This window comes from Actinoplanes cyaneus (genome assembly GCF_016862095.1).
Lineage (GTDB): Bacteria > Actinomycetota > Actinomycetes > Mycobacteriales > Micromonosporaceae > Actinoplanes > Actinoplanes cyaneus.
On record NZ_BOMH01000077.1, the window covers coordinates 1 to 56,524 of the forward strand.

Genomic DNA, 56,524 nt, shown 5'->3' on the forward strand with positions numbered 1-56,524 from the left:
GAGATAAAGGCCCACCCCGTCACGGGGTGGGCCTTTATCTTTTTGTGTTTCAGCTGCGCTCGCCGGTGATGTAGTCGGCGAGGGTGGTGCGTTCGGTTTCCAGTTCGTCGATACGGTTCTTCACGACGTCGCCGATGCTGACGACGCCGGCGAGGCGACCGTCGACGACGACCGGCACATGGCGGAATCGCCGCTCGGTCATGAGTCGTTCCACGTCTTCCAGTTGCGCGTCCGGGGTGACCGTCCGCACCTGCGTGGTCTGGATGGTGCTCACCGGTTCGGCGAGCACCGCCGGCCCGCGTTCGGCGAGCGCCCGGACCACGTCGCGCTCGCTGACGATCCCTTCGACCGCGGTCCCGTCCCGGGACACCACCGCGGCACCGATCCGATGGCGGGCCAGCTCCGTGACCAGCACCTCCACCGGCATGTCCGGTGGAACCGTCACCACGTTCTCGCCCTTGACCCGGAGAATGTCACTGATCCGCATCGCACCTCCTGTGTCGTCCGCCCCCGTGCTCCTCTCGATCCCTCCTGCACTTCATGCCGAATACCATCCCGAAAAGTCAAGCATCTTCGATATATGCCGAATCAGTCGCCGGTGAATTCGAGGGGGTCATGCCTGCCGTCAGAGCCGCGACAGACCCGACGCCGGGCATAACGGCGACGCCGCCGCGAGGGGGTCATGCCTGCCGTCGGAGCCGCGACAGACCCGACGCCGGGCATAACGGCGACGCCGCCGCCTGGAGATGGCGGCGGCGTCGGCCGGGAGGTGGCGTCAGCTTCGGCGACGTCGTCGGTCCGAGCGTCAGCGTCGGCGGTGTAGGTAGTCGGCCGGCCAGAGCGGGCCGAGGCGTCAGCGGCGGGGGCGCCGGCTGGGTATCAGCGCCGGCGGTGCCGGCTGGGTGTCAGCGTCGGCGGTGCCGGCTGGGTGTCAGCGTCGGCTTTGCTGGCTGGGTGTCAGCGGCGGCGGAAGGTGGGGAGGCGGCTGGAGCGGACCGGCTTTGCGTTGCGCTTGCGTCGGAGGAGGAGCAGGACGGCGGTGGCGGCGCCGGTCACGGCGAGGAGGCCGGCGGTCACCGGCTTGCGGTGGGCGGCTGCCGCCTGGGCGGGGCGGGACGTGCGGACCGTGGTCACGGCCTGCCGCAGCCGGGACGGCGACTCCAGGTCGTCGGCGCTGGTCGTGCGAGCCTGCTCGGGTGCGTTCGTGGTCATCGCTCACCTCTCCTGTGGGGGCCTGCTTCTGTGGCGCTCTATGACTCTTCTTCGGACAGCACTCCTGTCAATCTGTGATTGAACATACTCGGAGAGTCACGCCGGGAATGTCCCCAAACCGACATGACCGGCTGGATTGGAAGGTGCCGGTGAGGGAAGGGGCCAGACGGCGGGGATGCGTTCGAGGACCCCACCGGCGAAGACGTCACGCAGGCCGAGCGGCTTCAGGTGGACGTAGCCGATGTGACAGTCACAGATGCTGTTCACGCAAGGACGGGGTTGCAGCGCGGCCCGCCACGAGCCGTCGTACAGGCTGCCGAGCTTCTGTTTGACGAAGTGACAGCGACGGACGGTACCGTCGCCGTCGACCGAGATCGCCGTCTCGCCGGCGTGGCACGGAAGGTCGAGCGAGACGTGCGGTCGCACGCTGTAGCCGAAAAGCGGATCGAGATCTGTCCACTCCGCTTCCTCCTCCGGGGTGTAGCTCTTTCCCTCGGCGGCGTTGACCCACAAGTACACCGAAGGGGGAAGCGCGGCGCGCAGGGCACGGGCCTCCGCCAGGTGCTCGGGGAAGCCGACGATGCCGGCCGAGAAGCGCACGCCCAGCCGCAGCAGGGTTTCGCAGCGGGCCAGGAAGCGCGCGCGGGTGACCTGGCCGGGGTGGTAGGTGGCCCAGAGCGCCGCGGAAGCCGGATCGGCGTCGGCGAGCCAGTCGACGCGCGTGGCCAGATTCGTCTGGATCGCGACGCGGTCGACGTGCGGCAGGTGGGACAGTGCCACGATGGCGTCCCTGTACCACCTGCGGGTCAGGCCCTCACCCCACGGGGTGAACAGGATCGACAGGCGCACGTCAGTGGTCTCGGCGACCCACGCGGTGAAGCGCTCCAGGGCGGCACGGTCGGCGCGCAGCAGCTCGGGAGGATCGTGGCGCTTGGCGAAAGGGCAGTAGGGACAGTCGTAGTTGCAGCTGGCGAGCGGCCCTCGATAGAGGACGGAGAGCGTGGAGCCCGATGCCGGTGAGGTCATCGTGGGCGGTATCCCGCCATCGCCTCGCGCACCGCGCCGGACGTGAGCCACGGGCCGATCGCGTCGGATCGCTCCAGCCCGGCCGGGGTGAGTCGCAGGCCGCCGGGCTCGGCGAGACCGTTGTCGACCAGGGTCGTGAGCTGGGGGAAGTCGGACTCGGCGGCGGAGCCGAAACGCTCACGGTACGCCGACGGATCGAGCCCTTCGGCCCGCAGCAGCGACTTGATCAGCCAGCGCCGTCGTTGCTCGAAGGCGTCCAGGGCGAAGCCGACCTCGGCGTACGCGAAATCGGTCGAAGGTCGTGAGAGATAGTCGTCGAGCACCGCGCGGACCTCGCTGACCCCGACCGCGTAGTCGAAGGAGTAGTGCAGGTCGCGCGTGTACGACCGGGCGCCGCATCCGAGCCCGATCATGCCGTCGTCCTGGCACGAGTAGTCGGGGCCGTCGTCGCGCACGTGGGGAAGCCTGAACTGCCGCATCGACTCCTGGCGGTAGCCGGCGGCGAGCAGCGTCTCCCGGCCCTGGCGGTAGAGCGCGAGCCGCTGCGCGTCCCAGTCGTCGCGGCTGACCGCCCGGCGGCCCAGCCCGGTGAGCGGGCGCACGTAGAGCGGGTAGAGGAAGATCTCCTCCGGCTGCCAGGCGAGCGCGGCCTCCAGGCTGAGCTGCCACGAGGTCGGCGTCTGGCCGTCGATGCCGTAGATCAGGTCGAGGTTGAGCACCGGCACGCGGGCGTCCCGGATCGCGCCGAGTGCCCGCTCCACGTCGACGCGGCGCTGCGGGCGGCCGGCGGCGTGCGCCTCGGCGTCGAGGAAACTCTGCACGCCGATGCTGACGCGGGTCGTCCCGTGGGCGCTGAGCACCTCCAGCCGGTCGGGCGTCGCGGTGGCCGGCGAGGTCTCGACGGAGAGCGGGATGCCGGGCAGGCGCGCGCCCAGGACGGTGGTGCAGATGTCGAAGAGCTGGTCGAGCTCGGCCGCCTCCAGATAGGTGGGAGTGCCACCGCCGAAGGCCGCCTGAGCGAACCGGGCACCCTGCGGGGCGACCCGGGAGGCTTGTTCCCGGAGCTGCCGCAGATAGGCCGTGACCTGCTCGGCGGGCGCGTTCGCGCGGGTGAACAGGTTGCAGAACCCGCAACGCATCTCGCAGAACGGAATGTGCACGTACAGGAAGAGCGCGTCCTTGGGCTCGTCGCGCCACACGTCGGCGAGCGCCGGGCGCGGGTCGAGCGGGCGGTACGACGTCTTGTGCGGATACGCATACAGATAGCCCTGGTAGGGCGAGCCGGTGATCATGACACGGCCAGGGTGAACTGCGCATACGGCACCGTCCACACCACCTCGTGACCGACGCGGTGGCCGGTGTGGCCGTCCTCCCCGTACGCCGTGCCGTGATCCGCGCACATGATCACGAAGACCGGCCGCCCGCGACCTGTGACCAGCTCGAACAGCCGTGGCATCAACCCGTCGACATACTCCAGGGCGGCCGCGTGGCTCTCCCGGGTGTCCTCGGCGAGCCCGGCGTAGTGCCGGTTCGGCTGGTGCATCGCCGCGACGTTGAGGAAGGTGAACACCGGCTGCCCGGACGGGACCGCGGTCAGCGAGCTCTCCAGACGGGCCAACTGGGCGCCGAGACAATCCGGCTCGGTCACCCCGAACGACGGCTCCCAGTGCGCCTCGGTGAACAGGGCGGGCAGCACCTCGCCGAGCGCCGTCCGCCGGTTGAAGAAGCCGACGCCGCCCAGGCAGAGCGTGTGATAGCCCTCCTTGGCCAGCGCTGTCGGCAGATCCGGCGCGTCGAAGACCCACGTCCCCGGCCCGGACGTCTCGCTGCCGGGGAACGCCGCGGCGAACAGCCGATCGTGGGCGCCCGGCGTGCCGGGAGTGCCGGTGCCGGGCGTGCCTGGCGTGCCGGTGCCGGGCGTGCCGGGCGTGGCCGGCGTGCCTGGCGTGCCCATCGTGCGCGGCGTGCCAGGCGTATGCGGAGTGCCTGGCGTGGCGGGCGTGGGCAGGAAGCCGGCGAAGAACGCGTGGTGCGCCGCATAGGTGAAGCTGGCCGGTGAGTGCCGCCGCTCCCAGCCGCCACCGGGCAGGACCGCGGCCAGGTGCGGGGTGCGCCCGGCGGCGGCCAACTCGGCGGCCACGTCGTAGCGCAGCGTGTCGAGGGTGACCATCAGGACGTCGTGGGTGCCGATCAGCTCGCGCATGTCACTCCGAGACCGCCACGTAACGATCGTCCTCGTCATCCCCCTGCGGATCGCTCACGTCGACCCGGGTCTCCGGAAGCGCGGCGACCACGGCAGCCGCCGTCTCCTCGGACATGTAATGGTGGGCCAGGCACAGCTCACGCAGGTGGGTGAGGGGCTGGCCGGCCAGCAGCGCGGTCGCCCCGCGATCGCTGAGCACGCCCATGGACAGGTCCAGCGATTCCAGCCGGGCCACGATCGGCGCGTGGGCGATCGCGGCCGCGAGCTCGTCGGCGATCTCCGCATTGCGCAGGCCGAGCCGCCGCAGGCCGGGAAAGAGCGTGCCGTCGAGCAGCGGGCGCAGGTCGGCGAGCGTGGTGTCACCGCCGTAATCCGGGGTGCCGAGCCACAGCTCCAGCTCGGTCAGGCCCGGGAACGCCGAGCCGAGCACCGCCGCGGTGAACGCCCGGGGCAGGCCACCGCTCTGCACCACCAGGCGGCGCAGGCTCCCGCTGGTCACGGGGGAGAACGCGAAATCCTCCCCGCCGCGCACCTGCAACGTCTCCAGCAGCGGGAACGCGGTGATCAACGAGCTGACGTCGCCGACCTTCATCCACGAGATCTCGCACTCGTCGAACGTGATGTCGCCGAGGAACAGGGAGCGCAGCGCGGGCAGGCGTGGCGCGGCCTCACCCAGTTGACCCAGCGGCGCACGGTCGAACGCGGCATAACCCCACGGGCCGATGACCAGGGACTCCGTCGTCGCGCCGTGGGCGGTCAGGAAGGTCTCGAACTTCGCCCGGAAGCCCGGGGAGACCGGCTCGTCGGATCTGTCCTCCTCGTCATACGAGACGCGCCAGGCGACCGGACCTGTCGCGGCCCCGGCCGGGAACTCGGTCACCGGCAGACCGGCGAAGGTCTCGTCATGATGGTGGAACGTCATCGCGGCCCCTGTCTCCCGTTCGAACCAGCGGCGCGACCGTAGCAGGAGCCGCCGACAGAAATCAGCGGACCAGCGTCAGCCCCGGGCGCTGCCGCTTCGTCGCCTGCCGTTTCATCGTGCGGCCGGCGAGGGCGACGAGCAGCACCGCGACGGTCTGGACGACGGGCATGCCCAGAAAGCCGAGCGCCGGGACCCCGAACATCGTGGTGAACAGCACCAGGAACGCCACCGCGGAGACAGCCGCCGCACCGGCGACCTTGCCCAGGCTGACGTGCCATGCCCGGAAACGATCACCGTGACCCTGCCACCAGCCGGGCAGCCACCGCTCCACGAGCACCGCGAACAGCAGCGCCGGAGCGGTGATCACGGCGGCCCGGCCGAAACCGGAGAGCATCGTGGCGCCGCCCGCGATCGCCGCTGCCACGGTGACCGTCACCAGGGCGATCACGTCGAAACGCCGCAGCCCCCAGTGGCCCTGCGTCAGCATCCACACCGCGGCCACCACCGGCGGGAGGATCAGGTAGAGGTCCGCCATCCAGTAGACGAGCAGGTAGACGACGGCGAACGCGGTGGTCCGAGCGGCGTAGCGGGCGACGGTCATGGCCCGACCATCGGCCGCGGGCAGGCCCGAGTTAGATCAAATGCTTCATTGCCCGCGTACGGGCCGCGACCCGAGCCGCGGGACCGGACAGCGGCGCGGCTCGCGGTTCCCGGCTGGTGCTCACGGTCAGCACTCCGCCTTGCCGAGGCGCCAGTAGCCCATGAAGGCGACCGCGCGGCGGTCGACACGGCAGGTGCCGACCAGGTGGCGGCGCAGGGTCTTGATGACGGCGGCCTCGCCGGCGAGCCAGGCGTAGAAGCCGTCGGTGGCCTCGGTGCCGTCCGGAACCTCCCAGAGCAGCTCCTCGTCGACGTCGACGTCCTCGAGGGCGGCCGTGGTGACCCCGGCGGCGTCGCCGAGCAGGTGGGCGGCGGCGGCCTGGACCGCGGGGATCAGCCTGACGCCGTGGTCGGCGCCGTTGCGGGGCAGGAACGTGACCCGGACGCCCGCGGGAGCGTCGACCAGCAGCTCGTCGCCGGCCTCCGGAACCTCGAGCAGCGCCTCGCCGCACATGTCGGCGGGCAGCCGGGACAGGATCGAGGCGATCGCGGGGGTGGCGGTCTCGTCGCCGACGAGCAGCACGCGGTTGGTGCCGATCGGCGGGTGGAAGTCGACGCCGCCGGAGTTGCCGGCGAACTCCGCGTTCGGCCCGAGCAGGCAGGCGATCGAGCCGGGTTGCGCGCCGACGGCCCAGCGGGAGGCGGGGCCGGAGACGCCGTGCAGCACCATGTCGACGTCGACCTCGCGGGCCGCGGCGCGGACGTTGCGCACCGTGTACGTCCGGATCGGGTTCTGCCGGTCGGCCGGCAGCGCGCGCCACCGGGTGAACCAGTCGTCGCTCATGGGCAGGTCGTCGAGCCCGGTGCCGGGCAGCGGGAAGATCAGCTTGATGCGCTGGTCGAAGCCGTTGTCGGCGAACCTGTCGAGGTCGTCGCCGGTGAACGTGACGCGCACGAAGCTGGGGCTGAGCCGGGTGATCCGGGCCACCTCGACCGGGAAGAAGCGGAACGGGGCCGCCTCGGTCGACGGAACAACGGTCTGGGTCACGACGCCTCCCAGCGATCGGGTTTAGGTAACCCTAACCTAAGCCAGGGGGACCGTGGCAACCCGCTTGCACCCCGGAGATTCCTGCAGAGCCACCGGCGCCGGACGATCACACGGGTCCCACCGCAGAAGGAGCCGGAGATGCCCCAGTCCTCGACCACCACCCTCACCTTCAGCGATGCCGAGGCGGGCCTGACCTGGCCGATGGGCGACTGGTCGGCCGCGTTGGAGCCGCCCACCGTGCTCATCGCCGACGACGACGAGGACATCCGGGACCTGGTGGGCACGAAGCTGCGGGCCGCCGGGTATCGGACACTGATCGCCGCGGACGGCCGGACCGCGATGGCGCTCGCGGTGGGGGAGCGGCCGTCGCTGGTGCTGCTCGACGTATGCATGCCGGGGCTGGACGGGCTGGCGTTCTGCTACGAGCTGCATTCGTCGCCGCAGACCGCGACCATCCCGGTGATCTTCATCAGCGGGCGGGGCGAACCGGCCGATATGGACCTGGCTCGGGTGGTCGGGGCCGAGGACTACCTGGTCAAGCCGCTCGACCCGGCCGAGTTGCTGCGTCGCGTCGAGCGGCTTCTCGGACACTAGGCGGTGTTTCGCCACGCCGCAGCCCCGGCCCCACGGCGAGACACCGCCTAGATCCGGAAGCGCGCCACGACCTCGCGCAACTCGCCGGCGATCTGGGTGAGCTCGGACATCGACGCGTCCGCCTCACCCAGGGCGGACGTGGTGGCGTGCGCCGCGCTGGCCACCGCGTTGATGTTGCCGGCGATGTTCGTGCTGCCGCTGGCCGCCTCGCCGATGCTGCGGCTCATCTCGTTGGTGGTGGCGGTCTGCTCCTCCACCGCCGACGCGATCGTCACCTGGTAGTCGTTGATCTCCGAGATGATCCGGGAGATCTCCTGGATCGCGGTCACCGCGTTCTCGGTGTCGGCCTGGATCGCCTGCACCCGCTGGGCGATGTCCTCGGTGGCCTTCGCGGTCTCCTGAGCCAGGTCCTTGACCTCGGTCGCGACCACGGCGAAGCCCTTGCCGGCCTCGCCCGCCCGGGCCGCCTCGATCGTCGCGTTGAGCGCCAGCAGGTTCGTCTGCTCGGCGATCGAGGTGATCGTCTTGACCACGTCGCCGATCTCCGCGGAGGAGGCGCCCAGCTTGGCGACCGTGTCGTTGGTGGCCTGGGCAACCCCGACCGCGCTCGCCGCCACCTGCGCGGCGCTGCTCGCGTTCTCCGAGATCTCCCGGATGGACGCGCCCATCTCGTCACTGCCGGCCGCGACCGACTGCACGCTGGCGGAAACCTCGCCGGCCGTGCCCGCCACCATGCCGGCCTGCTCGGCGGCCTCGCGTGCCTCGGCGTCCAGCCGGGTGGTGATGCTGCTGAGCCGTTCGGTGACCGAGCCGAGCGTGCCGGCGTCGTGGGTGAGCTGCCGGACCGTGGTCTGCAGGCCCTCGCGCGCCCGGTTCACCGCCTGCGCCATCTGGCCCAGCTCGTCGCGGGAACGCACCTCGGCGGGCACCGTCAGATCGCCGTCGGCCACCGCGCGCAGCGCCGACGAGACCGTCTCGAGCTGACGCCGGATCAGCCGGGCCACGCCGAACCCGACGAACGCCGCCACCACGAACCCGATCACCAGGCCGGCCAGGGTGATCCAGCGGGACCGCTGGTACGCCCGCTCGCCCTCGGCGGTCATCGCGTCCGCGTCCGACTCCTCGGCCTTCTGCAGCTCGCTCAGCGCACCGTTGATGCCGTCCTCGGCCTCGTTGAAGGCGGGCAGGATCTGGGCCTCGGTCGGCATCTCGAAACCGGACGGCGGCGTCTTGCCGAAAATGATCACGTCGCGCAGCGCCCGGTACCGCGTCATCGCCGTGGTGAACGAGTCGAGCCGCTCCAGCCGGTCCCGGGCCCCGGAGTCGGTGGCGATCGTCCGGTAGGCGGCGACCGACGTGTCGATCTGCTTGTCGGCGTCGGCCGCGCCGGTCACGCCCAGCCGGTAGAGCTCGCTGTTCTTCTGGCCCTGGGCGGAGGCGACGAGCAGCATGCCGCGGAACATGGTGGTCATGCCCTCACGCATGTTCGAGACCTGCTCCATGCTGTCCACGTGGTGGCGTTTCATGATGCCCAGGTCATCGCTGAGCTGAGCCATCCGGCTGAGCGACACGATGGTCACGACCAGCGCGACCACGGCGACACAGGCAGCGGTGATCGTGCTCTTGATCAGCAGGCTGCGGTCGCCGAGCACACGCTCCAGCAGGCCACGCGAGGCCGCGGGCACGGTCCGCCCGGTGGCGCTGGTCTCCGGCTGCATTCTGCCCTCCCTGATGGCAGGACCCACTCTAGAAGCCGTCTCATGTCTTTTCGGCGGTATCGCCCAAGTCGTGCTGGGAGATGCGCGTCCCCGGCCGGTAGGCTGCCGGGATGGGCGACGAGGAGGTGGTCCGCGAGCTGCTCGCCGCCGTGCCCGCCGGTTGCACCTGGCTGGTTCCGATCACCGGTGACGACGGCCTGATCGCCGACTTCCGGGTCGCCGCGACGAGCGACCAGATCCGCGACATCTACGGCCGGGGCGCGCAGCGCGTCGACAGCCGGCTCCTCGAGCTCTACCCGTCGCTGGCCGGCGGGCCGCTGTGGAATCTCTACCTGCAGGTCATGGCCACCGGCAAGCCCGACCGGATGGAGGAGTTCCGCTACGACGACTCCCACTTCGAGATCAGTGTCCACCCGGTGCTCGGTGGCCTGCTCGTCTGGTGGACCCGGGTCGACGAGCACCGCCGCCGGATGGAGCGCACCGAGCTGCTCGGCAGCCTCGGCTGGGCCGAATACGAGCTGGTCAGCGGCCAGTCCGAGTGGTCACCGGGGATGTATCGGATCTTCGCCCGCGACCCTGCCGACGGGCCGCTGTCCCGCACCGGCCAGGCTGCCGCCATCCTCCCGGAGGACCGGGGAATCGCCGAGGCGGCCTGGCAGACCCTCGACGTCGGCGCCACCTCGGACGTGACCGTCCGGTTCCTCATCGACGGCCGGGTCAAACACCTGCGGATCCTCTCCGACCTGTCCCGCGACGGGACCGGCCGGCCGGTGAAGATCTACGCCGTGGTGCAGGATGTGACCGCCCGCATCGCCACCCGCACCGAGATCGAACGGCTCAGCGACCAGGTCCGCCTCGGCGAGCTGACCGCGCTCGCCGAGCACCGCCTCGCCCGCCAGCTCCAGCAGATGATCCAGCCGGTGCCGGCCGGTTCGTTCGAGTTGGACGGTCTCCAGGCGATGGTCAGCTACCTGCCCGCGGAGAGTGCCCTGCAGGTCGGCGGCGACTGGTACCACGCGCAGACCCTCCCGGACGGTCGCGTCGCCCTGGCCGTCGGCGACGTCGCCGGCCACGGCATGGAAGCCGCCAACGGCATGGCCCACCTGCGGTTCGCGCTGGTGGCGTGGCTGTCGGCCGGGATCCGCGACCCCGGGCTCCTGCTCCGGCACCTGAACCGGCTCTGCGCCCAGCTCGGCATCACCGGGACAGCGGTGGTCGGCGTCTACGACCCGGACACCCGCGAGCTGCCCTGGGCCCGCGCCGGGCACATGGCCCCGCTGCTCGGCCGCTCCGGCCGCAGCATCGAGCTCGACCGGCCGCCGGGCCTGCTGCTCGGCGCCGACGCCGACACCGACTTCCCCGTCGCCAGCGCCCGGCTGCACCCCGGCGACCTGATCCTCTTCTACACCGACGGTTTGGTCGAACGCCGCGGCGACGTCACCCGGCGCGGCGCGGAGGTCCGCGACCACCTCAGCGCCGTGTCGGCCGCCCCCGGGCCGGACCCGCTGCCGACGATCCACCGGCTGCTGCACGCGCCGAGCCCCGACGACGACACCTGCACGCTGGCGGTCCACGTCAGAACCTAGAAGATCTTCGCGGTCCCCTCTTCGCTGTGGTCACTCTGGGCTGCTCCCGCGGGGACCCTTGCGGGCCTCGCAGGCCGCTGGCGCGGCCAGAACGCGAAGCCCTCCAGGGCGATCTCCGTGGGTGGTGACGCTCACCCCGAAAACCCGTGCCGGTCGACGCCGGTGCTCGCGTCGGCCCGCCCAGGCCCGTTCGTGATCCTGCTCGGCCCGGCGACGCCGGTGGTACTGCTCGGCTCGGCCACGCCGGTGCTACTGCTCGGCCCGGCGACGCCGGTGCTCCGGCGGCTGGTCCGGCCGGTCGGGGCGGTGCTCACGACGTACGGCGAAGGCATTCTGATCTGGATCTTGGTCGTGAGCCTGTCGGCTGGCGCTGGTGGTCGGTCCGGGCCCTGTTCTCGACCGTGGGTGCCAGCTCTCCGGTGTCGGCTGGTGCTGAGGGCTGGTGTGGGGCTTGTTCTCGACCGTGAGTGCCAGCCGGGTGGCTGCTTGGCCGAGGGCTGGGCCGCGAAGGAGGTGGCCGGCGAGCACGGCAGGGCGTGGCGCCGGGGAGTGACCGGCGGCCGGGTGGGTGGATCGCTCGCTGGCGGGGCGGACCGCTCACTGGCGGGCGGAAGGCTCGCCGGGCGGGTGGATCGTTTGCTGAGTGGATCGCTCAGAGGTTCAGGCAGATCCTGACCAGCGTCCCACCCGGAACCGCGCTCGTGTAGACCGCGTCGCAAACCCGTTCCACGATGGCCAGCCCCCGCCCGCGGATGGCCTCGGCCGCCGGCATGGCCCGGCCGAAGGGTCGCGGCCCGCCGCCGTCCACCACATCGCAGATGAGCCGGCCGTTCTCCGCCCACACCCGGATGTGGCCGCCTCCACCGGTGTGCTGCAGCGTGTTGGTGGTCAGCTCGCTCACCGCCAGCGTGAGCAGGTCCACCCGGGCCGCCGGCAACCCCAGCGCCCGGGCCCGGTCGGCGACGAAGACGCGGACGGTGCGCAGGTCGTCGGGCTCGGTGTACGTCATCCCGTCGGTGTCCGTCATCCCGTCGGTGCCGGTCGGCTGCTCAGGCATGGCGACGCTCCTCCGCCGGCGCTTTGAGCAGGGTGTCCAGCCCGGTCAGCTCGAGGACGGCAGCGACGGGCCCGGTGGCGTTGCGCACATACAGCTTGCCGCCGCGACCCTGAGCCGCGTGGTACGCCGTGACGAGGGCGTGCACGCCGGTGGAGTCGAGGAAGCCGACCGCCGCCACGTCCACGAAGACGGCGCCGGACCGGCTGACCGCGTCGAGCAGCGCGGCGGTCATCCGGTCACGGGCCGGGAGGTCACAGTCACCGGAGAGGAAAACGGTGGCGCGACCGGGCTCCACGGCTGTCCTCGCCTCGAAGCTCGTCATCGACCGTCGTACCTTTCCCCGCCGCGGGAAGTCTGCCCGGCCCATCATGACACCCGGCGGCCCGGAGCGCGCCTACCGGAGTCAACCCTGACCGGAAAGGAACACGCGCGGGCCCGGTCCAGCCGGTGCCCGCGCGCATCCGCTACGGGGGTCAGGCCTGGGCCAGGGCCTCGCAGCAGGTGTCGATCAGCAGGCGGGTGACGACGTACGGGTCGACGTTCGCGTTCGGGCGGCGGTCCTCGATGTAACCCTTGCCGTCCTTCTCGACCTGCCACGGGATGCGCACCGACGCGCCGCGGTCCGACACGCCGTAGCTGTACTCGGTCCACGGGGCGGTCTCGTGCAGGCCGGTGAGGCGCTGGTCGATGCCGGCGCCGTAGCCGTCCACGTGCTCCTGGCGCCGCTTGCCCAGCGACTCGGCCGCCGTGATGATCGCGTCGTAGCTCTCGCGCATCGCCTTGGTGGAGAAGTTGGTGTGCGCGCCGGCGCCGTTCCAGTCGCCCTTGACCGGCTTCGGGTCGAGGGTGGCGGAGACGCCGTGGTCCTCGGCGATGCGGTAGAGCAGCCAGCGGGCGACCCACAGCTCGTCGGCCACCTGCGGCGCGGCGACCGGGCCGATCTGGAACTCCCACTGACCGGGCATGACCTCGGCGTTGATGCCGGACAGGTTCAGGCCGGCGGCGAGGCACGCGTCCATGTGCTCCTCGACGATCTCGCGGCCGAAGACCTCGTCGGCGCCGACGCCGCAGTAGTAGCCACCCTGCGGGGCGGGGTAGCCGCCGCCGACCGGGAAGCCGAGCGGCCGGCCGTCCTTGAAGAACGTGTACTCCTGCTCGATGCCGAAGATCGGCTCCTGGCCGGCGTACTTCTCGGCGCTCGCGACGCAGGCGGCGCGGGTGTTGGTCGGGTGCGGGGTGCCGTCGATCAGCTCGACCTCGCACAGCACGATGATGTTGTTGCCGCCGCGGATCGGGTCCGGACAGGTGAACACCGGGCGCAGCACGCAGTCCGACTTGTCACCGGGCGCCTGGTTGGTGCTGGAACCGTCGAAGCCCCAGATCGGGGGCTCCGCGCCGTCGGCCAGGATCTTGGTCTTCGACCGCAGCTTGGCGGTGGGCTGGGTTCCGTCGACCCACAGGTACTCGGCCTTGACAGCCATTCACTTCTCCTCAGACGAATCACGTCGCCGGTTGGCGGTGCCGGACGACCCTGGCGCGGCGCGAGGAGGCTAACGGCCCAACATCAAATCCATGTTTCCGATCCCGAACAGCGGACGAGTGATCCTGGTAACCCATAGGTCACCATTGCTTGCCGCTGAGGAGCAGAGCGGCCCGCGCGGCGGCGACGTGTGGCGCGTCCCGCCCGGCCGCGCGGGTGGCCAGGTAGAGCGTGTTGATCGGCGGGTCCGCGGTCGGCAGCACCTCGGCCAGCACACCGCCGGCGAGGTCCTCGGCGACCAGGTAACGCGGCAGGACGGTGACGCCGATGCCCGCGATCGCGGCGGTGCGCAACGCCCGCAGATCCGGCACCACCAGGACGGCCCGCTTCGGTGGCGGTTGCCCGAGGACATGACGCCACCATCGCCGGATGATGGGCAATTCCTCGGCGTACGACATCAGCGGCGCCCGTGACAGATCGGTGACCGGCATCAGGGCCGGGGCGGCGACCAGTACGAACTCCTCGTCGCAGAGCGGCTCCGCGTGCAGCCCGGCCCGGCGCGGCCGGATCGCCGACACCACCAGGTCGAGCCGGCCCTGGCCGAGCTCGGCGAGCAGGTCGTCGGCGAGCCCGAGCCGGACCCGGACGGCGACCCCGGCGGCGATCGTCCCGGCGAGCGCGGGCACCACGCGCTCGGTCATCAGCTCGGCGGGCCCGCCCAGGTGCAGGGTCCGGCCGGCCGGATCACGCGGGTCCCGCAGGCCGGTGGCGACCCCGGCCAGGGCGTCCATCGGGCCGTCGAGCCGGCGTGCCAGGTCGTCGGCGGCCGCGGTCGGGGTGACGCCGCGCGCCCCGCGCACGAAGAGCGGGTGACCCAGCTCGCTCTCCAGCGCCCGCACCTGCGCGGTGACCGTCGGCTGGGACAGCCCGAGCATCTCGGCGGCCCTGGTCAGGGTGCCGGCGCGGTGGACCGCGAGGAACGTGTGCAGCAGGTCGAGACTCACCATGCCATAGATTTTCCTATGGCTGGGTGCCGCTCGTCCTGTTGGTCGCCGATGGCTGCTCCGAGGCATCGTCTACGGCGACACACCGACGACGAAAGGGCATCGACATGGCGAGGATTCTGATCGGCCTGACCAGCCACGGCGACCTGGGTGGGCTGCGCCCGACCGGTTACTACCTGCCCGAGGCCGCGCACCCGTGGCACGTGTTCACCTCCGCCGGGCACGAGGTCGAGTTCGCCAGCGTGGCCGGGGGCGAGCCGCCGGTCGACGGCGTGGACCTGACCGACCCGATCCAGCAGGCGTTCACCGGCGACGCGGCCGTGCAGGCGAAGGTGACGAGCACGCCCCGCTTCGCCGATCTGGACCCCGGTGCGTACGACGCGGTGCTGTTCGCCGGTGGCCACGGCGCGATGTGGGACTTCCCGTCCGACGAGGGGCTGATCCGGTTCGGCCGGGGCGTCTACGAGCAGGGCGGCGTGGTGGCCGCGGTCTGCCACGGGCCGGCCGCGCTGGTCGGGCTGACGCTGTCGGACGGCACGCCGATCGTCGCCGGCAAGCGGGTCGCCGGGTTCACCGACAGCGAGGAGGCCGCGGCCGGGCTGACCGAGGTGGTGCCGTTCCTGCTGCAGAGCACCCTGGAGAAGCTGGGCGGCAAGCACTCCGGCGCGGCCGACTGGCAGCCGCACGTGGTCACCGACGGGCGCCTGGTGACCGGGCAGAACCCGGCGTCGTCCACCGGAGTGGCGCAGGAAGTGCTGAAGGTGCTGTCCACATCGAAGCGTTAGGCCCATAATGTGACGGGCCCCACAGCCTTGCCCGGGCGGGGCCCACCAATGACGATCGGGGGAAGCAGGGCAGAGGAGGCGGCGCCGTGCACACCCAGAGGATCGTTGTCGGCTACGACGGCTCGCTCGAAGCCCGCAAGGCGGCGCGCTGGGCACTCGACGAGGCGGAGCGCAGCGGCATGCCGGTCGAGCTGGTCTACGCCTACGAGTGGCCCAGCTACGTCCCGGCCGCCGCGATGATGCCGGCCGCCGCGGTCTACCCCGACCTCGACACCGACCTGGCCGTCGCCGACATGCTCGGCCAGGCCGTGGACACCGCGTCGTGCACCCACCCCGGCGTACGGGTGGCGGCGCGGGTCGAACACTCCACCGCCGCTGTCGCGCTGATCCAGCGGGCCGCCGACGCCGGCCTGGTCGTGCTCGGCGGCCGCCGCCCCACCGGCGTACGCGCCTGGCTCGGCTCGACCAGTGACTCGGTCAGCGCGCACTCCCGCTGCCCGGTCGTCGTCGTCCGGGGCGAGCCACGGGTCACCGACCCGGTGGTGGCCGGAGTGGACGGGAGCGAGGCGGCCGGGCTCGTGCTCGGGTTCGCGTTCGAGCAGGCCGCGGTCCGGGGCGTGGCGGTCCGCGCGGTGCACGGGTGGTCGCCGCCGGACGGGCGTGACCTGCTCTGCGACACGAACCTGCGCGCGGTCGGCGAGGAACGCGGCCGTCTCGAGGCGATGGTCGGCTGCTGGCGGCGCCGTTACCCCGGGGTGCCGGTGAGCGCCGAGGTCGTGGTCGGCTCGCCGGGCGAGGTGCTCGCGCAGGCGGCCGCAGGGGCGCAGCTCGTGGTGGCCGGGGCCCGGTCCCGCGGTGCTCTGCGCGCGGTGCTGCGGCCGTCGGTCGGGCGTCACCTGCTGCACCGGGCGCGCTGCACGGTCGCGCTCGTCACCCGAGCCCGTACCGTGATCCGTTTCTGATCTCGCCCTCAGCACCGGCCGGGAGTGTGACTCGCGGCCGAGGCGTGCGCCGGGACCGGCTGACGTCAAGCCCGTGCCGGGGAGGCCGGGGCGGGCCGGCGGCGGCTCCCGGGCTGGTTCTCATGGGCGTTATGAGGCACGAATAACGCCCATGAGAACCAGCCCGAAGCGTGAGTCGCGGCTGGGGCTCGAGTGGGGACGGGCTCGCGGGGGTCGGCCAGCACCGGCGGCTCTTCTCCGGGCGCGGAACAGCGGTCGGCGCCGGCCGGGTCAGATGCGGCCGGCGTCGAGGTCGTCGAGGATGCGCTCGAGGAACTTCGGGGTCTCGGCCGGCGGTTGCGCCTCGATGAACAGGCGGCCGATCGCCGCCGCGTACTGGTCGACCTCTTCGCGCTTCTCCAGGTAGAGCGCGCTGGTCAGGTGCTCGATGTAGACGACGTCGGGCAGTTCCTCGTGCGGGAACCGCAGGATGCTGAACGCGCCGCCGGCCGCCGCGTGCCCGCCGGACTCGAACGGGACGATCTGCAGCCGGATGGTGGGCGACTCGCACGCGTGGATCAGCGCGCGGATCTGCTCGCGCAGGACCTCCCGCCCGCCGATCGGACGGCGCAGCGCCGCCTCGTCGAGCACCGCCCAGAGCCGCGGCGCGTCCGGGCGCTGCAGCACCTTCTGGCGCTCCATGCGCAGGCTGGCCCGCCGGTCGACCTGTGCCGGGTCGCTGTTGCCGAGGCCGAGCCGGATGACCGCGCGGGCGTACGCGTCGGTCTGCAGCAGGCCGGGGATGAACTGGACCTCGTACGTCCGGATCAGCTCCGCGGCCTGTTCCAGGTCCAGATAGTTCTGGAACCAGCTGCTGAGCACGTCGCCGTAGGAGTGCCACCAGCTCGGCGCGTTCGCCTCCCGGGTGAGGGTGAGCACCCGGTCGAGCTCGGCCCGGTCGGTGACGCCGTAGAGCCGGAGCAGGTCGACGACGTCGCGCTCCTTGAAACCGACCCGGCCCAGCTCCATCCGGCTGATCTTGGACTCGGAGGCCCGGATCTCGTAGCCCGCCTGCTCGCGGCTGAGCCCGCTGGCCCGGCGCAGGGCACGCAGGTGCGCGCCGACCTGCAGCCGGCGCACGGTCGAGCCACCTGTGTCATGTTCCTCCGCCAAGGAAACCTCCTCGGTGGCAGCCTAGACAGTTGACCGGTGAGAAGCGATCACGGCTTCCGGCCGACGCCGCAGAACTGGCTGATCTCGGGCGCGTCGGTCTCCGGGCGCCACCGGGTCACCGACACCACACCGGGCTCGACGAGTTCGAGACCCTCGAAGAGCGACGCCATCCGCTCCGGGGTGCGCAGGTGGTACTTCGGGTTCGCCGAGATGTTCCAGATCCGGGTGGCCTCGCGGACCTCCGGGTCGGTGTCGCTGCCGTCGTACATCGCGAAGTAGCTTCCGGAGGGGAAGCGGGCCAGGATCGAGCCGATGATCTTCTTGGCCTCGTCGTCGGACTCGATGTGACCGAGAATGCCCATCAGCATCAGCGCGACGGGCTGGTCGAGGTCGAGTGTCTCGGCGGCCTGCGCCAGGATCCGCTCCGGGTCCCGCAGATCCGCGTCGATGTAGGCGGTCTTGCCCTCCGGGGTGCTGGTCAGCAGCGCGCGGGCGTGGGCGAGCACGAGCGGGTCATTGTCGACATAGACGATCTTCGCGTACGGGTTGGTGGCCTGAGCGACCTCGTGCGTGTTGTCAGCGGTGGGCAGCCCGGTGCCGATGTCGAGGAACTGGGTCACCCCGGCCTCGCCGGCGAGGTAGCGCACGGCCCGCACCAGGTACTGCCGGGAGAGCCGGGCGTGGGTGGCGAAGTGCGGCAGGGAGGCGACGATCTGGTCACCGACCGCACGGTCCACTTCGAAGTTGTCCTTGCCGCCGAGCAGATAGTTCCAGATCCGGGCGGTCTGCGGAACGCTGGTGTCGAGCTTGGGGGTCGAGTCCTCGGTCACGCGCACGTCCTCGGGGAAGGGCGGACCCGGTGTCCGATGTGGATCCGCAGGCGTTCGGTTCGGCGCCAGCATACCCATCCGGGACGGTCACGCCAGCGACTGCGCCACCCGGCGAAGGAATTCCGCGTTCGACCCGGTCGTGCGCAGCTGGGTCAGCAACTGCTGCATGCCCTCGCGCCGCTCCTGTCCACCGAGCGCGCGGCGCACCTGACCGATCACGGCCAGCTCTCCCGGGCTCAGCAGCAACTCGTCGTGCCGGGTGCCGCTGGCGCTCAGGTCGATGGCGGGGAAGACCCGCGACTCGGCGAGCGTCCGGTCCAGCTTGAGCTCGGCGTTGCCGGTGCCCTTGTACTCCTCGAAGATCAGGGTGTCGAGGGCCGACCCATTCTCCACCAGGGCGGTCGCGATGATCGTCAGCGAGCCACCGTGCTCCAGGTTCCGGGCCGCGCCGAGCAGCCGCTTCGGCGGTTGCAGAGCGGTGCTGTCCAGGCCGCCGGAGAGGGTGCGGCCGCGGCCGGCCGGCGCGATCAGGTTGTACGCCCGGCCCAGGCGGGTGATCGAGTCGAGCAGCACGACCACGTCCTCACCGAGCTCCGCCAGGCGTTTCGCCCGCTCGATCGCGAGCTCGGCGACCGCGGTGTGCTCCTGCGGCGGACGGTCGAAGGTGGCCGCGCAGATCTCGGCCTTCGTCGTGCGCCGCCAGTCGGTGACCTCCTCGGGCCGCTCGTCGACCAGCACCGCCATCAGGTGGCACTCCGGGTGGTTGCGGGTCACGGCGTTGGCGATCTGGTGCAGGACCGTGGTCTTGCCGGCCTTCGGCGGGGCGACGATCAGGGCGCGCTGCCCTTTCCCGATCGGCATCGCCAGGTCGATCACCCGGGTGGCCGGCACGTCACCGCCGGTCTCCAGGCGCAGCCGCTCCTGGGGGTAGAGGGCGGTCGCGCCGTAGAAGTCGGGGCGCGGGCCGGGAGTGCGGCCGTTGACCGCGGTGACCTGCAGGTTCACGGGTTTGCCGGGACGGCTGACGCGGGCGATCCCGGTCACCCGGTCGCCGCGGCGCAGACCCAGCCGACGGACCTCGGCCATGGCCACCGGCAGGTCGTCGGGACCCGGGAGGCAGCCGTCGGCGCGCAGCCACGCACGGTCGTCGACGACGTCGAGGAGCGCGTCGACCGCGACGGTCTCCTCGGGAGGAAGGGGATCGGATGTGCGTTGCGGTCGTCTCGACGTACGCAAATCGGATTTCTTGGGTTGAACTTGGACAGCAGTCATGGGGAACTCTCCTTGAACGGGCGCGCAACGGGCCCGAGGAAAAGTGGTGACAGCGCACAGGAAGCGCGTCGTGAGAAGTGGAACGACCCGGGCGGGGAATGCCACCGGCATCCGGGATGAGCCCACCGTAGCACTGTTCGCGGATCCGGCCCAGTAGGGCAGGATGGACGTCACAGCTCGCGGGGAGGGAACGCCATGCCACTGTTGCGCCGGGTCATCGGGTCGGTGCTGCGCCGGGTGCGCCAGCGCCAGGGCCGCACGCTGAAAGAGGTCGCCACGGCGGCCGGCGTGTCGCTGCCCTACCTGTCGGAGGTGGAACGCGGCACGAAGGAGGCGTCGTCGGAGATCCTGGCGGCGATCTGCCGGGCGCTCGGGCTGCCGATGCCCGACCTGCTCGACCTGGTCCGCGAGGAGATGCTGCGCCAGGCCGCCCCGATCGTGGCCGCTCGCCGGGCCGTCCCGGTCGCGCGGATCAGCGCACCGGTCCGATCCCGGACGCCGGGGGCCACCTGCTCGGTGCTGCGCCTGCGCCCGTCGGCCGGTGGCCGGCCGCGCACCCGCCTGACCTGTGCGCGCCGCCCAGCACACTTCACCGTGACGGCCTGACCGTTACGCGAGGACCGTCAGCGGCGTCCCGGCTCCGACCTCGGCGACCAGCTTCTGCTGCGCGGGGCCGGGCATCCGCAGGCACCCGTTCGACACGTTGTGCCCGAAAACGCTGCTCTTGTACCACGCGTGGATGCCGGTGTGCGCGAGCTGGAACGCCTCGGACATCTTCTCCGGCTCCTCCGGGATCGAGCCGAGCACCAGCGCGTCCATGTTCAGGTAGATGTCGCCGCGCATCCGGGTCGTGCCCATCACATACGTCCGGCCGACCGGCGTCGGCGTCGCCGTCGAGCCGATCGCGACCGTCCAGCGCTGCTGCTCCTTGCCGTCGCGCAGCCAGGTCAGCGTGCGCTCGGAGAGGTCGGCGATCAACTGGTCGCGCAGCGTCTCGGTGGTGTAGCCGCCCGGCGGCACCCAGCCGATCCGCCGGTTCGCCGAGGGCGCCAGCACGGCGACCCAGCCGTCGCGCTGCTCGACGATCGGCACGACAGTGCGCAGCCCGCTGATCGACGACGGGAGGAAGGCGCGCGGCTTGCCGCCCGGCGCGTCGTAGAGCGCCACCTTCTTCTCCGGGTGCAGGCCCTGCGTCACGGCGGCCGTCGACTTGACCTCCGGGTCGGCGGGCAGCCCCGACGGGCCCGCCGCATACGTGATCACGGGCAGGTCGGCGGGCGGTTTCGCGGCCGGCGGAGTGGTCGCGGGCACGCTCGGCGGCGGCGTCGTCGCGGCGGCCGACGACACGACCGGGGTGACCCACTGGCCGGCGGTCGCGTCCGCCTCACCGTCCTGGGTGAGGACGACAGCGGCGCCGGCGGAGAGGGCCACCGCGGCGGCCGCGGAGATCAGGTAGACACGAGTCCGGGGGCTGGACATCGGCCCAGACTAACCACCCCCGGAACAATGTGAAGGATCTTGTGAACAGAGAGTGGTTCACATCTCCGGGATAGGGTGCTGGCATGCTGCGCAAGCTGGGATTTCTCACCATCGGCCTGTTCGACGAGGCGGACCCGCGCCGTGGCCACGAGTCCACGCTCGAGATCATCGAGCTGGGGGAGCGGCTCGGTTTCGACAGCGCGTGGCTGCGCCACCGGCACCTGCAGTTCGGCATCTCGTCGCCGGTCGCCGTGCTCGCCGCCGCCTCGCAGCGCACCAGCCGCATCGAGCTGGGCACCGCGGTCATCCCGCTCGGCTGGGAGAACCCGCTGCGTCTCGCCGAGGACCTGGCCACCGTCGACCTGCTCAGCGGCGGGCGGCTCAACCCCGGCATCAGCGTCGGCCCGCCGATGAACTACGACCGCGTCAAGGACGCGCTCTACCCCGGGACCGGCGATGCGGAAGACTTCAGCTACGACCGGGTCGAGAGGCTGCTTGCTTGCGTACGCGGTGAGCCCGTCACCGACTTCGCCGGCGCCATCGGCTTCGAGCAGTTCTCCGACCGCGTCCAGCCGCACTCGCCGGGTCTCGCCTCGCGCCTCTGGTACGGCGGCGGCTCCCTGCGATCCGCGCAGTGGGCCGGGGAGCACGGCATGAACTTCCTGACCAGCAGTGTCGTGAAAGCCGAGGAGTCGGAGGACTTCGCCGAGATCCAGCTCTCCCACGTGCGGGCCTTCCGCGCCGCCCACCCGGACGGTGACCGCGCCCGCGTCTCGCAGGGACTCGTGGTGATCCCGACGGACTCGGCGTCGCCTGCCCAGCGTCAGAGATATTTCGCGTACGCCGAGCAGCGCACCCCGCGTACCACCTCGCCGCAGGGGCCGGCCCGGATGATGTTCGCCCCGGACATCGTCGGCACGTCGGAGGAGATCGCTACGCGGTTGTCGGAGCACGTGGCGTTCCGGGAGATCGACGAGGTGGCGTTCGCCCTGCCGTTCACCTTCGAGCACGACGACTACGTCCAGATCCTCACCGACATGGCGACCCACCTGGGCCCGGCCCTCGGCTGGAAGCCCGCGGACCCGCCCGCCGCAGCCTGATCGCCGGCGCGCCGGTCGTCGCGTGCAGTCCGTCCCGCGAAGCTGCGTGCCCGTCCGGCCTGCGTGCCCGCCCCGGCTCGCGGGGCAGGCCCGGGCCGCGAGCGTGCCCGTGCCTGCCCCGCGAACGTGCCTGGGCCGGCCCGGCTCGCGAGCCCGCTCGGGTCCGGCCAGCGACGCGGCGGCGGGTGTCCAGCCGGGAGCGGGAGCGCGCGGCGACCTGAAGTGGCGGCCGGCTCGCGGCCTTCGCGGGCGGGATGTCCTGACGGGCGGGCCTCTAGGGTTTCCGCATCCAGGCGCGGGTGCCGAACGACGCGCACGAGCGGCTCGCGACCGCGGCGGCCTCGTCGAGGGACTCGGCGAAGGTGTCGTCGGTGAGCGGCCAGCGGCGGGCGACTGCGCTGGTCAGGGCGCCGTGGAGGACGTCGCCGGCGCCGAGGGTGTCGACGACCTTCGTCGACGGGACCGGTTGAGGGCGGAGATCGCCACCGGTCCAGCGCAGGATCGGAGCGGGGCCCTGGCTGATCGCGATCCAGCGGACGCCGTGCGCGGCGAGGAACGCCGGCACGTCGGTGACGCCGGGCGGCCGGAAGTCGGCGGAGCAGACGACGACGTCGAGCAGGGGCAGAAGCGACGGGGTCACGGGTTTCCAGCTGCCGGCGTCGAGAAGCGTGGGAATGCCGAGGCGGCGGGCTTCGCGCAGGACCGCGGCGGCGATCTCCGGGTAGTGGCCGTCGACCTGGACGGCCTGGGCCCCCGCGAGCAGCGAGAGATCCGGAGTGGACAGAGTGCGAGCGGCGCCGTTGGTGGAGACCACCGCGCGATTGCCGGTGCCGGCGCTGACGACGATGCTGGAGACGGACGGCGGGCCGTCGTCGTCCGCGGCCAGATCGATCAGCTTCACGCCTGAAGAGGCCAGGTCGGCGTGGATGCCCGCGGCCAGGGGGTGCCGGCCGACGGCGGTCAGCAGCGTCGCGGAGGCGCCGAGGCAGGCGGCGGTGACGGCGGCGTTCGTGGCCGGGCCGCCCGCCGCGACGGTCTGATCGAGGGCGGTCACCTTCTCGTTGTCGGCGGGGTAGGACGCGACGAGTTGAAGGATGTCCAGAGTGCACAGCCCGGCGAAGACGAGCCTGACTCTGTCGCTGAGCGTCATGCGGCGAGGCGGGCGGCGAGGCCGTCGACGAAGGTGAGCAGGGCGAACTCGAAGCTGTCGCGGTCGACCTCGTCGGCGTGCTCGCGCAGGCGGTGGGCGTCGCCGAGCGCGGGGTAGCGGTCCAGGTAGACCTGCACGTCGTCGACGAAGCCGCGCGAGAACGAGCCCATCGCGGCGCCGACGACCAGGTACTTCGTCGAGGCGCCGATCATGGTGGCGTCGCGCGGGGACCAGCCGGCGGCGACCAGGCCACCGTGCACGGCGTCGGCGCGGCGCAGCGAGGCGTCGCGCTGGCCGGGGCCGCGGGCCAGGAACGGCACGATGTTCGGGTGCTCGGCGAGCGCCGCGCGGTAGGAGCGGGCCCAGCCGAGCAGGCCTTCGCGCCAGCCCTTGGCGAACGCGTCGACCTCGACCTTCTCCATGATCTCGCCGGCCACGTCGTCGAGCAGGTGCTCCTTGGTGGGGTAGTGGAAGTAGAGCGCGGGGGCGCTGACCGACAGCGCGGTCGCGAGCTTGCGCATGCTCAGGCCGTCCAGCCCGTCCCGGTCGATGATCTCCAGCGCGGCCGCGCGGATGCCGGCCCGGCTGAGCAGTGGAGTCGTCGGCCGCGGCATCCGTTCATCCCCTAAGCGTTGTGATGACTAACGCTGTTAAGTTAACATGGCCGCTGAAACCTGACAGCGTTCAATTTAGGAGCCGGCCGTGGACCTCACCCTCTCGGAGGAACAGGAACAGCTGCGTGACCTGGCCCGTGACTGGGTGGAGCGCGAGGTCGTGCCGCACGCCACCGAGTGGGACCGTGCCGAGCAGGTCGACACGAAGATCGTCGGGAAGCTCGCCGAGCTGGGCTTCCTCGGCCTCGGGATCGACGAGGAGTTCGGCGGCTCGGGCGGGGACTTCCTCGACTACGCGCTGGTCATGGAGGAGCTCGGCCGCGGCGACACGTCGGTGCGCGGGATCGTCTCGGTGACGCTCGGGCTCGTCGCCAAGACCATCCAGGCGTACGGGACCGTGGAGCAGAAACAGCGCTGGCTGCCCTCGTTCTGCTCCGGCGAGACGCTGGGCTGTTTCGCGCTGACCGAGCCGGGGACCGGTTCGGACGCGGGGAACCTCGTCACGCGCGCTGTCCGCGACGGCGACGACTGGCTGATCAGCGGTGAGAAGATCTTCATCACGAACGGGACGTGGGCCGGGGTGGCGCTCGTCTTCGCCCGTACCGGAAATCCTGGTCCCAAGGGTGTGTCCGCGTTCCTCGTGCCCACCGACCGCGCGGGGTTCAGCCGACGGGAGATCAAGGGCAAGCTCGGCCTGCGTGGCCAGGCGACCGCGGAGCTGACGCTCGACAACGTGCGCGTGGCGGATGCCGAGCGGCTCGGCGAGCTCGGCGAGGGTTTCAAGATCGCCATGAAGGCGCTGGACAAGGGGCGGATCGCTGTCGCTTCCGGCTCGGTGGGGCTGGCTCGTGCGTGTCTCGAGGCCTCGGTCGCGTACGCGGGTGAGCGCACCCAGTTCGCCAAGCCGATCGCGTCGTACCAGCTCGTGCAGGAGATGATCGCCGAGATGGCGGTCGAGACCGACGCGGCGCGGCTGCTGGTCTGGCGTGCGGCGGACCTGGTCGACCGTGGTCAGCCGTTCGGCACGGCCGCCTCGATGGCGAAACTCTTCGCCAGTGAAGCCGCGGTGAAAGCCGCCAACCAGGCGATCCAGGTCTTCGGTGGATACGGCTACGTCGACGAGTTCCCGGTCGGCAAGTTCATGCGCGACGCCCGCGTCCAGACCCTGTACGAGGGCACCAGCCAGATCCAGAAACTGCTCATCGGCCGTGCGCTGACCGGAATCAGCGCCTTTTAGGGGGTTTTTGTGAGTCGGGTAGCCATCATCACGGGTGCGGCGCGCGGCATCGGCGCGGCGACCGCACTGCAGTTCGCCTCGGAGGGCGCGGCCGTCGCCGTGCTCGACCTCAACGAGGCCGACTGCGCCGACGTCGTCGGCCGCATCCAGGCCGCCGGCGGCACCGCGATCGCGCTGGGCTGCGACGTCGCCGACGAGGCGCAGGTCGACGCCACGATCGACAAGGTCGCCGCGGAGCTCGGCGGCGTCGACGTGCTGGTCAACAACGCCGGCGTGACCCGCGACAACCTGCTGCACAAGATGCCGGCGTCGGACTGGGACCTGGTGATGAACGTGCACCTGCGCGGCGCGTTCCTGTGCAGCCGGGCGGCGCAGCGGCACATGGTCCCCCAGCGCTCCGGCAAGATCGTGAACACGTCGAGCGTCTCGGCGCTGGGCAATCGCGGTCAGGCCAACTACGCCGCGGCCAAGGCCGGCATCCAGGGCCTCACCCGGACCCTCGCCATGGAGCTGGGGCCGTTCGGCATCAACGTCAACGCGGTGGCGCCCGGGTTCATCGTCACCGAGATGACCGACGCGACCGCCGCTCGGATCGGCGTCTCCGCTGCCGATATGCAGGCCAAGGCTGCCGAGATCACGCCGCTGCGGCGGGTCGGCCACCCCGAGGACATCGCCAAGGTCGTCGCGTTCCTGGCCAGCGACGCCGCATCCTTCGTCACCGGCCAGACCGTGTACGTCGACGGCGGACGCCGTCTCTAGACATCGCGAGGATTCCTGATGCGTCGCACCATCTTCAACGAGGACCACGAGGCGTTCCGCCAGACCCTGCGGGAGTTCATCGCCGCCGAGGTCGTGCCGCACTACGACCAGTGGATGCACGACGGCGAGATGCCGCGCGACTTCTACAAGAAGCTCGCCGAGCTGGGCATTTTCGGTATCGAGGTGCCGGAGGAGTTCGGCGGCGCCGGCATCGAGTCGTTCAAGTTCGCCGCTGTGCAGTACGAGGAGACGGCCCGCGCCGGCGTCTCGTTCGGCGGCTCCGGGGTGCACGTCGCGCTCTGCCTGCCGTACCTGCTGAAACTGGCGACGCAGGAGCAGAAGGAGCGCTGGCTGCCGTCGTTCGTCAGCGGCGACATGATGTTCGCGATCGCGATGACCGAGCCCGGCACCGGCTCCGACCTGGCCGGCATGACCACGAACGCCAAGCTCACCGAGGACGGCAAGCACTACGTGCTCAACGGGGCGAAGACGTTCATCACCGGGGGCGTCCTCGCCGATCGCGTGATCGTCTGCGCCCGTACGTCCCCGGCGAAGCCCGACGACCGCCGCTACGGCATCTCGCTGCTGGTCGTCGACACGAAACTGCCGGGGTACACGGTGGGGCGCAAGCTCGACAAGCTCGGCCTGAAGACGTCCGACACCGGTGAGCTGGCGTTCCAGGACGTTCTCGTGCCCGTCGAGGACCTGCTCGGCGAGGAGAACAAGGGCTTCTCGTACCTCGGGCAGAACCTGCCGCAGGAGCGGCTGGGCATCGCCTTCGGCGCCTACGCGCAGGCGGCGGCCGCTGTCGAGTTCGCCAAGAAGTACACCCAGGAGCGCAAGGTCTTCGGCCAGACCGTCGCCTCGTTCCAGAACACCAAGTTCGAGCTGGCCGCGTGCCGGGCGGAGGTGGACGCTGCCCAGGCCGTCGCCGACCGGGCGCTGGAAGCCCTCGACGCCGGCGAGCTGACCGCCGCGGAAGCGGCGTCGGCGAAGCTTTTCTGCACCGAGGTGGCGCATCGGGTGATCGACCGGTGCCTGCAGTTGCACGGCGGCTACGGGTTCATCAACGAGTACCCGATCGCGCGCCTCTACGCCGACAACCGCGTCAACCGCATCTACGGCGGCACGTCGGAGGTCATGAAGATGATCATCGCCAAGGACATGGGGCTCTAGTCGGGCGGAGCCCTCTTCGAGACGCGTCAGCTCGACGACTTCGAAGAGGGCTCCCGGCACGCTGCCTGATTGCGGTGGGCGCCGCGGTTCCCGGTTAGGTCAAATGCCTGCTTGGGTACGGCGTGAGCAGCGCGTCAGGGGATGTAGTCCTCCAGCAGGGCCGGGGTCAGGTTGTCCTTCTTCAACTGGGTGAGGATGGCGAGGAAGTCCTCGACGAAGGCCGCCCGGAAATGCATCAGGATGATGTCGCCCCCGGCGATGTGCCGTCGCCCGTCCTGATAGCGGATGATCCCCTTGTCGGTGGTCTCCCGCCAGGTGAACGACGCCTTCAGCCCGCACTCCTTGACCGCGCGCAGCGTGTTGTCGTTGAACGCGCCGAACGGCGGGCGGAACAGCACCGGCCGTCGTCCGTAGAGCTTGCCCAGCTCGTCCGCGGAGCCGCAGATCTGGTGCTTCTGACCCTCGTACGACAGGTGGGTCATGGTCGGATGGGTGAGCGTGTGGGCCTCGATCACCGCGCCGGTGGACTGCAACTCAGTGAAGTAGGACGGCTTCACCTTCACCGCATCCACCTCCAGGAACAGCGTGATCGGCACGTTCGCGGCCTGGAGCAGTTTCATCGCCATCGGGTCCTTCTCCCACCCGTCGTCGATGGTGATGAACGCGATCCGCTTCCGGGTCTCGATCCGCTGGAGGTTCACCGCCTTGTCGCCGGCGGGCAGGGTCACCTTGTGCGGAGGTGGCGGCGGCGCGAACTGCGGGATCCGGGCGCGGATGTCCGCGGGCAGGGCGGCCAGCGCGGCCGAGACGGACTCGGGCGTCTGCGCGCCGCTCACCGGGACGCCGGCCGATGCGCTCGTCCCCGGGGACGGCGCCGGTGCGCCAGTGTTTGTGGGGGCGGAAGCGCCCGAGTCGTTACAGCCCGCGACGACCGCCAGCAGCACTCCGGCGGCCGCCACCCGTAACAGTTTGCTTCGCAGCATGCTTTCGTCCTCCCCGTCGATGTCCTCAGACCCTCTGACGCTGGGGACCGCAGGAATGCTGACATGCGCCGTCAACTGTGCTAATCGTCACGCTGCGTGCGGGTCGTAGGGTGATCGGCATGGCGCTGCTGCACAAGACCGACATCCGGCCCACCAAACTCGAGCTGCTGAGCACCTGGTTGCCTGCCCAGGACTGGTATGCGGGCCCGCCCGCCCCGGTGGTCGACCGGGTGGGAGCCGCCCGCTTCGACGATCCGGCCGGGGAGGTCGGGCTCGAGGTCATGCTGGTCCGGGTGGGGGACGGCCCTGTGCTGCACGTGCCGCTGACCTACCGCGGCGCGCCGCTCGACGGCGCCTCCCGGTTCCTGGTCGGGACGACCGAGCACGGCGTTCTCGGCCGGCGCTGGGTCTACGACGCGGCCGGCGACCCGGTCTTCGTCAAGGTGCTGGGCGACGCCATCCGCGACGGCGCCGAGCAGGCGGTCGAGGAGCTGCACGGCGACGGCGGGGTCACCGTGCGCGAACCGAACCTGCTGCTGCGCGGCACGGGCTCCACCGCCCCGTCGCCCGGCGAGACCGTCGAGGTCACCGGTGGAGAGGTCACCCGCATCCGCACGACCGCCGGCGAGCTGCACCTCTTCCGCCTCCCGGCGGCGCAGACCACTGCCGAGTCCACGTTGACCGGCGAGTGGCAGGCCGCCGACGCCCCCGTGGTCCTCGCCCGCCTGCTCGCGTAATCGCCGCAACCGGCCGGCGGACGGCTCGCGGTCCCGGCTGGCTCTCCTGGTCGTTATGCGGCCCGCATAACGACCACGAGAGCCGGCCGGGACGCCGCGGCGCGCTCGAAGCCGGGCCGGCGACGCGGTTCGCGGACGATCCACAAGGGCGCACGGCCAGGCGGTGTCTGCGTAGTAGGCCGCAGCCCCGAAACACCGCCTTAGCCTGTCGTTCGACCAGCTCGGCGGGGCTTCGTGCCCTTCAAGTGAGGGCAGGTGGCGGTGGGCCTTGCCGGTGACCAGGAGGAGTCCGGCGTCATAGCGGGCAGCGGTGTGCCGGTCGTGGGAGCCGGGCGGACGTCCGGGTATGGACACGGCCCCTGCGTGCGTCAGCATGCCGCCGGATGAAGACGGCTGACCGGCGCCCTCTTCTGCCGCTGATCGTGCGGAGTAGCCGCCGCGCTGTCGGTACTTCCGGCCGGTCTGTCGGGATCCGTTGTGCATCCGCGGCATCCGGATACTGCGACCATCAGTAGGTGGACGTCGGTGATCAGGAGCTACCCGGAGGTGGCCTGACACGTGCCGGTGGGGTATTCGAGAGCGACGAGCTCATCGCTCGGGTCAACCGTGCGATGCGAGCCATGTGGTCGCGTCTTGACTCGTTGCCCTGTACTGACCCGTTTTGGTCCCGCACCAATCGTCGTCCGACGTGGTACAAGGTGCAGCAGCTCGCGGATGACTGCCTCGCCCAGGACATGTCGGATGAAGTAGCACGCTGGGCCCTGATCGGTTTCGAGATGCACGCCGGTTCCTTCAGCGGACTGCAACTCATCGCTGAGGAAGCCGCAGTTCGCGACGAGGCACTGCACGACTTGATCGCGGTGGCGGAGTGGGTGTGGCTTGAGGTCGGGGTCGACCCAGCGGCCTATCCGGATTTGGAGCGAGCGCTGCAGCAAGTCGGTCAGGCGAGGCTATCGGCATTGCGAGGGCCTGGCGGGCATCTCGAACGGGCAGCGGTAGCTGGCTCCGCCTTCCTGCACGGCATGTCCTTCGCCGAGGCGATCGGCCGCCAACGGTGGGACCTGTTCCTGCATGCTCTGATAGTGCCGGGACCGGACGAGTGCACGTCATCAGCGGAGGGCTCGACCTTGCCCTCCGCGGAGTCGCAACAGCTTGCTCGTGCGCGGGAGTGCCTGCGAAACGATGTGACAGCCGTGGTCGATCTGATCGATGCAGCTCATTGGTGGGCAGCCTATCGCCAGACCGACGTCTCATACCGACTCGGCGAACTACTTGAAGCTGTTCCCCGAGACGCCATCCAACGGCTCGTCGATAGGGGCCTCATCGCTCCGAACCGTGCTCTTTTCCCTTGATAATGGGCAGGCATTGAAGTTGCGTAAAAAGCGGTAGCGTCCGGAGCCCTCCCGAGTCCTGTATCCGGGTTTGCCGCTGTCCGCGCTTGAGTCGGCCACGCGTCACCCCGGCTGTCACCCGCCGCGGACTGGCGTCCTGTCGTGCCGGAGAGCGCGAACTCAACACGGCCGGACACATGAGTATCCTGCGCTTGTGGGGGAAGCATCGGATGGCAGGGGTCGCGATTTCGCCAACGAACGGCGCGCGTATTGCGAAGCGCGTGAGTGGCTGCTGAACGCCGTGCACGAGCTTCCAGTCGGCGTTCTATGGGGTCCGAACGGCGCAACGGCCGCTGAATGCTACGAGGTGCTCCGAGGCCTGGACGATTTCGCTTCCCTGTGCAGTCGGCTTCGACTGGATGGTCACGAGAGGTTCATCGAACAGTGTCGGTGGCACTTCGATCACTACCCGCACTACCTGGGTCGTCGACGCCACTTCGTTGACTATTCCACCTACGTGGTGGATCGGGCAGGGCCGATGACCGTATCAGCGCCGCCGATGCCGCGACAATTCGCGAACTGATCGGCGACAACGCTGGCACCGGCACCCGAGCGCACTCTACTTGCCGCGGAGCGCGCATGCTCTGTCGTATTGCCGTCGCGCAGCAGTAGACGCCGCAGTACGGTCCGCACGTGAACAGCACCCAGCTGCGCGTCGACCGGATCGACGTTTGGCAGACCGATAAAGAGCACACGTTGAGTCTTGCCGCTGCGGGCGCCCACGTCATGCTAATCCGGCTGCGCTACGACGGTTGGGTGGACGAAGTGATCAACGGCGCTGGCACGGTTGCGACAGGGCCGGGCGCGTGGACTCTCATCGGCCAAGGATTGACCCTGGAGTTCGACCCACATGCCGCCGTGGCCCTTGGTTTCCCCCGCGATTGCCGGCTGTATCTGGATGTGGACGCGGACGCAATCCGGCGTGTCAGGGCCGCGCTGTTGGAAATTCTCGACTGTGCGTGTTTCGTGGTCGACACCGACGAAGGCCGCCTGACCAGCTAATCATCGGTCAGCGGTTGCTCCTGCGGCGAGACGCACTCACTCTCATGCCGCGAGGTGCGCATTCATTGGCTCCTCACTGCCTTCGGCGGTAGGTCGGCACTCGCTGTAGCCGCCGTTGACGACGCCGCGGGCTGCTCCGCTGCGGCGCCGGGTGGGGGGTCGGGGTTAAACGACAAGCTCGAGGCGTGGCCTGACCTCGCCTGGCACGCGGCCGGATTCCAGGACGCGCCTCAACTGCCGGTCAGGCGGGTGATGGCGGCCGGCGTCAGGTGGCGGTTCAAGGTCTCCAGGGAGGCCAGGATCTCCGGCAGGGGAGCGCCGTCCGGGAGCGCCGCGGCCAGCGCCGGGCGGATGTCGGCGGCGGCAACCTCCTGACGGCGGGCGGACAGTGCCGGGTTGCGGTGCAGGAGCTGGCGGCGCCGGTCGGCGGGGTCGGGAGAGGTCAGGACCGAGCCGGCGGAACGCAGCCGGGCGACCGCGACCGAAACCGCGCTCTGCGGCAGGCCGGTGCGACGGGCGACCTCGGTGACCGTGGTGCCGTCGTTGGTGTAGATGTCGCTCATCACGACGACGACGGAGCGTTCGCCGCCGGGCAGCGCGGTCCCTGACGACGGCGTGGGCAGGGACTGCTCGCCGATCTTCAGGAGGGTGCGGGACAGCAGGATCAACTCGACCGGGGTCATGCCGGTCAGAATACATCACTCTTGATGCATCAGAACTGATGTATTACGGTGAGGTCATGCAGAACACTGTGGACGTCGACGGGGCGCGCATTCACTACCAGGTGGCCGGGGACGGGCCGGTGCTGCTCGTGGGGCAGAGCGGGGAGGGCGACGCCGATCGCACGGTGGACCTCGCCGACCACTTGAGTGGTCATTTCACCGTGGTCACCTGGGACCGGCGCGGACTGTCGCGCAGCGTCTGCGACGACCCCGGCGCGCCGGTGAGCATCCGGCAGCACGCGGCCGACGCCGCCGCCGTCGTGCGGGCGGTCACCGATCGGCCGGCCGCCATGCTCGGGCTCAGCCTGGGCGCGGCGATCGGGCTGCACCTGCTCACGTCGGACCCGCAGATCGTGGCGGACCTGGTGGCGCACGAGCCGATCGCTCTGGGATTCCTCGACCCGGCGGATGCCGCTCGCGCCGGGCGCGAGCTCGGGGAGGTGATCGCGACGCATCGCGGCGCGGGATGGCGCGCGGCGGCCGGGAAGGTCGCCGCGGTGCTCGGGATCGATCCCCGTGACCAGGATACCGAGCCGGGGGTCACGGACTTTCCGTTCGACGACCGGCGGGTGGCCAACTTCGAGTTCTTCCTGGGGCGTGACCTGCCCGCGGTGCTGCGTGACGACCTGGTGCCCGGCGATCTGCCGGCCGGCGCGCGGATCATCCCGGCGGTGGGGGAGACGTCGCCGCGGGACGGCTTCGACTACCTGGCCGCGGTCCGGCTGGCGGAGCATCGGCGGGTGCGGGCCGAACACTTCCCCGGCGGGCACAACGGCAACCTGACCCATCCCAGGGCCTTCGCGAAGCAGGTCGTCGAGGTGCTCAGGACAGGTTGCTCAGGGCGGTGAGCGTCTCCCACCCGTCCGCCCGCAGCCGTCCGGCACGATGCGCGGCGATCGCCTCCTGTGGTGACATCCGCGCGGCCGCGCACCAGGGGACCGCTTCCGGTGGCAGGCCGGTGTGCCGCCACAGCAGGATCAGCCGCCGCAACCGGGTGACCCCGTCGTAGGTGAACGCCTCGGTCCCGCCCGGCGCCAGGGCGGATCGCCAGCGCAGGAACTCCGCGGGCGGCAGGCACAGATGCGGTGGGAGCGACCGCCCGAACCCCGCGCCGGGCCCGTGGCCGAGCTCGGCGCGGATCCGGTCGACCGGCCAGCCCGCCCGGAACAGCCGGGCCGTCACCTCGACCGGCAGGTCGTCGCCGGTCAGCCAGCCCGGCCAGGCGGGATCGTCCGCCGGTGGAAGCGGCAGCTCGTCGACGTCGTCGCGGGACTGCAGCCCGAACGTCAGCTCCTGCGCCGGGGCGGTGATGCCGAGACACGCCGCGACGTGCCGGGCCGCGGAGCCGTCCGGGTGCAACGCCCGCCAGACGTGCATCGCCGGGTTGCGGGTCAGCTCGCGGATGTCGCCCTGGAACGGCCACCGCACCCACTCCTCCACCTCGTCCGGTGTCATGTCGAGGTGGCCGAGCAGGGTGCTGGCGATCATCCGGACCAGGGCGGTGTCGGTGCCGGGGGCGTGCCAGAACCGCGCCTGGACGGAGAGGAACTCGTGCAGGCGCCCGGGATCCCAGTGGTCCAGCAGCAGCACCATGTCGGAGCGCAGATCGGCGGCCGGCCAGTAGGACAGGTCCGGCAGGGAGGCGAACTGCTCCACGAAGCCGGCCCGAAGACTCCGCCAGTACGGCGCGGCGATGTTCATCAACTCACTGATGTAAATCTCCAGCCGACCCGCCACGCCGCATTCTATCGTCGTCGATGGGCCACCGGCGGCCTTTGTCACCGGTGACTACCGTGAGCCCATGAATCAGCGCTATGCGGACACGATCACGGCGCTCGGCACCGCGTTGATCGCGCGTGTCCCGGCGCTGCTGTGGGGGCCACCGGGCCAGGGCAAGACCAGCGTGATCGAGTCGCTCGGCGACGACCTGCACTTCCATGTGGAGACGGTGATCGCGTCGCTGCACGAGCCGGCCGACTTCGCCGGGTTGCCGATGCTCGACCCGTCGAACTCCTCGACCCGGCTGCTGCCACCGGCCTGGGCGCGCCGGGTGGCCGCCATGGACCGGCCCAGCGTCGTCTTCTACGACGAGATCAGCACGACGCCGCCCGCCACGCAGGCCGCGCTGCTGCGGCCGATCCTGACCGGCTGGGTCGGCGACCTGCGACTGCCCGAGGGAACGTGCAGTGTGGCGGCCGCCAACCCGCCGGAGATCGCGGCCGACGGGTGGGACCTGGCGCCGCCGCTGGCGAACCGGTTCGTCCACCTGGACTGGACCCTGCCGGCCGACGTGGTGCGCGACGGTTTCACCGTGGGCTGGCCGCGGGTGCCGGTGCCGTCCGTCGCGCTGGATCTCGTCGACAGGGCGACGGTGTCGGCGAAGACGCTGGTCGGGACATTCCTGCGGGCGCGGCCGGAGCTGGTGACCCGGATGCCGTCCTCCTCGGAGCAGGCCGGCCGGGCGTTCCCGACGCCGCGCAGCTGGGAGATGGGCGCCCGTCTCTACGGCGCGGCCAAGGCCGCCGGCTTCTCCGAGACGGTGGTGTTGCTGCTGCTCAACGGATCGGTCGGCACTGCCGCGGCGGCGGAGTTCCTGGAGTTCGTGCGGCGCCTCGATCTTCCCGATCCGGAGACCCTGCTCAAGGACCCTTCCGCGTACGTCGTGCCGGTCCGCCGCGCCGATCAGGTCTTCGCCACGGCGGCGGCGGTCGTGACCGCGATGACGAACGATCCCACGCCGGACCGGTGGCTCGCGTGCGGCACGATCCTGGCGGCGGTCGCCGACGCGGGGATGGCGGACATCGCGTTCCTGTTCGCCCGGCGCTGGAGCGAGCCCGCCGTCCGCCCGTTCGGGGTGCTCCCCACGGCGGATCAGCTGCGGGCGCTGGGCCCGATCCTGACCGAGATCCATGGATGAGAACAGCCGGCAGGCGTCGCTGCGGCTCTCCGCCGGTCGCGTGGTCGCCGCCGGCCGGATGCCGTACCTGAGCACCGCCCTGTTCGCGATGGTCCCGGTGCTGACCCGGGACCTGCCGACGTTCGGGGTGGACGCGCGCTGGCGGATGTACGCCAACCCGGACTTCGTGCTGACGCTCTCCGCCGAGGAGGTCGCCGGCGCGTGGCTGCACGAGGCCGGCCATCTGCTGCACGGGCACCGGGAACGCTGGGAGTCCCTGGCCGAGCCGCCGGCGCTGCACCCGATGTTCAACTCGGCGGCGGACGCGGCGATCAACGAGGAGCTGCGGGACGCCGGGGTGACGTTGCCGGCGGTCCGGGCGTCCTATTGGGAGCGGATCCCCGGCGCCCGCCGCGGGATGCTCGCCGAACAGATGTACCGCCTGCTCCGAGACGTCCCAGGGGCCTCGCCGGAGACGACGGCGGCCGCGCCGGACAGGCCGGCCGTCCCGGGGATCACCCTCAGCCCGGACCATCTCGCGGCGGCGCCGGCGAAACTGACGGTACGGGGGAGCGGCACCCACTTCGGTCCCGGCACCGCGCCCGCCCTGCACAGCGATCGCGGCCACCCGGTCCCGCACGCGATCACCGGCGTCCGGGTGGTCACCGGTCAGCTGCTCACGTTCGAGCTCGCCCAGGTCCCGGCCGGGCTCTACCGTGTCGAGGCCGGCGGCCCCGCCGCGATCCTCCCGGTGGGGCTCCCGTTCGCCGAGGTGGACCCGCCGTCACTGCCGGCCGGGTATGACGTCCCGCGCCCGATGGCCGCCAGCAGCGACGGTTTCGACTTCGAGCCGGACACCACGGTGCTGGTGGCGCGCTTCGGCGAGGACGGGCTGGCCGCGCGACCGGACGCGGCGGGCGACCCGGTGATCGTCACGCCGCGGGTGCTGAACTTCGACCTGGCCGAGTCGCTGCCGGCGGGCGCCTACGCGCTGGTGATCGGGTCGGGCGGGGCAACGGCGATCGCGGTGTTCCAGGTAGACGCCCCGCCGTCGGGAACGACCGGATCTGAAGCGGATCCTGGGGACTGCGGCTCGGGAACGGGCGGCGAGCCCCGTGAGTGGGAGCGCCCGGAGACCGGTGACGAGGACGGCAGTGTCAGCGACGGCCGTGCCGAGATGGTCCGTCAGCAGGTCGCCCGGGAGATCGAGGAGCACGGGCGGTCGGGCGGGGACGTCCCGGCCGGGCTGCGCCGCTTCGCCACGGACACGCTCACCACCAGGGTCGACTGGCGACGGGAGCTGCGCAGCGTGGTAAGCCGGTCCCGGGCGACGGTGGCCGGGGTGCGCGACTACACGTACGCCCGGCCGTCCCGCCGTGCCTCCGCGGTCCCCGGTCTGGCCCTGCCCGCGATGCGTGCGCCGCGCCCGCCCCGGCTCGACGTCGTGATCGACACGTCCGGCTCGATGTCGGCGGGCATGCTCGGGCAGGTCCTCGCCGAGCTGCGGGGCATCATCCGGGCGTTGCGCGGCGACGCCGTGCGGGTGCTGTGCTGCGACGCGCGGACCGGGGACGTCCAGCGGGTCGCGCGGATCGAGGATGTCGTGGTCACCGGGGGCGGTGGCACCGACATGCGCGCCGGCCTGGACGCCGCGGCGGTGCTGCGGCCACCCGCGGACATGGTGGTGCTGGCCACCGACGGGGACACACCGTGGCCGGTGGCGCCGCCGGCGGGCAATCCACGGGCCCGTTACGTCGTGGTGCTGGTCGACGGCGACCGGCCGCACGTCCCGGCGTGGATGCGCAAGATCGTGGTCACCGGTTGAGCGGGTCGGGACCGGTGGGCTCGCGGAGGAGGGTGGTCACCGGCTGAGGAGGGCGAGCGCCCGCAGCCCGGCCGGGTCGAGCGTGCCGGCCCGGTGCATCGCCTCGGCCTCCTCGGGTGGCAGTCTCGCGGCCGCGCACCACGGCGCGACGGCCGCCGGCACGCCGACCCGCCGCCAGGCGAGGGCGGGCGTGCACAGCCGCCAGATCTGGTCGAGCGGGAGCGGCGCCGGCCCGACGCCGGCGATCATCGTGAGCCAGCCGTCGATCTCCTCGGGGGTGAGACAGGCGACGCGGGCGAACGCCGGCAGGGCGACCGTGAGGGGTTGCCCGGGCGACGCCGGCAGCGCGGTCAGGACCGCCTCGTCGGAGGGCCACCCGGCCAGCCGGAACCGGGACAGCGCGGCGAACACCGGCGCCGGCATGGCGTGCAGCGGGTCGAGCAGGTCCACGTGGCCCGGGTCGAGGCCGAAGTCGTCGCGGGCGGCCCGGCGGGCCTCGGACGGGAACGGCAGGTCGGGCGGGACGGAGTCGTCGTGATAGGACAGGTGGGGTGCCGGCCCGGTGATGCCCAGGCTCGCGGCTGCCCGGGCGGGCGCCGACCCGTCCCGGAACATGTCCCGCCAGAGGTGCATCATGGTGCAGCCGAGCAGCTGGTGGACGTCACCCCGGAGCGGCCCGCGCACCCAGCTCTCGAGCTCGGCCGGTTCCAGGTCGACGTGCTGGACGAGCGCGTCGGCGATCCGACCGGCCTGTTCCGGGACGAAGCAGCCGAGGAACTCGTCGAGGCGGCGAGGCTCCCAGCGGTCCAGGAGCGGCAGGACGGCCCGGATCATCCGCGGGTCCCGGTCGACGTGCCGCGCCAGGTGTGCCGGTCGTGGCCCGGCTGCCCACCGGCTCCTCCAGTACGGCGTGGACGCGTCCAGCAGATCGTCGAGGAACTTCTGGATGAGCATGCGCCCATCCTGGCGGGTCCCGGCCAGGCCGACGCGACGATCGATGGGTTCGCGGGAAATGAGCGACGATGACCGCTTCGACCTTGATGCGCGCTGTCGGCCGATGGGTCGGTCCACTATGGTCACGGGAAGGTCACGAACCTTATCGACCGTAGTGACTTCCACTCCGATCGATCGCAGACTCCCGGAAGAAGCGTCCGGACACCCCTCCGGGCGCCGTACTTCCGGAGGACCCGCACGTGAGACAACCATCCCGCTGGGGCCGACGAACCTTCACCTCCGCTCTCGCGTTCGGCCTCGCGGCCGGCGTGACGACGGTGAGCGGTTCGCTGCCGGTCGCGGCCGCCCCCGCACCGGTCAACCAGGACGGCGCGCCCGCCACCGAGACCGTCGACCCCAAGGACTCGCCGGCTGACACGCTCGGCGCCCACGACGCGGGACTGCTCGCCGACGCCCAGGCCGAGCACAAGCCGAGTGTCACCCTCATCATCGCCACCGACCAGGGCAGGTCGGCGGACGTGGCGGCCCGGGTCAAGGCGCTCGGCGGCACCATCGCCCGCAACTTCGACCAGGTCGGGTACGTGCTGGCCTCGGTGCCCACCGCCAAGGTGCTCAGCGCCGCGAAGCTGCCCGGCGTCAGCGCCGTCGACCTGGACGAGACCGTCAAGGTGCCCGAGCCGGATCTGACCTCCGACGCGAAGGCGACCAAGCAGGCGACCGTGAGCGGGCCGGGCGCGACCACGCCGGCCGACAACGCGTACCTGCCGGTCGGCGAGACCGGCTCGGTGGACTTCAAGCGCAAGCACCCGACCTACGACGGTCGCGGCGTGACCATCGGTGTCATGGACACCGGTGTCGACCTGGCCCACCCGGCCCTGCAGAAGACCACGACCGGGGAGCGGAAGATCGTCGACTGGGTCACCGCGACCGACCCGCTGGTCGAGAACGACGGCACCTGGCGCGCGATGCGCACGGCCGTGACCGGCCCGAGCTTCACCTACGCCGGCGCCACCTGGACCGCCCCGACAGGCAGCTGGCTGATCAGCCGTTTCAGCGAGAACATCACCGCGGCCTCCGAGCCGGCCGGTGACGTGAACCGGGACGGCGACACCACCGACGCGTGGGGCATCCTCTACGACCCGGTCAGCCACGACGTCCGGGTCGACGTGAACCAGAACAACAACTTCACCGACGACGCCGTGATGCGGCCGTACAAGGAGAAGTTCGACGTCGGCTACTTCGGCACCGACAACCCCGCGACCGCGATCGCCGAGCGCATGCCGTTCGTCGTCGAGTACCGCGAGGATGTCGACCTCACCCCGGCCGGCCTGCCCGGCCAGGTCGCCGACTTCGTCAACATCGGCATCCCGGAGGGTCTGCACGCCTCCCACGTGGCCGGCATCTCGGCCGGCAACGACCTGTTCGGCAACCGCAACTTCGACGGGCAGGCGCCGGGCGCCAAGATCGTCTCGTCGCGGGCCTGCTCGTGGGGCGGTGGCTGCACCGCGGCCGCGCTGACCACCGGCATGGTGGACCTGGTCGTGAATCGCGGCGTCGACGTGGTCAACCTGTCGATCGGCGGCCTGCCCGCGCTCAACGACGGCAGCAGCGCGCAGGCGCAGCTCTACCAGCAGCTCATCACGAAGTACGGCGTGCAGCTGTTCATCTCGGCCGGCAACTCCGGCTCGGGCGTGAACACGATCGGCGACCCGTCCGTGGCCACCGACGCGGTCAGCGTGGCGGCGAGCGTGTCCAAGGAGACCTGGCTCGCCAACTACGCCTCGGTGACCCGCAAGCCCGAGCAGCTGTTCCCGTTCTCGTCGCGGGGCCCGCGGGAGGACGGCGGCTTCAAGCCGAACATCACCGCGCCCGGCTCGGCGATCTCCGCGACGCCCACCTGGGAGGTCGTGGCGGGCGTCGACACCGTCGGCTACACCCTGCCGGTCGGTTACGCCATGGAGAACGGCACCTCGATGGCCGCGCCGCAGGCCACCGGTGGCGCCGCGCTGCTGCTCTCGGCCGCGAAGCAGACCCGCCGCACGGTTACCCCGGCGCAGTTGCGCCGGGCGATCTACTCGACGGCGGACCCGATCCCGGGCGAGCAGGCGTACGAACAGGGTTACGGCGTCTTCGACGTGCCGGGCTCGTGGAATCTGCTGACCAAGATCTCCGAGACCCGTACCTACACGGCCTCGGCCCCGGTCTGCACCCCGCTCGCGCAGTACCTGTCCACGCCGGGCACCGGCACCGGCATCTACAACCGGTGCGCTGTCGCCGACGGCGGCTTCAAGGCCGGCCAAACCAAGATCGTCAACATCTCGCTGACCCGCACCAGCGGGCCGAACCGGACCGTCCTGCACCGGCTCTCCTTCCAGGGTGACCGCGGCGCGTTCTCGACGGTGCCGCTGATCGGCCTGCCGCTGAACAAGGCCGTCAAGATCCCGGTACGGGTCACCGCCGGCCAGGGCGTCACGAGCGCGCTGCTCAAGGTCGACGACCCGTTCACCCCGGCGATCGACTTCGAGGTGCTCAACACCGTGGTGACCGGCGTGGAGGCTAAGGCCTCGGCCTACGCGAACACGTTCAAGGGCGCCGTCGACCGCAACTCCACCACGTCGTTCTTCGTGACCGTCCCGGCGAACGCCACCTCGCTGCAGGTGGACCTCGGCGGGCTGGCGACGGGCTCGCAGACGCGGTGGATCGCGATCAACCCGTACGGCGTGCCGGTCGAGCCGACCTCCAGCCCGTACTGCTACACCAACTACTCCGACCCGGCCACCTGCAAGCCGGAGGAGCGCTCCTACGACAACCCGATCCCGGGCGTCTGGGAGCTCGAGGTCGAGTCGCGCCGCACGTCGCCGCTGCTCAGCAACCCGTTCGCGCTGACCGCCAAGGTCCAGGGCGTCACGGTGGAGCCGGCGACGGTCACCCTGCCCAGCGTGAAGGTCGGCCAGGCCACCCCGGCGACGTGGACGGTCACCAACCGGTTCGGCCCGATCACGATCACCCCGCAGGGCGGCCCGCTGGGCAGCGCGTTCACCCAGCGGCCGACGATCGAGCAGGGCGGCGTGCAGGACTACACGGTCGTCGTGCCGGACGGCGCGACCCGCCTGACCGTCGCGATCAGCAACCCGGCGGACCCGGCAGCCGACCTGGACCTGTTCCTCTACGACGCGAACGGTGTCGAGAAGGGCCGGTCCGCGGACGGCGACTCGGAGGAGTCGATCACGCTCAACGCGCCGGCCGGTGGCACGTACACCGTCGAGGTCCAGGGGTACTCAGTGCCCGCCGGCTCGACCGCCTACGACTACCAGGACGCGTACTTCAGCCCGGCGCTGGGCACGCTGTCGGCGCCGAGCACGCCGGTCGTGCTGGGGGCCGGGGCGAGCGCCACGATCACCGGCTCGGTCACCGTCGCCGCGGTCCCGCCGGCCGGGCGGCACCTCTCCGGTGAGGTGCAGTTCGTGACCGACGAGGGCGCGGTCGTCGGCCGCGGCTCCGTCCAGATCGGAGCCGTCACCGAGTAACACCGCCGGCAGCACGGATCGAGGGGTGGGTCCGGCCGGGCCCACCCCTCGTCTCATTCCCGCCCGATGTCCTGGCCCAGCGCTTCCTCGGCCTTGCGAGCGGCGATCAGAATCGGATCCCAGACCGGCGCGTACGGCGGTGCGTAGCCCAGATCCAGAGCCGTCATCTCACTGACAGTCATCCTGTTCCACACCGCCACCGCGAACGCGTCGATCCGTTTCGCGGCCTCGGTCCGCCCGACGATCTGCGCGCCGAGCAGCACTCCGGTCTCCCGTTCGGCGATCAGCTTGACGGTCATCGGCACCGCCCCGGGGAAGTAGCCGGCCCGGTTCGTCGACTCCACCTTGACCGTGACGAATCGGTACCCGGCCTGCTCCGCCTCGCGGGAGCCGAGCCCGGTCCGGGCCACCTCGAGGTCGCACAGCTTGGTGACCGCGGTGCCGATGATCCCGGGGAAGGTGGCATATCCGCCGCCGAGGTTGAGCCCCGCGACCCGGCCCTGCTTGTTGGCGTGGGTCCCGAGCGGCACGTGGACCTGGCGTTTGCTGACGCGGTGGTGCACCTCCGTGCAGTCGCCGGCCGCCCAGACCCCGTCGACCAGGCCCTGCGGCCCGATCACCCGCTGCCGCAGGTCCGTCCGGATCCCGCTGGTCTCGCCGACCGGGATGCCGGCGGCCTGCGCGAGCGCGGTGTTCGGGCGGACCCCGAGACCGACGACCACGACGCCGGCCGGGACCGGGCCGGAGTCGGTGGCCACCGCCGTGACCTTCCCGCCCGAGGTCTCCAGTCCCTCGACCGTGACGCCGGTGCGCAGGTCGATGCCGAGATCCCGGATCGACGACGCGACCAGCGCGCCCATGTCCTCGTCGACCGTCCCCATCGGCTGCGCCGACTTCTCGATCAGGGTCACCCGCAGGCCGCGGTTGGTGAGGGCCTCGGCCATCTCGACGCCGATGTAGCCGCCGCCGATCACCACCGCCGTCGCCGGCTTCTCGGCGTCCAGCCAGGCGCGCAGCGCGGACCCGTCCTCCAGGGTCTGCACCCCGAACACGCCGGACTCCGGAATCCGGGCCCACGGCGGGCGCACCGGGCTCGCGCCGGCCGCGTAGACCAGGGCGTCGAAGCCCTCCCGGAGGTCGCGGCCGCCGTCGAGATCACGCACGGTCACCGTACGTGCGGCGAGATCGATTCCGGTCACCTCGTGGCGGGTCCGCACCTCGATCCCGGCCGCGGCGAACTCCGCGGGAGTGCGGGCGATCAGCGCGTCCGGGCCACCCTCGACCACCCCGCCGATCCAGTACGGGATGCCGCATGCCGAGTACGACACGAAGCGGCCCATCTCGAAGGCCACGATGTCCAGGCCGCCCGGCCCGCGTCGTTTCCGCGCCTGGGCCGCCGCCGACATCCCCGCCGCATCTCCACCGATCACGATCAGTCGCACTCGCCCATTGTGCCCGGATCCGCGCCGCTGTTTCCGGCGGATTTCCGCAAGGTTGTTGCCTCGCGCATCGGCAGGAATCTATGGTGACCGCACGCCGTCGAAGCGCTTCGACGTGGCACTCCGTCCTTGCCGTCGAAGCGCTTCGACTCTCGTCACCGAGGGAGAACCCATGCGCGGAAGACGCGGCCTGGCCCTCCTGGCCGCCGCCCTGCTCACTGTCCCGTTGACGGCCACGCCGGCGCACGCCGCCGAGACCTTCCCGTTCCGCGATCCGCACCTGCCGCTGCAGGCCCGCGTCGACGACCTGGTGGGCCGGCTCACGCTCGGCGAGAAGCTCGCGATGCTGCACCAGTACCAGCCCGCGATCCCGCGCCTGGGCCTGGGCGTCTTCAAGACCGGCACCGAGGCGCTGCACGGCGTGGCCTGGTCCAACGACCACGACGCCGGTGGCGCCAAGGTCGACGCGACCGCGACCGTCTTCCCGCAGGCCGTCGGACTCGCCAGCACCTGGGACCCGGAGCTGCTGCGACGGGTCGGCTCGGCGGTCGGTGACGAGGCCCGGGGACTGCACGCGCAGGACCCGACGGTGTGGGGGCTGAACCTGTGGGCGCCGGTGGTGAACCTGCTGCGCGACCCGCGGTGGGGGCGCAACGAGGAGGGTTACTCCGAGGATCCGCTGCTCAGTGGGGCGGTCGCCACGGCGTACGGGCAAGGGCTGCAGGGAAATGATCCCTCCCGGCTGAAGACCGCGCCGACGCTGAAGCACTACGCGGCCTACAACAACGAGACCAAACGGGACCAGACCAGCTCGAACGTGCCCCAGCGGGTGCTCAACGAGTACGACCGCGAGCCCTTCCGGATCCCCCTGGAAGCGGGCGCCGCGACCGGCGTGATGGCGTCCTACAACCTGATCAACGGGCGGCCGGCGACGGTGGACCCGGACCTCGCCGGGCTGGTCCGTGGCTGGAGCGACCAGCGGCTCTTCAACGTCACCGACGCGTGGGCGCCGACCAACCTCACCCGGTCGCAGGCCTACTTCGCGACGCAGGCCGAGGCGAACGCGGCGGTGGTCAAGGCCGGGGTGGACAGCTTCACGGTCGACGACACCGACGGCGAGCCGACGACGACAGCGCTGCGCCAGGCGCTGGACCAGGGACTGCTCACCGAGAAGCAGGTGGACACCGCGGTCGGGGACGCGCTGAGCATCCGGTTCCGCCTCGGCGAGTTCGACCCGGACGGCGGCCCGTACGCGAAGATCTCGCCCTCGGTCGTGGACAGTCCCGCCCACCGACAGCTCGCGCGGGAGGCCGCGGCCGACGCCATGGTGCTGCTGAAGAACGACTCCGGCGCGCTGCCGCTCAAGGCCGGCGGTTCCGTCGCGGCCGTCGGCCCGCTCGCCGACGATCTCTACACCGACTGGTACGGCGGTCAGCTGCCCTACCGGGTCACCGCGCTCGACGGGATCGCCGCGCGCGGCCCGGCCGTGTCGTCGGAGGGCGCCGACCGGATCGCCCTCAAGGACGTCGCCACCGGCCGGTACGTGACCGCCGCCGACCCGCAGGCGGTCGCCGCCACCGCCGCGACCGCGGACACCGCCGCCCAGTTCGACGCGGTGGACTGGGGCGACGACGTCTCCACGCTGCGCAGCGTGGCCAACGGGAAGTACCTCGGCTACAACTGGGGCCCGTTCGTCACCAGTGAGTCCGCGCCGACCGGCTGGTACGTCCAGCAGCAGTTCAAGGTGGAGGACCAGGGCGACGGCACGGTCGTGCTGCACTACGCCGGGTACGAGACGCAGGAGAGCTGGTTCGGCGCGAACACCTACGTGACCGTCGGCGCCGACGGCAAGCTCGGCCTGGGCTCGCCGACCGCGGCCGGGGCGGCGCACTTCGCCAAGGAGATCGTCACCGACGGGGTCGCCGCTGCCGCCGCCGCGGCGAAGGGCAAGCAGACCGCTGTGGTCGTGGTCGGGACGAACCCGTTCGTGGCCGGGCGCGAGGCGCACGACCGGACCGGGATCAGCCTCGGCGCGCGGCAGCAGGCGCTGATCGAGGCGGTGCGCGCCGCGAACCCGCACACCGTCGTGGTCGTGCAGAGCAGCTATCCGCTCGCGCTGACCTGGGCGCAGCGGCACGTCCCCGGGATCGTGTGGACCACGCATGCCGGCGCCGAGACCGGGAACGCCCTGGCCGACGTGCTCTACGGCGACGTCGACCCGGCCGGGAAGCTGACCCAGACGTGGCCTCGCTCGGTCGCCGACCTGCCGGCCGACCTGAACCGGTACGACATCATCAAGACCGGTCAGACGTACCAGTACAGCTCCGCGTCGCCGCTGTACCCGTTCGGCCACGGGTTGTCCTACACCTCGTTCCGGTACAGCGGTATCGAGGTCGTCGGCAACCGGGTCAGCGTGACCGTCACCAACACCGGCAGGCGCGCCGGTGACGAGGTGGTCCAGCTCTACACCCACCAGCGGACCTCCCGCGACGTGACGGCCGTCAAGCAGCTGCGCGGCTTCCAGAAGGTCGCGCTGAGCCCTGGCCAGTCGAGGACCGTCACGTTCACGCTGACGCCGCGGGACCTCGCCCACTGGGACGTCACCCGGCAGAAGTGGGTGACCGAGACCGCGGTGCACGATGTCCTGATCGGCTCGTCCTCGGCCGACATCCGGCAGCGGGCGTCACTGCGCGTGCGCAGCGAGACGATTCCGGCGCGTGAACTCTCGCGGACCACCCGCGCCGAGACCTTCGACGACTACGCCGGCGCGACGCTGGTCGACGAGACGAAGGCGAGCGGCACGGCCGTCTCCGGTGGCCGGCTGACCTTCAAGGACGCCGCGTTGCGCGGTGGGAAGACCTTGACGGTACGGGCGTCGGGCTCCGGAACGGTCGAGGCGCGCCTCGGCTCACCGACCGGCCGGCTGCTCGGCACGGCCACGGTGAGTGACACCGGCGGGATCTATTCGTACTCCACGGTGAGCGCGCCGCTGACGCCCGTGACCGGCCGCCGGGACGTCGTCCTGGTGCTCGGCCCCGGGCTGCGGCTGGCGTCGTTCAGCATCCGATGAGACTCGCGGCGGGGGGCCACCTGGGAGCGGGCCCCCCGCCGCGACCCCCACGTGCGGCGGCCGGGACCGTGGTGACCCGCCCCGCGACCCTCACCTGCGGTGGCCGTGACGGCGTGGACCCTGCCCCGCGACCCTCACCTGCGGTGGCCGTGATCGCGCGGGCTCTGTCGTGCGACCCCGCGATTGCGAAGCGTGTTCATGCGGATGGCTAGGATCGGCGGAGGGGAGCGCGGTCTTGGGCCGGGACCGGGGTACATGGGGAGGCGCAATGCCGACGATCAGCGATGTTGCCCGGGCGGCCGGGGTGTCGCCCAGCACGGTGTCGTACGTGCTGAGCGGCCGCCGCCCGATCTCCGCCGAGACCCGGGCCCGGGTGCAGGCCGCGATCGCCGAGCTGGGCTTCCACCCGCACGCCGGGGCGCGGGCCCTGGCGAGCAGCAAGACGAACGTGCTCGCGCTGGTGGCGCCGCTGCGCGTGGACGTCAACGTGCCGGTCATCATGCAGTTCGCGACGGCGGTGGTGACGGCCGCCCGGTCGTTCAACCACGACGTGCTGCTGCTGACCAAGGACGAGGGCACCGCGGGGCTGGAACGGGTGGCGCACAGCACCATGGTCGACGCGCTGATCCTGATGGACATCGAGCGGGACGACGTGCGGCTGCCGGCCATCCGTACGCTCAAGCAGCCTTCGGTGTTGATCGGTCTTCCCGCCGATCACGCCGGCATCGCCTGCGTGGACCTGGACTTCGAGGCCGCCGCGGCGTGCGCGCTCGGGCACCTCGCGGGGCACGGTCACCAGCGGATCGGGCTGGTCGGCCCGTCGCCCGCGGTGTACCGGCGGCAGACGACGTACGCGGACCGGTTCCTCGCGGGGTTCCTGCAGACCTCGAACGAGCTGAGGTTGCGGACGGCGACCCACCCCTGCGAGCCGGGGGTGGAAGGGGCGCGGGCCGCGCTCGCCGACCTCGACACCGAGCTGCCCGGGCTGACCGCCCTGGTGGTGCACAACGAGGAGGCGCTGCGCCCGCTGCTGGACCTGTTGCACGCCGCGGGCCGGCGGGTGCCGGAGGACGTCTCCGTCGTGGCGGTCTGCCCGCGGGACGTGGCGACCGCGATGCCGGTCGACCTGACCTCGATCGACATCCCGGCGCACGACGTCGGGACCCTCGCGGTGGAGACCGCGATGCGCCTGCTGGACAACCGCAGTGTCGACTACACCCGGCTGCTGGAGCCGAGGCTGGTCGAACGTGCCAGCTGCCGCGAAATCTCGCCGTCACACCGTTGACATCTGCATCACGCGTTCCTTAGCGTCTGCGGCAAGGCTTTTGTCGAAGCGCTTCGACAAAACCATTCGATTCGTCGAAGCGCTTCGACAACTCTCTTCTTGACCTTCGACTCCTGGAACAGTCCCCCTGGGAGGACCCCGCTATGACCATCTCACGACGTGGCCTGCTCGCCGGCGCGCTCGGTCTGACCACCGCGGCCGCGCTCGCCGCGTGCGGCGACGACGACGCGTCGTCGACCGAGGGCGCCGACGCGAAGACGCTCACCCTGTGGCACTACGAGGGCCCGACCAGCGCGATGGGCATCGCCTGGAACAAGGCGATCGAGATCTTCAAGCAGAAGCACCCGGGCGTCGAGGTGAAGTTCGAGGAGAAGTCCTTCGAGCAGATCCAGCAGAACGCCCAGATGATCCTGAACTCGGACAGCGCGCCGGACATCCTGGAGTACAACAAGGGCAACGCGACCGCCGGCCTGCTCTCCAAGCAGGGGCTGCTCACCGACCTCTCCGACGAGGCGACCAAGCGCGGCTGGGACTCCAAGCTGAGCGGAAGCCTGCAGACCACGGCGAAGTACGACGACGACGGCATCATGGGCAGCGGCAAGTTCTTCGGCGTGCCCAACTACGGCGAGTACGTCATGGTCTATTACAACAAGGCGATGTTCGACAAGTACAAGATCGCCGTGCCGACGACGCTCGACGAGTTCACCGCCGCGATGGACACCTTCGTCAAGAACAAGGTCACCCCGCTCGCGGTCGGCGGCGCCGAGTACCCGGCCCAGCAGATCTTCTACGAGCTCGCACTCTCCAAGGCCGACCGCGCGTTCGTCGACGACTACGAGCTCTACAAGAACAAGGTCGACTTCAACGGCCCGGTGCTCAGCTACGGCGCGCAGACCTTCGCCGAGTGGGTGTCGAAGGGCTACATCGCCAAGGACTCGGCCGGCATCAAGGCCGAGGACATGGGCGTCGCCTGGGAGCAGGGCAAGTTCCCGATCCTGATCTCCGGCTCGTGGTGGTACGGACGGTTCGCCAAGGAGATCAAGGACTTCGAGTGGGGCACGTTCCTGTTCCCCGGCAACAAGCTGCACCCGGGCTCCAGCGGCAACCTCTGGGTCGTCCCGGAGAAGAGCAAGGCCAAGGCTCTGGCGTACGACTTCATCGACATCACCATGTCACCGGAGATCCAGAACCTGCTCGGCAACAACGGTGGCGTCCCGGTGGTGGCCGACCCGTCAGCGATCACCGACGCGAAGAACAAGGAGCTGATCGAGAACTTCAACAAGCTCACGACCGGTGACGGGCTCGCGTTCTACCCCGACTGGCCGGCCCCGGGCTACTACGACGTGATGGTCGCCGGCGTGCAGGGCCTGATCAACGGCTCGAAGACGCCGCAGGCGTTCCTGGACGAGATCGCCAAGCCGTACAACGAGAACCTGGCCGACCTCGGTAAGTGAGTCTTGTGGTGGGCGGCGGGCCGATCCGCCGCCCACGACAGGTGGAAAGGACCGCCGCGCATGGCCGGCAGCACCAAGAACCGCGGCTACGCGGTCTACCTCATCCCCGGGCTCCTCGCCTCGACCGCGGTGATCATCGTCCCGCTGGTGATGACGGTCTACATCAGCTTCACCAAGTGGACCGGGATCGGCAGCCCCAAGTGGGTGGGCTTCGACAACTACACCCGGCTCTTCGCCGACGCCAACTTCTGGGCCTCCTTCGGGCACATCATCCTGCTGATCATCGCGATGGCGGTGGTGCCGACCTTCCTCGGGCTGGTCCTGGCCGCGGTCCTGTTCGACTACGTGGCCAAGAAGTTCAGCGACCGCTGGGCGTCAGTGCTGCGCTCCGGCTACTACCTGCCGCAGGTGCTGCCGGTCGCGGTCACCGGCATCATCTGGGGCTGGATCCTGCACCCCAGTTACGGCGCGCTGAACAAGATCCTGGAATCGGTCGGGCTCGGCTCCCTCGCGCACAACTGGCTCGGCGACCCGAAGTACGCGCTGTACAGCGTGATGGCCGTGATGATCTGGTTCCAGCTCGGCTACCCGATCGTCATGTTCATGTCCGGCCTGCAGCGCATCGATCCCGAGCTCTACGAGGCGGCCGACCTCGACGGCGCGACCTGGTGGCAGCGGTTCCGCAAGATCACCGTCGCGATGATCCGGCCCGAGCTGTACGTGGTGCTGGTGACCACCACCATCGCGTCGCTCAAGATCTTCGGGCAGATCTTCGTGCTCACCCGCGGTGGACCGAGCAACGCGACGCTCGTGCCGTCCTACTTCGCCTACAAGAACTTCTTCGAGAAGGCCCAGGTCGGGTACGGATCGGCGATCTCCACGGTGCTGACCGTGCTGATCGTCATCCTCGCGATCGTCTTCCTGCGCCTGCAGAACCGTGCCGAGCGGAGCTAACCGATGACTGTCACCGCGACGCGCGCGTCCCGCACCCGTACGCCGGAAAAGGCCCCTCTCCGGGAACGTCACCCGGCGCGCTTCATCATCCTCGTCCTGCTGCTGGTCCTGCTGCTGCTCATCGTGGCGCCGCTGCTCGTGGTGGCGATCAACGCGGTGAAGAGCCCGGCGGACTACGCCGCGAACGGGCCGCTCGCCCTGCCGCACCACCTCTACTTCCAGGGGATCGTCGACTTCTGGAACCGGGTCGACTTCGGGCTCAAGCTCTGGAACAGCTTCATCACCAGCATCGTGGTGGCGGTGCTCGCCGTGATCCTCTCGGTGTTCAACGCGTACGCGCTGGGGATCGGCAGGGTCAAGGGCCGGATCTGGTTCCTGGTCTTCTTCCTGATCGCGAACCTGCTGCCGCAGGAGGTGCTGGTCTACCCGCTCTACTACCTGTCGAAGCAGCTCGGGCTCTACGACAGCCTGTGGTCGGTGATCATCATCTTCACGGTGATCCAGAGCGCGTTCGGGACCTACCTGCTGACCTCGGTCTACACCGAGTTCCCGAAGGAGCTGCTGGAGGCGGCCGCCATCGACGGCGCGGGGAAGTGGCGGGCGCTCTGGCGGGTCGTGGTGCCGGTCAGCCGGCCGACGCTCGCGGTGCTGTTCACGTTCTTCTTCATCTGGACGTGGAACGAGTTCTTCCTGCCGCTGATCTTCCTGATCTCCAACGACAACCAGACCGTGCCGGTGGCGCTCGGCGTCCTGCAGGGCGACCGGATGATGGACGCCACGACCACCAGCGCGTCCGCCCTGATCGGGATCATCCCGGCGATGCTCTTCTTCCTGATCTTCCAGCGGACCCTCACCCGTGGCATCGCGGCCGGCGCCATCAAGTGACGCCAGCGCCGCCCCTCGTTCCTCCGCGCGGCACCGCCGCCGCCCTCACGTGATCTTTGGAAAAGGACACCCATGAAGTTCACCGACGGCTATTGGCGTAAGCGGGACGGCCTCACCGTCGTCCACCCCGCGCACCACCAGGACAGCACCCCCGGGCCGGACTCGCTCACGGTCTACGCCGCGACCCGCCGGATCCGCGACCGCGGCGACACCCTCGACGCGCCGCTGATCACGGTCACCCTGTCGGCGCCGATGGACGACGTCATCCGGGTCACGATCGAGCACTTCCAGGGCACGGCGGTCCGCGGGCCGGACTTCGCGCTCACCTCGTCACCCGCCGAGATCGCGGTCACCGACTCGTCGTTCACCTCCGGGGCGCTGACCGCGCGGGTGAACACCGGCGACGACTGGGGGCTGGACTTCCTCGCCGACGGCAGGCGGATCACCGGCAGCGGCTGGAAGGGGATGGGTGTCGTCTCGTCGCCCGACGGCGCGTACGTCCATGAGCAGTTGGATCTCGGGGTGGGTGAGGTGGTCTACGGTCTCGGCGAGCGCTTCGGCCCGCTGACCAAGAACGGCCAGAGCATCGACATCTGGAACGAGGACGGCGGCACCAGCTCCGAGCAGTCCTACAAGAACGTCCCGTTCTACTTCACCAGCGCCGGGTACGGCGTGCTCGTCGACCACCCCGGCAAGGTGTCGTTCGAGGTGGCCTCCGAGATGGTCACCCGCACCCAGTTCAGCGTCGCCGGGCAGTCCCTCTCCTACCTGGTGATCCACGGACCGACGCCGGCCGACGTGATCCGCAAGTACACCGCGCTGACCGGCCGTCCCGCGCTGCCCCCGGCCTGGTCCTTCGGGCTCTGGCTGACCACGTCGTTCACCACCTCCTACGACGAGGAGACGGTGAACAAGTTCGTCGACGGGATGGCCGACCGGGACCTGCCGCTGAGCGTGTTCCACTTCGACACGTTCTGGATGCGCGAGTTCAACTGGTGCGACTTCGAGTGGGACACCCGGATCTTCCCCGACCCGGCCGGCATGCTGAAACGCCTCGCCGGCAAGGGCCTCAAGGTCTGCCTGTGGATCAACCCCTACATCGCGCAGAGGTCCCCGCTGTTCGCCGAGGGCAAGGCCAACGGCTATCTGGTACGGACGGTGAACGGCGACGTCTGGCAGTGGGACCGCTGGCAGGCCGGCATGGGCCTGGTCGACTTCACCAACCCGGACGCCCGCGAGTGGTACGCGTCGAAGCTGCGCGCGCTCGTCGAGATGGGCGTCGACGCGTTCAAGTCCGACTTCGGCGAGCGGATCCCGGTCGACGGCATCGTCTGGCACGACGGATCCGACCCGGAGCGGATGCACAACTACTACACGCAGATCTACAACCAGGTCGTCTTCGACGTGCTCCGGTCCACCCGCGGCGAGGGCGAGGCCGTCCTGTTCGCCCGTTCGGCCACCGTCGGCGGCCAGCAGTTCCCGGTCCACTGGGGCGGCGACAACACCGGCACGTTCGAGTCGATGGCGGAAAGCCTGCGCGGTGGCCTGTCGCTGATGTCCTCCGGGTTCGGATTCTGGAGCCACGACATCGGCGGCTTCGAAGGGCTCCCGGACCCGGCTGTGTTCAAGCGGTGGGTGGCGTTCGGGCTGCTGTCGTCCCACAGCCGGCTGCACGGGTCGAAGTCGTACCGGGTGCCGTGGAACTTCGACGAGGAGTCCGTGGACGTGCTGCGCTCGTTCACCCACCTCAAGTACCGGCTGATGCCGTACCTGTTCGGCGCCGCCCGCGAAGCCCACCTGACCGGCGTGCCGGTGATGCGGCCCATGGTGCTCGGCTTCCCCGCCGACCCGGCCGTCACCTACCTGGACCGGCAATACCTGCTCGGCGGCGACCTGCTCGTCGCGCCGGTCTTCAGCGCCGCCGGCGATGTGTCGTACTACGTCCCGGCCGGCCGATGGACCCACTACCTGACCGGCGACGTCGTCACCGGCCCCGGCTGGGTCACCGAGACCCACGACTTCTTCAGCGCGCCGCTGCTCGTCCGCCCGGGCGCGGTCATCCCGGTCGGTGCCCGGCAGGACCGCCCCGACTACGACTACCGCGACGGCGTCACGCTGCGTCTCTTCGAGCCCGCCGACGGGCGGACGGCGGTGATCGTGCCCGGGCCGTCCGGCGCCGACACGGTCTTCACCGTCCTGCGCGACGGGGACGAGATCCGCGTGGGCCGCTCGGGCGAGGCCCTGCCCTGGCGCGTCCAGCTGGGCGCGCAGATCACCGAGGTCCCCGCCGACCAGGACAGCTGCACCCTCACCCTGGGCTGAGCCGGCTCCGCCTGGTGGCGCGCGCCGGCCGGTTCGCGGGCGATGCGGACGGCGGGGTTGCGGCGCGGGTTCCGGCTTCGGCTGGCGCTGAGGGTTGTCTCCGGGTACCGCAGACAACCCTCAGCGCCAGCCGGGAGCACACGCCTCCATGCCTCCTGGCACGCCGCGGTGGCCTTGATTCTGGTCGCCGGGTGGGCGAGGATGTCGAAGTTACCGATCGGTAACTTGTCGCACAGGAGGCAATGATGCCCAGGCTCGACCGGCAGCACGACGTCTTTGTTCTGGACCTCGGAGACGGGGAGAACCGGTTTCACCCCGACTGGCTGGCGGCCGTCAACGCCGCGCTCGACGAGGTGGAGAAGGCGGACGGCAACAAGGCGCTGGTGACCACCGCGAGCGGGAAGTTCTTCTCGAACGGGCTCGACCTCGACTGGCTGGGCAGCAGCGGAGCCGACTTCCAGGGCTACGCGGACGACGTGGAGGAGTTGTTCGCGAGGTTCCTCGCGCTTCCCGTGCCGACCGTCGCCGCGATCCAGGGGCACGCGTTCGCGGCCGGGGCGATGCTGTCGCTCGCGCACGACTTCCGGGTGATGCGGGCCGACCGGGGTTACTGGTGCCTGCCGGAGGTCAGCATCAGCATCCCGTTCACGCCGGGCATGTCGGCGCTGATCCAGGGCCGCCTGGCGCCGCAGGTGGCGCACGAGGCGATGACGACCGGCCGGCGGTACGGCGGTGAGGAGGCCCGGGACGCCCGGATCGTGGACCACGCGGTGCCCGAGGACGGGGTCCGCGCGACCGCCGTCAAGATCGCCTTCACGCTGGCGCCGAACGCGGGGGACACCCTGGGCACGATCAAGAGCCGGATGTACGCGCCGGCCCTCACCCTGCTACGCGATCGCAGGAAGCCGCGAGCCTGACCGCCGGACCGCGGGGGCCCTTCGGATCGGGGGCGGCAGCGGAGCGTGCGAGGCGGGCGGCTCACCGTCGTACCGTCGGATTGTCGTGAGAGTGAGCGGAAAGCGGACCGGGAGAAAGGGGAAACGTTCACGTCAAGGGCCGGGCATGGCGCACGTCTCCGCGGGTAACGTCCCGATCGGAAGGGCCGAAGGACCCTGCCGAAGGGGGTCCCGGCGGAGGAACGTGAAGATCGACGAAGCCTTCAGGGAAGGAAAGATCGTGACCGCTGTGCTCGACCACGAGGACCTTGTCCGCAAGCTCGCCCAGCCTGACGACACCGAGGTGGCGAGCCTCGACGCGTGGTGGCGCGCGAACAACTACCTGACCGTCGGCCAGATCTACCTGCAGGGCAACCCGCTGCTGCGGGAGCCACTCACGCCGGAGCACATCAAGCCGCGCCTGCTCGGGCACTGGGGGACGAGCCCGGGCCTGTCGTTCGTCTACGCGCATGTGTCGCGGTTGATCAAGACGACCGGTCAGCAGGCGATCTACCTGGCCGGGCCGGGGCACGGCGGTCCGGCGCTGGTCGCTGCGGGTTACCTGGAGGGGACCTATTCGGAGGTCTATCCGAAGGTCGGGCAGGACGAGGAGGGCTTGCTGCGGTTGTTCCGCCAGTTCTCCAGCCCCGGCGGCATTCCCAGTCACGTCTCGGTGACCACGCCCGGCTCGATCCACGAGGGTGGCGAGCTGGGCTATGTGCTGGTTCACGCGTTCGGCTCGGTGATGGACAACCCGGACCTGCTGACCATCGCGGTGGTCGGCGACGGCGAGGCGGAGACCGGCCCGCTGGAGGGCTCGTGGAAGGGGATCTCCTTCATCAACCCCGAGCACGACGGTGCTGTCCTTCCGATCCTGCACCTGAACGGCGCGAAGATCGCCGGGCCGACGGTGCTGGCCCGGAAGGACCCGGCCGAGGTGCGCAAGCTGCTCGCGGGTCACGGTTACGAGATCATCGAGGTGGGCGGGGACGACCTGCCCGGCATGCACCACCGGTTCGCGGAGGCGCTCGCCGAGGCGTGGGGCAAGATCCGCGCCATTCAGGCCGCGGCGCGCGGCGGTGACTGGGACGGCCGGCGTCCGCACTGGCCGCTGATCATCCTGCGGACGCCGAAGGGCTGGACCGGTCCGCAAGAGGTCGACGGCATCACGGTCGGCGGCACGTGGCGCGCCCACCAGGTGCCGCTCTCCGGCGTCAAGGACAACCCGGATCACCTGCGCATGCTGGAGGAGTGGCTGCGGTCGTACAAGCCGGAGGAGCTCTTCGACGCCACCGGCGCGCCGACCGGTCCGGTGCGTGACCTGGCGCCCGACGGCGACCTGCGGATGAGCGCCAGCCCGCACGCGAACGGCGGACGGCTCACCAAGGATCTGGACTTGCCGGACTTCCGCGACTACGCGGTCGAGGTGAAGACGCCGGCGGCCGGGCGCGCCGAGTCGACCCGCAAGCTGGGCGAAATGATGCGCGACATCTACTCGCGCAACAGCGACCGGTTCCGGCTGTTCTGCCCGGACGAGACGAACTCGAACCGGCTCGGCGCCGTCTTCGAGGTCTCCGACCGCGCGTTCATGGAGTCGGTCACGGACGACGACGTCAAGCTCAGCCGCTCCGGCCGGGTCATGGAGGTGCTCTCCGAGCACAACTGCCACGGCTGGCTGGAGGGGTACACGCTGACCGGGCGGCACGGCATGTTCGCCACCTACGAGGCGTTCGCGATGGTCAGCGCGTCGCAGACGATTCAGCACGGCAAGTGGCTGCAGGAGGCGTCGCACCTGCCCTGGCGTGCCAAGGTGCCGAGCTTGAACATCCTGCTCACCTCCACGGCCTGGCGCAACGACCACAACGGTTTCTCGCACCAGGGCCCGGGGCTGATCCAGAACGTGCTCACACAGCGCGGTGACGTCGCCCGGGTGTACCTGCCGCCGGACGCGAACACGCTGCTCTCGGTGGCCGACCACTGCTTCCGGTCGCGGTCGTACATCAATCTGATCGTGATCGACAAGCAGCCGCAGCTGCAGTGGCTGGACATGGACCAGGCCATCGACCACGCGGCCAAGGGCGCCGGGATCTGGGAGTGGGCCGGCACCGACGACGGCAACAGCGACCCGGACATCGTCCTGGCCTGCGCCGGTGACGTGGTGACCATGGAGACCGTCGCCGCCGCGCAGATCCTGATGCGCAAGCTGCCGCAGCTCAAGGTGCGCGTGGTCAACGTCGTCGACCTGATGACGCTGCCCCGGCCCAAGGACCACCCGCACGGCATGAGCGAGACGATGTTCCGGGAGCTGTTCACCGACCACGTCGACGTCGTCTTCTCGTTCCACGGCTACCCGGGTGCCATCCACCAGCTGGTCCACGGCCGGCCCGACGCCGACCGGTTCCGGGTCCGCGGCTTCATCGAGCAGGGCACGACCACCACGCCGTTCGACATGACGGTGCGGAACAAGGCGTCGCGCTACCACCTGGTGATCGACGCGATCAACAACGCCGGGCGGCTGCCGAGCGGCGCGAGCGAGCTGAAGGCCTGGTGCGAGGCGCAGCTCGAACGGCACGCCACCTATGTGGTCGAGCACCTCGAGGACATGCCCGAGGTGCGGGACTGGTCGCTCGGCGACTGGGCGCAGAGTTGATCTAGACGGGGTTGGAAGGTCTCTCCGCCTTACAAAGTGTGGGCGGAGAGATACTTCACCCTTTCTTTCGACGCCGGATGACGCGAAGGTGAAGGGCACACGCCTACTCGACGTTGAGGAAGGGGACCCCGGATGGCCGGCACACACAGCCCTTGGCCGACGACCCGGCAGGGTTCGACGCAACATCCCGTGCCCACGCTGCAATACCTGCTGCGCGCGCACGGCCACACGGTGACGGTGGACGGCGTCTTCGGCGCCCAGACCGGTGACGCGGTCCGCGCCTACCAGCGCACCCGTGGAATCCCCGACAACGGCATCGTCTGCGCCGACACCTGGCAGGCGCTGATCATGGAGGTCGGGCCCGGCGCCTCGGGCAACGCGGTCAGCGGCGTCCAGCACGAGTTCCAGCAGCGCCGGCGCATCGCCTCCGCGCCCGACGGCGTCTTCGGGCCCCGCACCGAGTCCGAGGTCCGCGCGTTCCAGGCCGACGCCGGGCTGATCGTGGACGGGGTCGTGGGCCGCGAGAC

At 70.8% G+C, this 56,524-nt stretch carries 48 protein-coding genes and 1 pseudogene (1 of these 49 cut by a window edge); 25 read left to right on the forward strand and 24 right to left on the reverse strand.

Annotation, left to right across the window (positions count from 1 at the left end; all coding sequences use genetic code 11):
* Window positions 1-49: 49 nt before the first annotated feature.
* The 8 genes from Acy02nite_RS41745 to Acy02nite_RS41785 form a co-directional block, all read right to left on the reverse strand.
* Complete coding sequence (locus Acy02nite_RS41745) at window positions 50-487, reverse strand: CBS domain-containing protein (protein ID WP_203754508.1); 438 nt, start codon at window positions 485-487, stop codon at window positions 50-52.
* A gap of 470 nt (window positions 488-957) precedes the next feature.
* Window positions 958-1,212: a hypothetical protein gene (locus Acy02nite_RS41750; RefSeq protein ID WP_203754511.1), complete on the reverse strand. Its 255-nt coding sequence runs from the start codon at window positions 1,210-1,212 to the stop codon at window positions 958-960.
* Between the two features lie 96 nt (window positions 1,213-1,308).
* Window positions 1,309-2,238, reverse strand: a complete 930-nt coding sequence (locus tag Acy02nite_RS41755; protein ID WP_203754514.1) for an STM4011 family radical SAM protein — start codon at window positions 2,236-2,238, stop codon at window positions 1,309-1,311.
* Complete coding sequence (locus tag Acy02nite_RS41760; protein WP_203754517.1) at window positions 2,235-3,530, reverse strand: STM4012 family radical SAM protein; 1,296 nt, start codon at window positions 3,528-3,530, stop codon at window positions 2,235-2,237. The genes Acy02nite_RS41755 and Acy02nite_RS41760 overlap by 4 nt, the downstream gene beginning before the upstream one ends.
* Window positions 3,527-4,441 (reverse strand): STM4013/SEN3800 family hydrolase, encoded by a 915-nt coding sequence (locus Acy02nite_RS46940; RefSeq protein WP_239175756.1) that lies wholly within the window; start codon window positions 4,439-4,441, stop codon window positions 3,527-3,529. Before Acy02nite_RS46940 ends, Acy02nite_RS41760 begins: the two co-directional genes overlap by 4 nt.
* A 1-nt stretch (window position 4,442) precedes the next feature.
* Complete coding sequence (locus Acy02nite_RS41775; protein WP_203754520.1) at window positions 4,443-5,363, reverse strand: STM4015 family protein; 921 nt, start codon at window positions 5,361-5,363, stop codon at window positions 4,443-4,445.
* 61 nt (window positions 5,364-5,424) lie between these two features.
* Complete coding sequence (locus tag Acy02nite_RS41780; protein WP_203754523.1) at window positions 5,425-5,964, reverse strand: hypothetical protein; 540 nt, start codon at window positions 5,962-5,964, stop codon at window positions 5,425-5,427.
* A 126-nt stretch (window positions 5,965-6,090) separates the two neighbouring features.
* A complete protein-coding gene (locus Acy02nite_RS41785) occupies window positions 6,091-7,011 on the reverse strand; it encodes a siderophore-interacting protein (protein ID WP_203754526.1) in 921 nt (306 codons plus the stop codon).
* Window positions 7,012-7,149: 138 nt separating this feature from the next.
* On the opposite strand from Acy02nite_RS41785, the gene Acy02nite_RS41790 reads away from it, so the two are divergent.
* Window positions 7,150-7,605 carry a response regulator gene (locus tag Acy02nite_RS41790; protein WP_203754529.1) on the forward strand — a complete coding sequence of 152 codons (456 nt, stop codon included), beginning with the start codon at window positions 7,150-7,152 and terminating at the stop codon, window positions 7,603-7,605.
* A gap of 47 nt (window positions 7,606-7,652) precedes the next feature.
* On the opposite strand, the gene Acy02nite_RS41795 is transcribed toward Acy02nite_RS41790, so the two are convergent.
* Window positions 7,653-9,323 carry a methyl-accepting chemotaxis protein gene (locus Acy02nite_RS41795; protein ID WP_203754532.1) on the reverse strand — a complete coding sequence of 557 codons (1,671 nt, stop codon included), beginning with the start codon at window positions 9,321-9,323 and terminating at the stop codon, window positions 7,653-7,655.
* A gap of 110 nt (window positions 9,324-9,433) precedes the next feature.
* Here Acy02nite_RS41795 and Acy02nite_RS41800 point away from each other — a divergent pair, with 110 nt between their 5' ends.
* The gene (locus Acy02nite_RS41800) at window positions 9,434-10,909 is read left to right on the forward strand and encodes a PP2C family protein-serine/threonine phosphatase (protein WP_203754535.1); all 1,476 of its coding nucleotides are present in this window, start codon (window positions 9,434-9,436) and stop codon (window positions 10,907-10,909) included.
* A gap of 652 nt (window positions 10,910-11,561) precedes the next feature.
* On the opposite strand, the gene Acy02nite_RS41805 is transcribed toward Acy02nite_RS41800, so the two are convergent.
* From Acy02nite_RS41805 to Acy02nite_RS41820, 4 genes are all read right to left on the reverse strand, one after another.
* Window positions 11,562-11,966 carry an ATP-binding protein gene (locus tag Acy02nite_RS41805; RefSeq protein WP_239175758.1) on the reverse strand — a complete coding sequence of 135 codons (405 nt, stop codon included), beginning with the start codon at window positions 11,964-11,966 and terminating at the stop codon, window positions 11,562-11,564.
* Window positions 11,959-12,288 (reverse strand): STAS domain-containing protein, encoded by a 330-nt coding sequence (locus Acy02nite_RS41810; RefSeq protein ID WP_203754538.1) that lies wholly within the window; start codon window positions 12,286-12,288, stop codon window positions 11,959-11,961. The genes Acy02nite_RS41805 and Acy02nite_RS41810 overlap by 8 nt, the downstream gene beginning before the upstream one ends.
* 151 nt (window positions 12,289-12,439) lie before the next feature.
* Window positions 12,440-13,447 (reverse strand): glutamine synthetase, encoded by a 1,008-nt coding sequence (gene glnII / locus Acy02nite_RS41815; RefSeq protein ID WP_203754541.1) that lies wholly within the window; start codon window positions 13,445-13,447, stop codon window positions 12,440-12,442.
* Between the two features lie 139 nt (window positions 13,448-13,586).
* Window positions 13,587-14,453, reverse strand: a complete 867-nt coding sequence (locus Acy02nite_RS41820; protein WP_239175760.1) for a LysR family transcriptional regulator — start codon at window positions 14,451-14,453, stop codon at window positions 13,587-13,589.
* 104 nt (window positions 14,454-14,557) lie between these two features.
* Here Acy02nite_RS41820 and Acy02nite_RS41825 point away from each other — a divergent pair, with 104 nt between their 5' ends.
* Both Acy02nite_RS41825 and Acy02nite_RS41830 read left to right on the forward strand, forming a co-directional pair.
* Entirely contained in the window at window positions 14,558-15,235 is a 678-nt protein-coding gene (locus Acy02nite_RS41825; protein ID WP_203754544.1) for a type 1 glutamine amidotransferase domain-containing protein, read from the forward strand.
* 86 nt (window positions 15,236-15,321) lie between these two features.
* Window positions 15,322-16,197, forward strand: a complete 876-nt coding sequence (locus Acy02nite_RS41830; RefSeq protein ID WP_203754547.1) for a universal stress protein — start codon at window positions 15,322-15,324, stop codon at window positions 16,195-16,197.
* 270 nt (window positions 16,198-16,467) lie between these two features.
* Here the strand turns inward: Acy02nite_RS41830 and Acy02nite_RS41835 are convergent, their stop codons facing one another.
* The 3 genes from Acy02nite_RS41835 to rho are packed head-to-tail and all read right to left on the reverse strand — an operon-like array spanning window position 16,468 to window position 19,451.
* Window positions 16,468-17,349, reverse strand: coding sequence for a Sco1979 family transcriptional regulator (locus tag Acy02nite_RS41835; protein ID WP_239175762.1), 882 nt, complete (start codon window positions 17,347-17,349; stop codon window positions 16,468-16,470).
* A gap of 47 nt (window positions 17,350-17,396) precedes the next feature.
* On the reverse strand, window positions 17,397-18,251 hold the full coding sequence (locus tag Acy02nite_RS41840; RefSeq protein ID WP_203754665.1) for an SAM-dependent methyltransferase: 855 nt from the start codon (window positions 18,249-18,251) through the stop codon (window positions 17,397-17,399).
* A gap of 15 nt (window positions 18,252-18,266) precedes the next feature.
* Entirely contained in the window at window positions 18,267-19,451 is a 1,185-nt protein-coding gene (rho, locus tag Acy02nite_RS41845; RefSeq protein WP_203754550.1) for a transcription termination factor Rho, read from the reverse strand.
* 195 nt (window positions 19,452-19,646) lie between these two features.
* Here rho and Acy02nite_RS47675 point away from each other — a divergent pair.
* A pseudogene (locus tag Acy02nite_RS47675) lies at window positions 19,647-19,860 on the forward strand (helix-turn-helix domain-containing protein); the annotation flags it as partial.
* Between the two features lie 200 nt (window positions 19,861-20,060).
* Here Acy02nite_RS47675 and Acy02nite_RS41855 read toward each other — a convergent pair.
* Entirely contained in the window at window positions 20,061-20,930 is an 870-nt protein-coding gene (locus tag Acy02nite_RS41855) for a L,D-transpeptidase (protein WP_203754557.1), read from the reverse strand.
* An 83-nt stretch (window positions 20,931-21,013) separates the two neighbouring features.
* On the opposite strand from Acy02nite_RS41855, the gene Acy02nite_RS41860 reads away from it, so the two are divergent.
* Window positions 21,014-22,030, forward strand: coding sequence for an LLM class flavin-dependent oxidoreductase (locus Acy02nite_RS41860; protein ID WP_203754561.1), 1,017 nt, complete (start codon window positions 21,014-21,016; stop codon window positions 22,028-22,030).
* A 274-nt stretch (window positions 22,031-22,304) separates the two neighbouring features.
* Here the strand turns inward: Acy02nite_RS41860 and Acy02nite_RS41865 are convergent, their stop codons facing one another.
* Together Acy02nite_RS41865 and Acy02nite_RS41870 are read right to left on the reverse strand one after the other, a co-directional pair.
* Window positions 22,305-23,180, reverse strand: a complete 876-nt coding sequence (locus tag Acy02nite_RS41865) for a PfkB family carbohydrate kinase (RefSeq protein ID WP_203754564.1) — start codon at window positions 23,178-23,180, stop codon at window positions 22,305-22,307.
* A complete protein-coding gene (locus tag Acy02nite_RS41870; RefSeq protein ID WP_203754566.1) occupies window positions 23,177-23,794 on the reverse strand; it encodes a TetR/AcrR family transcriptional regulator in 618 nt (205 codons plus the stop codon). The genes Acy02nite_RS41865 and Acy02nite_RS41870 overlap by 4 nt, the downstream gene beginning before the upstream one ends.
* A gap of 88 nt (window positions 23,795-23,882) precedes the next feature.
* Here Acy02nite_RS41870 and Acy02nite_RS41875 point away from each other — a divergent pair, with 88 nt between their 5' ends.
* From Acy02nite_RS41875 to Acy02nite_RS41885, 3 genes are read left to right on the forward strand one after another with little or no spacing between them, the layout of a single operon-like run.
* Complete coding sequence (locus Acy02nite_RS41875) at window positions 23,883-25,031, forward strand: acyl-CoA dehydrogenase family protein (RefSeq protein ID WP_203754568.1); 1,149 nt, start codon at window positions 23,883-23,885, stop codon at window positions 25,029-25,031.
* 9 nt (window positions 25,032-25,040) lie between these two features.
* A complete protein-coding gene (gene fabG / locus Acy02nite_RS41880) occupies window positions 25,041-25,790 on the forward strand; it encodes a 3-oxoacyl-ACP reductase FabG (RefSeq protein ID WP_203754570.1) in 750 nt (249 codons plus the stop codon).
* 18 nt (window positions 25,791-25,808) lie between these two features.
* Window positions 25,809-26,966, forward strand: coding sequence for an acyl-CoA dehydrogenase family protein (locus tag Acy02nite_RS41885; protein ID WP_203754572.1), 1,158 nt, complete (start codon window positions 25,809-25,811; stop codon window positions 26,964-26,966).
* A 134-nt stretch (window positions 26,967-27,100) separates the two neighbouring features.
* Here Acy02nite_RS41885 and Acy02nite_RS41890 read toward each other — a convergent pair whose 3' ends face one another.
* Window positions 27,101-27,949: a polysaccharide deacetylase family protein gene (locus Acy02nite_RS41890; protein ID WP_203754574.1), complete on the reverse strand. Its 849-nt coding sequence runs from the start codon at window positions 27,947-27,949 to the stop codon at window positions 27,101-27,103.
* A gap of 119 nt (window positions 27,950-28,068) precedes the next feature.
* Here Acy02nite_RS41890 and Acy02nite_RS41895 point away from each other — a divergent pair, with 119 nt between their 5' ends.
* The 3 genes from Acy02nite_RS41895 (at window position 28,069) to Acy02nite_RS41905 (ending at window position 31,079) form a co-directional block, all read left to right on the forward strand.
* Window positions 28,069-28,686, forward strand: coding sequence for a CG0192-related protein (locus Acy02nite_RS41895; protein ID WP_203754576.1), 618 nt, complete (start codon window positions 28,069-28,071; stop codon window positions 28,684-28,686).
* 515 nt (window positions 28,687-29,201) lie between these two features.
* The gene (locus Acy02nite_RS41900) at window positions 29,202-30,038 is read left to right on the forward strand and encodes a hypothetical protein (protein ID WP_203754578.1); all 837 of its coding nucleotides are present in this window, start codon (window positions 29,202-29,204) and stop codon (window positions 30,036-30,038) included.
* 672 nt (window positions 30,039-30,710) lie between these two features.
* Window positions 30,711-31,079 (forward strand): hypothetical protein, encoded by a 369-nt coding sequence (locus Acy02nite_RS41905; protein ID WP_203754581.1) that lies wholly within the window; start codon window positions 30,711-30,713, stop codon window positions 31,077-31,079.
* A gap of 230 nt (window positions 31,080-31,309) precedes the next feature.
* Here the strand turns inward: Acy02nite_RS41905 and Acy02nite_RS41910 are convergent, their stop codons facing one another.
* Window positions 31,310-31,762 (reverse strand): MarR family transcriptional regulator, encoded by a 453-nt coding sequence (locus Acy02nite_RS41910; protein ID WP_203754584.1) that lies wholly within the window; start codon window positions 31,760-31,762, stop codon window positions 31,310-31,312.
* Window positions 31,763-31,818: 56 nt separating this feature from the next.
* Between Acy02nite_RS41910 and Acy02nite_RS41915 the strand changes: the two genes are divergently transcribed.
* Window positions 31,819-32,649: an alpha/beta fold hydrolase gene (locus Acy02nite_RS41915; protein ID WP_203754587.1), complete on the forward strand. Its 831-nt coding sequence runs from the start codon at window positions 31,819-31,821 to the stop codon at window positions 32,647-32,649.
* Here Acy02nite_RS41915 and Acy02nite_RS41920 read toward each other — a convergent pair.
* On the reverse strand, window positions 32,624-33,538 hold the full coding sequence (locus Acy02nite_RS41920) for a hypothetical protein (protein ID WP_203754590.1): 915 nt from the start codon (window positions 33,536-33,538) through the stop codon (window positions 32,624-32,626). The genes Acy02nite_RS41915 and Acy02nite_RS41920 overlap by 26 nt on opposite strands.
* 64 nt (window positions 33,539-33,602) lie before the next feature.
* Here Acy02nite_RS41920 and Acy02nite_RS41925 point away from each other — a divergent pair, with 64 nt between their 5' ends.
* Complete coding sequence (locus Acy02nite_RS41925) at window positions 33,603-34,718, forward strand: AAA family ATPase (protein WP_203754593.1); 1,116 nt, start codon at window positions 33,603-33,605, stop codon at window positions 34,716-34,718.
* Entirely contained in the window at window positions 34,711-36,522 is a 1,812-nt protein-coding gene (locus tag Acy02nite_RS41930) for a DUF2201 family putative metallopeptidase (protein ID WP_203754597.1), read from the forward strand. The genes Acy02nite_RS41925 and Acy02nite_RS41930 overlap by 8 nt, the downstream gene beginning before the upstream one ends.
* A 36-nt stretch (window positions 36,523-36,558) precedes the next feature.
* On the opposite strand, the gene Acy02nite_RS41935 is transcribed toward Acy02nite_RS41930, so the two are convergent.
* Complete coding sequence (locus tag Acy02nite_RS41935) at window positions 36,559-37,476, reverse strand: hypothetical protein (protein WP_203754600.1); 918 nt, start codon at window positions 37,474-37,476, stop codon at window positions 36,559-36,561.
* 239 nt (window positions 37,477-37,715) lie between these two features.
* Between Acy02nite_RS41935 and Acy02nite_RS41940 the strand changes: the two genes are divergently transcribed.
* Window positions 37,716-41,003: a S8 family serine peptidase gene (locus tag Acy02nite_RS41940; protein WP_203754603.1), complete on the forward strand. Its 3,288-nt coding sequence runs from the start codon at window positions 37,716-37,718 to the stop codon at window positions 41,001-41,003.
* A gap of 53 nt (window positions 41,004-41,056) precedes the next feature.
* Here Acy02nite_RS41940 and Acy02nite_RS41945 read toward each other — a convergent pair whose 3' ends face one another.
* Window positions 41,057-42,445 (reverse strand): FAD-dependent oxidoreductase, encoded by a 1,389-nt coding sequence (locus Acy02nite_RS41945; RefSeq protein ID WP_203754606.1) that lies wholly within the window; start codon window positions 42,443-42,445, stop codon window positions 41,057-41,059.
* Window positions 42,446-42,614: 169 nt separating this feature from the next.
* On the opposite strand from Acy02nite_RS41945, the gene Acy02nite_RS41950 reads away from it, so the two are divergent.
* The 9 genes from Acy02nite_RS41950 to Acy02nite_RS41990 form a co-directional block, all read left to right on the forward strand.
* A complete protein-coding gene (locus tag Acy02nite_RS41950) occupies window positions 42,615-45,512 on the forward strand; it encodes a glycoside hydrolase family 3 protein (protein ID WP_203754609.1) in 2,898 nt (965 codons plus the stop codon).
* A gap of 268 nt (window positions 45,513-45,780) precedes the next feature.
* Window positions 45,781-46,797: a LacI family DNA-binding transcriptional regulator gene (locus Acy02nite_RS41955; protein WP_203754611.1), complete on the forward strand. Its 1,017-nt coding sequence runs from the start codon at window positions 45,781-45,783 to the stop codon at window positions 46,795-46,797.
* A gap of 143 nt (window positions 46,798-46,940) precedes the next feature.
* Window positions 46,941-48,251, forward strand: coding sequence for an ABC transporter substrate-binding protein (locus tag Acy02nite_RS41960; RefSeq protein ID WP_203754613.1), 1,311 nt, complete (start codon window positions 46,941-46,943; stop codon window positions 48,249-48,251).
* 60 nt (window positions 48,252-48,311) lie between these two features.
* Entirely contained in the window at window positions 48,312-49,205 is an 894-nt protein-coding gene (locus tag Acy02nite_RS41965; RefSeq protein ID WP_203754615.1) for a carbohydrate ABC transporter permease, read from the forward strand.
* Between the two features lie 3 nt (window positions 49,206-49,208).
* Window positions 49,209-50,090, forward strand: coding sequence for a carbohydrate ABC transporter permease (locus Acy02nite_RS41970; RefSeq protein WP_203754618.1), 882 nt, complete (start codon window positions 49,209-49,211; stop codon window positions 50,088-50,090).
* Between the two features lie 72 nt (window positions 50,091-50,162).
* Entirely contained in the window at window positions 50,163-52,412 is a 2,250-nt protein-coding gene (yicI, locus tag Acy02nite_RS41975) for an alpha-xylosidase (RefSeq protein ID WP_203754620.1), read from the forward strand.
* A gap of 245 nt (window positions 52,413-52,657) precedes the next feature.
* On the forward strand, window positions 52,658-53,329 hold the full coding sequence (locus Acy02nite_RS41980; protein WP_203754624.1) for an enoyl-CoA hydratase-related protein: 672 nt from the start codon (window positions 52,658-52,660) through the stop codon (window positions 53,327-53,329).
* Between the two features lie 259 nt (window positions 53,330-53,588).
* Complete coding sequence (locus Acy02nite_RS41985) at window positions 53,589-55,997, forward strand: phosphoketolase family protein (protein ID WP_203754627.1); 2,409 nt, start codon at window positions 53,589-53,591, stop codon at window positions 55,995-55,997.
* A gap of 189 nt (window positions 55,998-56,186) precedes the next feature.
* Window positions 56,187-56,524: the 5' portion of a peptidoglycan-binding domain-containing protein gene (locus tag Acy02nite_RS41990; RefSeq protein ID WP_239175766.1), read on the forward strand. The gene runs 52 nt beyond the window's last position; 338 of the gene's 390 nt are visible here — the first part of the coding sequence; it begins with the start codon at window positions 56,187-56,189; the stop codon falls past the right edge of the window.

Coding starts and splice junctions, on each gene's coding strand:
- Acy02nite_RS41885 (WP_203754572.1), top strand. CDS start 25,809: ATGCGTCGCACCATCTTCAACGAGGACCACGAGGCGTTCCGCCAGACC.
- Acy02nite_RS41910 (WP_203754584.1), bottom strand. CDS start 31,762: ATGACCCCGGTCGAGTTGATCCTGCTGTCCCGCACCCTCCTGAAGATC.
- Acy02nite_RS41855 (WP_203754557.1), bottom strand. CDS start 20,930: ATGTCCAGCCCCCGGACTCGTGTCTACCTGATCTCCGCGGCCGCCGCG.
- Acy02nite_RS41745 (WP_203754508.1), bottom strand. CDS start 487: ATGCGGATCAGTGACATTCTCCGGGTCAAGGGCGAGAACGTGGTGACG.
- Acy02nite_RS41915 (WP_203754587.1), top strand. CDS start 31,819: ATGCAGAACACTGTGGACGTCGACGGGGCGCGCATTCACTACCAGGTG.
- Acy02nite_RS41840 (WP_203754665.1), bottom strand. CDS start 18,251: ATGCTGGCGCCGAACCGAACGCCTGCGGATCCACATCGGACACCGGGT.
- Acy02nite_RS41895 (WP_203754576.1), top strand. CDS start 28,069: ATGGCGCTGCTGCACAAGACCGACATCCGGCCCACCAAACTCGAGCTG.
- Acy02nite_RS41810 (WP_203754538.1), bottom strand. CDS start 12,288: ATGACGAGCTTCGAGGCGAGGACAGCCGTGGAGCCCGGTCGCGCCACC.
- Acy02nite_RS41800 (WP_203754535.1), top strand. CDS start 9,434: ATGGGCGACGAGGAGGTGGTCCGCGAGCTGCTCGCCGCCGTGCCCGCC.
- Acy02nite_RS41980 (WP_203754624.1), top strand. CDS start 52,658: ATGCCCAGGCTCGACCGGCAGCACGACGTCTTTGTTCTGGACCTCGGA.
- Acy02nite_RS41955 (WP_203754611.1), top strand. CDS start 45,781: ATGCCGACGATCAGCGATGTTGCCCGGGCGGCCGGGGTGTCGCCCAGC.
- Acy02nite_RS41790 (WP_203754529.1), top strand. CDS start 7,150: ATGCCCCAGTCCTCGACCACCACCCTCACCTTCAGCGATGCCGAGGCG.
- Acy02nite_RS41865 (WP_203754564.1), bottom strand. CDS start 23,180: ATGACGCTCAGCGACAGAGTCAGGCTCGTCTTCGCCGGGCTGTGCACT.
- rho (WP_203754550.1), bottom strand. CDS start 19,451: ATGACTGCTGTCCAAGTTCAACCCAAGAAATCCGATTTGCGTACGTCG.
- yicI (WP_203754620.1), top strand. CDS start 50,163: ATGAAGTTCACCGACGGCTATTGGCGTAAGCGGGACGGCCTCACCGTC.
- Acy02nite_RS41760 (WP_203754517.1), bottom strand. CDS start 3,530: ATGATCACCGGCTCGCCCTACCAGGGCTATCTGTATGCGTATCCGCAC.
- Acy02nite_RS41965 (WP_203754615.1), top strand. CDS start 48,312: ATGGCCGGCAGCACCAAGAACCGCGGCTACGCGGTCTACCTCATCCCC.
- Acy02nite_RS41775 (WP_203754520.1), bottom strand. CDS start 5,363: ATGACGTTCCACCATCATGACGAGACCTTCGCCGGTCTGCCGGTGACC.
- Acy02nite_RS41755 (WP_203754514.1), bottom strand. CDS start 2,238: ATGACCTCACCGGCATCGGGCTCCACGCTCTCCGTCCTCTATCGAGGG.
- Acy02nite_RS41950 (WP_203754609.1), top strand. CDS start 42,615: ATGCGCGGAAGACGCGGCCTGGCCCTCCTGGCCGCCGCCCTGCTCACT.
- Acy02nite_RS41860 (WP_203754561.1), top strand. CDS start 21,014: ATGCTGCGCAAGCTGGGATTTCTCACCATCGGCCTGTTCGACGAGGCG.
- Acy02nite_RS41795 (WP_203754532.1), bottom strand. CDS start 9,323: ATGCAGCCGGAGACCAGCGCCACCGGGCGGACCGTGCCCGCGGCCTCG.
- Acy02nite_RS41780 (WP_203754523.1), bottom strand. CDS start 5,964: ATGACCGTCGCCCGCTACGCCGCTCGGACCACCGCGTTCGCCGTCGTC.
- Acy02nite_RS46940 (WP_239175756.1), bottom strand. CDS start 4,441: ATGCGCGAGCTGATCGGCACCCACGACGTCCTGATGGTCACCCTCGAC.
- Acy02nite_RS41930 (WP_203754597.1), top strand. CDS start 34,711: ATGGATGAGAACAGCCGGCAGGCGTCGCTGCGGCTCTCCGCCGGTCGC.
- Acy02nite_RS41870 (WP_203754566.1), bottom strand. CDS start 23,794: ATGCCGCGGCCGACGACTCCACTGCTCAGCCGGGCCGGCATCCGCGCG.
- Acy02nite_RS41925 (WP_203754593.1), top strand. CDS start 33,603: ATGAATCAGCGCTATGCGGACACGATCACGGCGCTCGGCACCGCGTTG.
- Acy02nite_RS41825 (WP_203754544.1), top strand. CDS start 14,558: ATGGCGAGGATTCTGATCGGCCTGACCAGCCACGGCGACCTGGGTGGG.
- Acy02nite_RS41750 (WP_203754511.1), bottom strand. CDS start 1,212: ATGACCACGAACGCACCCGAGCAGGCTCGCACGACCAGCGCCGACGAC.
- glnII (WP_203754541.1), bottom strand. CDS start 13,447: ATGGCTGTCAAGGCCGAGTACCTGTGGGTCGACGGAACCCAGCCCACC.
- Acy02nite_RS41805 (WP_239175758.1), bottom strand. CDS start 11,966: ATGCCTGAGCAGCCGACCGGCACCGACGGGATGACGGACACCGACGGG.
- Acy02nite_RS41890 (WP_203754574.1), bottom strand. CDS start 27,949: ATGCTGCGAAGCAAACTGTTACGGGTGGCGGCCGCCGGAGTGCTGCTG.
- Acy02nite_RS41935 (WP_203754600.1), bottom strand. CDS start 37,476: ATGCTCATCCAGAAGTTCCTCGACGATCTGCTGGACGCGTCCACGCCG.
- Acy02nite_RS41820 (WP_239175760.1), bottom strand. CDS start 14,453: ATGGTGAGTCTCGACCTGCTGCACACGTTCCTCGCGGTCCACCGCGCC.
- Acy02nite_RS41960 (WP_203754613.1), top strand. CDS start 46,941: ATGACCATCTCACGACGTGGCCTGCTCGCCGGCGCGCTCGGTCTGACC.
- Acy02nite_RS41970 (WP_203754618.1), top strand. CDS start 49,209: ATGACTGTCACCGCGACGCGCGCGTCCCGCACCCGTACGCCGGAAAAG.